The sequence below is a fragment of the Ursidibacter arcticus genome, assembly GCF_009761375.1.
In the GTDB taxonomy this organism is placed as follows: domain Bacteria; phylum Pseudomonadota; class Gammaproteobacteria; order Enterobacterales; family Pasteurellaceae; genus Ursidibacter; species Ursidibacter arcticus.
On the sequence record NZ_LEKM01000208.1, the window covers coordinates 1 to 57,671 of the forward strand.

The 57,671-nt window shown below is 37.3% G+C and carries 58 protein-coding genes (1 of these 58 running past the window's edge); 21 read left to right on the forward strand and 37 right to left on the reverse strand.

Features of this window, described 5'->3' with window-relative positions; all coding sequences use genetic code 11:
* Window positions 1–132 precede the first annotated feature (132 nt).
* From A1D25_RS09675 to A1D25_RS09695, 5 genes are all read right to left on the reverse strand, one after another.
* Window positions 133–1,413 (reverse strand): AmpG family muropeptide MFS transporter, encoded by a 1,281-nt coding sequence (locus A1D25_RS09675; protein WP_157395470.1) that lies wholly within the window; start codon window positions 1,411–1,413, stop codon window positions 133–135.
* Window positions 1,414–2,433, reverse strand: coding sequence for a UDP-glucose 4-epimerase GalE (gene galE / locus A1D25_RS09680; RefSeq protein ID WP_157395471.1), 1,020 nt, complete (start codon window positions 2,431–2,433; stop codon window positions 1,414–1,416).
* Between the two features lie 94 nt (window positions 2,434–2,527).
* Complete coding sequence (locus tag A1D25_RS09685; protein WP_157395472.1) at window positions 2,528–3,205, reverse strand: pseudouridine synthase; 678 nt, start codon at window positions 3,203–3,205, stop codon at window positions 2,528–2,530.
* Between the two features lie 260 nt (window positions 3,206–3,465).
* Entirely contained in the window at window positions 3,466–4,623 is a 1,158-nt protein-coding gene (locus tag A1D25_RS09690) for a chorismate mutase (protein ID WP_157395473.1), read from the reverse strand.
* A gap of 77 nt (window positions 4,624–4,700) precedes the next feature.
* On the reverse strand, window positions 4,701–5,336 hold the full coding sequence (locus A1D25_RS09695; RefSeq protein ID WP_240327149.1) for an SIMPL domain-containing protein: 636 nt from the start codon (window positions 5,334–5,336) through the stop codon (window positions 4,701–4,703).
* Between the two features lie 271 nt (window positions 5,337–5,607).
* On the opposite strand from A1D25_RS09695, the gene A1D25_RS09700 reads away from it, so the two are divergent.
* From A1D25_RS09700 to A1D25_RS09745, 10 genes are all read left to right on the forward strand, one after another.
* Entirely contained in the window at window positions 5,608–6,444 is an 837-nt protein-coding gene (locus A1D25_RS09700) for a heme/hemin ABC transporter substrate-binding protein (RefSeq protein WP_157395474.1), read from the forward strand.
* A complete protein-coding gene (locus A1D25_RS09705) occupies window positions 6,444–7,433 on the forward strand; it encodes a FecCD family ABC transporter permease (RefSeq protein ID WP_157395475.1) in 990 nt (329 codons plus the stop codon). The genes A1D25_RS09700 and A1D25_RS09705 overlap by 1 nt, the downstream gene beginning before the upstream one ends.
* Window positions 7,430–8,233, forward strand: coding sequence for a heme ABC transporter ATP-binding protein (locus tag A1D25_RS09710; RefSeq protein ID WP_157395476.1), 804 nt, complete (start codon window positions 7,430–7,432; stop codon window positions 8,231–8,233). The genes A1D25_RS09705 and A1D25_RS09710 overlap by 4 nt, the downstream gene beginning before the upstream one ends.
* 98 nt (window positions 8,234–8,331) lie before the next feature.
* Window positions 8,332–9,162 (forward strand): ChaN family lipoprotein, encoded by an 831-nt coding sequence (locus tag A1D25_RS09715; RefSeq protein ID WP_157395477.1) that lies wholly within the window; start codon window positions 8,332–8,334, stop codon window positions 9,160–9,162.
* A gap of 10 nt (window positions 9,163–9,172) precedes the next feature.
* Window positions 9,173–9,922, forward strand: a complete 750-nt coding sequence (exbB, locus tag A1D25_RS09720) for a tonB-system energizer ExbB (RefSeq protein WP_157395478.1) — start codon at window positions 9,173–9,175, stop codon at window positions 9,920–9,922.
* Between the two features lies 1 nt (window position 9,923).
* Window positions 9,924–10,340: a biopolymer transporter ExbD gene (locus A1D25_RS09725; RefSeq protein WP_157395479.1), complete on the forward strand. Its 417-nt coding sequence runs from the start codon at window positions 9,924–9,926 to the stop codon at window positions 10,338–10,340.
* Window positions 10,341–10,353: 13 nt separating this feature from the next.
* Complete coding sequence (gene tolA / locus A1D25_RS09730) at window positions 10,354–11,226, forward strand: cell envelope integrity protein TolA (RefSeq protein WP_157395480.1); 873 nt, start codon at window positions 10,354–10,356, stop codon at window positions 11,224–11,226.
* 17 nt (window positions 11,227–11,243) lie between these two features.
* Window positions 11,244–12,380, forward strand: a complete 1,137-nt coding sequence (locus A1D25_RS09735; RefSeq protein ID WP_157395481.1) for a HupA family protein — start codon at window positions 11,244–11,246, stop codon at window positions 12,378–12,380.
* Window positions 12,380–14,635 (forward strand): TonB-dependent receptor domain-containing protein, encoded by a 2,256-nt coding sequence (locus A1D25_RS09740; RefSeq protein ID WP_157395482.1) that lies wholly within the window; start codon window positions 12,380–12,382, stop codon window positions 14,633–14,635. Before A1D25_RS09735 ends, A1D25_RS09740 begins: the two co-directional genes overlap by 1 nt.
* Before the next feature lie 52 nt (window positions 14,636–14,687).
* Window positions 14,688–16,103 carry a surface lipoprotein assembly modifier gene (locus A1D25_RS09745; protein ID WP_157395483.1) on the forward strand — a complete coding sequence of 472 codons (1,416 nt, stop codon included), beginning with the start codon at window positions 14,688–14,690 and terminating at the stop codon, window positions 16,101–16,103.
* A gap of 70 nt (window positions 16,104–16,173) precedes the next feature.
* Here A1D25_RS09745 and A1D25_RS09750 read toward each other — a convergent pair whose 3' ends face one another.
* The 9 genes from A1D25_RS09750 to A1D25_RS09790 all read right to left on the reverse strand — a co-directional run bounded on the left by A1D25_RS09750 (window position 16,174) and on the right by A1D25_RS09790 (window position 22,020).
* Window positions 16,174–16,800 carry a LysE family transporter gene (locus A1D25_RS09750; protein WP_157395484.1) on the reverse strand — a complete coding sequence of 209 codons (627 nt, stop codon included), beginning with the start codon at window positions 16,798–16,800 and terminating at the stop codon, window positions 16,174–16,176.
* 1 nt (window position 16,801) lies between these two features.
* Window positions 16,802–17,275, reverse strand: coding sequence for a phosphatidylglycerophosphatase A family protein (locus tag A1D25_RS09755; RefSeq protein WP_157395559.1), 474 nt, complete (start codon window positions 17,273–17,275; stop codon window positions 16,802–16,804).
* Window positions 17,275–18,249 carry a thiamine-phosphate kinase gene (gene thiL / locus A1D25_RS09760; RefSeq protein ID WP_157395485.1) on the reverse strand — a complete coding sequence of 325 codons (975 nt, stop codon included), beginning with the start codon at window positions 18,247–18,249 and terminating at the stop codon, window positions 17,275–17,277. The genes A1D25_RS09755 and thiL overlap by 1 nt, the downstream gene beginning before the upstream one ends.
* Window positions 18,250–18,258: 9 nt before the next feature.
* Window positions 18,259–18,672, reverse strand: a complete 414-nt coding sequence (gene nusB / locus A1D25_RS09765; RefSeq protein WP_157395486.1) for a transcription antitermination factor NusB — start codon at window positions 18,670–18,672, stop codon at window positions 18,259–18,261.
* A gap of 113 nt (window positions 18,673–18,785) precedes the next feature.
* Window positions 18,786–20,078 carry a type IV pilus secretin PilQ gene (pilQ, locus tag A1D25_RS09770; RefSeq protein WP_157395487.1) on the reverse strand — a complete coding sequence of 431 codons (1,293 nt, stop codon included), beginning with the start codon at window positions 20,076–20,078 and terminating at the stop codon, window positions 18,786–18,788.
* A gap of 8 nt (window positions 20,079–20,086) precedes the next feature.
* The gene (locus tag A1D25_RS09775) at window positions 20,087–20,506 is read right to left on the reverse strand and encodes a hypothetical protein (protein WP_157395488.1); all 420 of its coding nucleotides are present in this window, start codon (window positions 20,504–20,506) and stop codon (window positions 20,087–20,089) included.
* A gap of 12 nt (window positions 20,507–20,518) precedes the next feature.
* Window positions 20,519–21,031, reverse strand: coding sequence for a hypothetical protein (locus tag A1D25_RS09780; protein WP_157395489.1), 513 nt, complete (start codon window positions 21,029–21,031; stop codon window positions 20,519–20,521).
* Between the two features lie 3 nt (window positions 21,032–21,034).
* Window positions 21,035–21,547 (reverse strand): hypothetical protein, encoded by a 513-nt coding sequence (locus A1D25_RS09785; protein ID WP_157395490.1) that lies wholly within the window; start codon window positions 21,545–21,547, stop codon window positions 21,035–21,037.
* Window positions 21,523–22,020, reverse strand: coding sequence for a hypothetical protein (locus A1D25_RS09790; protein WP_157395491.1), 498 nt, complete (start codon window positions 22,018–22,020; stop codon window positions 21,523–21,525). Before A1D25_RS09790 ends, A1D25_RS09785 begins: the two co-directional genes overlap by 25 nt.
* Window positions 22,021–22,309: 289 nt before the next feature.
* Here A1D25_RS09790 and A1D25_RS09795 point away from each other — a divergent pair, with 289 nt between their 5' ends.
* From A1D25_RS09795 to A1D25_RS09810, 4 genes are all read left to right on the forward strand, one after another.
* Window positions 22,310–24,898, forward strand: coding sequence for a penicillin-binding protein 1A (locus A1D25_RS09795; protein WP_157395560.1), 2,589 nt, complete (start codon window positions 22,310–22,312; stop codon window positions 24,896–24,898).
* A 236-nt stretch (window positions 24,899–25,134) separates the two neighbouring features.
* Window positions 25,135–25,656 (forward strand): shikimate kinase AroK, encoded by a 522-nt coding sequence (gene aroK / locus A1D25_RS09800; RefSeq protein ID WP_157395492.1) that lies wholly within the window; start codon window positions 25,135–25,137, stop codon window positions 25,654–25,656.
* A gap of 15 nt (window positions 25,657–25,671) precedes the next feature.
* Window positions 25,672–26,760, forward strand: a complete 1,089-nt coding sequence (aroB, locus tag A1D25_RS09805; RefSeq protein ID WP_157395493.1) for a 3-dehydroquinate synthase — start codon at window positions 25,672–25,674, stop codon at window positions 26,758–26,760.
* Between the two features lies 1 nt (window position 26,761).
* On the forward strand, window positions 26,762–27,586 hold the full coding sequence (locus A1D25_RS09810) for a Dam family site-specific DNA-(adenine-N6)-methyltransferase (protein WP_157395494.1): 825 nt from the start codon (window positions 26,762–26,764) through the stop codon (window positions 27,584–27,586).
* 56 nt (window positions 27,587–27,642) lie between these two features.
* On the opposite strand, the gene A1D25_RS09815 is transcribed toward A1D25_RS09810, so the two are convergent.
* From A1D25_RS09815 to A1D25_RS09850, 8 genes are all read right to left on the reverse strand, one after another.
* Window positions 27,643–28,479, reverse strand: coding sequence for a glycosyltransferase (locus tag A1D25_RS09815; protein ID WP_157395495.1), 837 nt, complete (start codon window positions 28,477–28,479; stop codon window positions 27,643–27,645).
* A gap of 379 nt (window positions 28,480–28,858) precedes the next feature.
* Window positions 28,859–29,692, reverse strand: a complete 834-nt coding sequence (locus A1D25_RS09820; RefSeq protein ID WP_157395496.1) for a glycosyltransferase family 2 protein — start codon at window positions 29,690–29,692, stop codon at window positions 28,859–28,861.
* 8 nt (window positions 29,693–29,700) lie between these two features.
* The gene (locus A1D25_RS09825; protein WP_157395497.1) at window positions 29,701–31,569 is read right to left on the reverse strand and encodes a UDP-glucose:protein N-beta-glucosyltransferase; all 1,869 of its coding nucleotides are present in this window, start codon (window positions 31,567–31,569) and stop codon (window positions 29,701–29,703) included.
* A 49-nt stretch (window positions 31,570–31,618) separates the two neighbouring features.
* Window positions 31,619–32,329: a YwiC-like family protein gene (locus tag A1D25_RS09830; protein WP_157395498.1), complete on the reverse strand. Its 711-nt coding sequence runs from the start codon at window positions 32,327–32,329 to the stop codon at window positions 31,619–31,621.
* An 8-nt stretch (window positions 32,330–32,337) separates the two neighbouring features.
* Window positions 32,338–33,744, reverse strand: coding sequence for an ABC transporter ATP-binding protein (locus A1D25_RS09835; protein WP_157395499.1), 1,407 nt, complete (start codon window positions 33,742–33,744; stop codon window positions 32,338–32,340).
* Window positions 33,744–34,547 carry an ABC transporter permease gene (locus A1D25_RS09840; RefSeq protein ID WP_157395500.1) on the reverse strand — a complete coding sequence of 268 codons (804 nt, stop codon included), beginning with the start codon at window positions 34,545–34,547 and terminating at the stop codon, window positions 33,744–33,746. Before A1D25_RS09840 ends, A1D25_RS09835 begins: the two co-directional genes overlap by 1 nt.
* Window positions 34,547–35,488, reverse strand: coding sequence for an ABC transporter permease (locus A1D25_RS09845; protein ID WP_157395501.1), 942 nt, complete (start codon window positions 35,486–35,488; stop codon window positions 34,547–34,549). Before A1D25_RS09845 ends, A1D25_RS09840 begins: the two co-directional genes overlap by 1 nt.
* Window positions 35,489–35,645: 157 nt before the next feature.
* Entirely contained in the window at window positions 35,646–37,232 is a 1,587-nt protein-coding gene (locus tag A1D25_RS09850) for an ABC transporter substrate-binding protein (RefSeq protein WP_157395502.1), read from the reverse strand.
* Between the two features lie 356 nt (window positions 37,233–37,588).
* Here A1D25_RS09850 and der point away from each other — a divergent pair, with 356 nt between their 5' ends.
* From der to rsmA, 5 genes are all read left to right on the forward strand, one after another.
* Window positions 37,589–39,103: a ribosome biogenesis GTPase Der gene (gene der, locus A1D25_RS09855; RefSeq protein ID WP_157395503.1), complete on the forward strand. Its 1,515-nt coding sequence runs from the start codon at window positions 37,589–37,591 to the stop codon at window positions 39,101–39,103.
* Between the two features lie 62 nt (window positions 39,104–39,165).
* Window positions 39,166–40,596: a bifunctional D-glycero-beta-D-manno-heptose-7-phosphate kinase/D-glycero-beta-D-manno-heptose 1-phosphate adenylyltransferase HldE gene (gene hldE / locus A1D25_RS09860; RefSeq protein ID WP_157395504.1), complete on the forward strand. Its 1,431-nt coding sequence runs from the start codon at window positions 39,166–39,168 to the stop codon at window positions 40,594–40,596.
* Window positions 40,596–41,123 carry a bifunctional pyr operon transcriptional regulator/uracil phosphoribosyltransferase PyrR gene (gene pyrR / locus A1D25_RS09865; protein ID WP_157395505.1) on the forward strand — a complete coding sequence of 176 codons (528 nt, stop codon included), beginning with the start codon at window positions 40,596–40,598 and terminating at the stop codon, window positions 41,121–41,123. Before hldE ends, pyrR begins: the two co-directional genes overlap by 1 nt.
* 84 nt (window positions 41,124–41,207) lie before the next feature.
* Window positions 41,208–42,152, forward strand: a complete 945-nt coding sequence (locus A1D25_RS09870) for a peptidylprolyl isomerase (RefSeq protein WP_157395506.1) — start codon at window positions 41,208–41,210, stop codon at window positions 42,150–42,152.
* Window positions 42,153–42,251: 99 nt separating this feature from the next.
* Entirely contained in the window at window positions 42,252–43,118 is an 867-nt protein-coding gene (rsmA, locus tag A1D25_RS09875) for a 16S rRNA (adenine(1518)-N(6)/adenine(1519)-N(6))-dimethyltransferase RsmA (RefSeq protein WP_157395507.1), read from the forward strand.
* Between the two features lie 26 nt (window positions 43,119–43,144).
* Here the strand turns inward: rsmA and A1D25_RS09880 are convergent, their stop codons facing one another.
* The gene (locus tag A1D25_RS09880) at window positions 43,145–43,948 is read right to left on the reverse strand and encodes a Rossmann-fold NAD(P)-binding domain-containing protein (protein WP_157395508.1); all 804 of its coding nucleotides are present in this window, start codon (window positions 43,946–43,948) and stop codon (window positions 43,145–43,147) included.
* Window positions 43,949–44,097: 149 nt separating this feature from the next.
* On the opposite strand from A1D25_RS09880, the gene A1D25_RS09885 reads away from it, so the two are divergent.
* Window positions 44,098–44,736 (forward strand): nitroreductase family protein, encoded by a 639-nt coding sequence (locus A1D25_RS09885; protein ID WP_157395509.1) that lies wholly within the window; start codon window positions 44,098–44,100, stop codon window positions 44,734–44,736.
* Window positions 44,737–44,818: 82 nt separating this feature from the next.
* Here A1D25_RS09885 and rplI read toward each other — a convergent pair whose 3' ends face one another.
* Genes rplI through rpsF form a run of 4 tightly spaced genes read right to left on the reverse strand, consistent with a single transcriptional unit; the run spans window position 44,819 to window position 46,215 of the window.
* Window positions 44,819–45,268, reverse strand: a complete 450-nt coding sequence (gene rplI / locus A1D25_RS09890) for a 50S ribosomal protein L9 (protein ID WP_157395510.1) — start codon at window positions 45,266–45,268, stop codon at window positions 44,819–44,821.
* An 18-nt stretch (window positions 45,269–45,286) separates the two neighbouring features.
* Window positions 45,287–45,514, reverse strand: coding sequence for a 30S ribosomal protein S18 (rpsR, locus tag A1D25_RS09895; protein ID WP_005598105.1), 228 nt, complete (start codon window positions 45,512–45,514; stop codon window positions 45,287–45,289).
* 10 nt (window positions 45,515–45,524) lie between these two features.
* On the reverse strand, window positions 45,525–45,851 hold the full coding sequence (priB, locus tag A1D25_RS09900; protein WP_157395511.1) for a primosomal replication protein N: 327 nt from the start codon (window positions 45,849–45,851) through the stop codon (window positions 45,525–45,527).
* Window positions 45,838–46,215, reverse strand: coding sequence for a 30S ribosomal protein S6 (rpsF, locus tag A1D25_RS09905; RefSeq protein ID WP_157395512.1), 378 nt, complete (start codon window positions 46,213–46,215; stop codon window positions 45,838–45,840). The genes priB and rpsF overlap by 14 nt, the downstream gene beginning before the upstream one ends.
* A 458-nt stretch (window positions 46,216–46,673) precedes the next feature.
* On the opposite strand from rpsF, the gene A1D25_RS09910 reads away from it, so the two are divergent.
* Window positions 46,674–47,996, forward strand: coding sequence for an MFS transporter (locus tag A1D25_RS09910; RefSeq protein ID WP_157395513.1), 1,323 nt, complete (start codon window positions 46,674–46,676; stop codon window positions 47,994–47,996).
* 79 nt (window positions 47,997–48,075) lie between these two features.
* Here the strand turns inward: A1D25_RS09910 and A1D25_RS09915 are convergent, their stop codons facing one another.
* From A1D25_RS09915 to metG, 10 genes are all read right to left on the reverse strand, one after another.
* A complete protein-coding gene (locus A1D25_RS09915; RefSeq protein ID WP_157395514.1) occupies window positions 48,076–49,734 on the reverse strand; it encodes a fructose-specific PTS transporter subunit EIIC in 1,659 nt (552 codons plus the stop codon).
* 46 nt (window positions 49,735–49,780) lie between these two features.
* Window positions 49,781–50,728 carry a 1-phosphofructokinase gene (fruK, locus tag A1D25_RS09920; protein WP_157395515.1) on the reverse strand — a complete coding sequence of 316 codons (948 nt, stop codon included), beginning with the start codon at window positions 50,726–50,728 and terminating at the stop codon, window positions 49,781–49,783.
* Between the two features lie 9 nt (window positions 50,729–50,737).
* Window positions 50,738–52,264 (reverse strand): fused PTS fructose transporter subunit IIA/HPr protein, encoded by a 1,527-nt coding sequence (gene fruB / locus A1D25_RS09925; RefSeq protein ID WP_157395516.1) that lies wholly within the window; start codon window positions 52,262–52,264, stop codon window positions 50,738–50,740.
* A gap of 168 nt (window positions 52,265–52,432) precedes the next feature.
* The gene (locus A1D25_RS09930; protein WP_157395517.1) at window positions 52,433–53,620 is read right to left on the reverse strand and encodes an ROK family protein; all 1,188 of its coding nucleotides are present in this window, start codon (window positions 53,618–53,620) and stop codon (window positions 52,433–52,435) included.
* Between the two features lie 110 nt (window positions 53,621–53,730).
* Window positions 53,731–54,042 carry a PTS lactose/cellobiose transporter subunit IIA gene (locus A1D25_RS09935; RefSeq protein ID WP_157395518.1) on the reverse strand — a complete coding sequence of 104 codons (312 nt, stop codon included), beginning with the start codon at window positions 54,040–54,042 and terminating at the stop codon, window positions 53,731–53,733.
* A gap of 18 nt (window positions 54,043–54,060) precedes the next feature.
* Entirely contained in the window at window positions 54,061–54,372 is a 312-nt protein-coding gene (locus tag A1D25_RS09940; RefSeq protein WP_157395519.1) for a PTS sugar transporter subunit IIB, read from the reverse strand.
* Window positions 54,373–54,382: 10 nt separating this feature from the next.
* Entirely contained in the window at window positions 54,383–55,282 is a 900-nt protein-coding gene (locus A1D25_RS09945) for a DUF7916 family protein (RefSeq protein WP_157395520.1), read from the reverse strand.
* Between the two features lie 6 nt (window positions 55,283–55,288).
* On the reverse strand, window positions 55,289–56,605 hold the full coding sequence (locus A1D25_RS09950) for a PTS sugar transporter subunit IIC (protein ID WP_157395521.1): 1,317 nt from the start codon (window positions 56,603–56,605) through the stop codon (window positions 55,289–55,291).
* A gap of 299 nt (window positions 56,606–56,904) precedes the next feature.
* On the reverse strand, window positions 56,905–57,324 hold the full coding sequence (ndk, locus tag A1D25_RS09955) for a nucleoside-diphosphate kinase (protein ID WP_157395522.1): 420 nt from the start codon (window positions 57,322–57,324) through the stop codon (window positions 56,905–56,907).
* A gap of 49 nt (window positions 57,325–57,373) precedes the next feature.
* Window positions 57,374–57,671 carry the 3' portion of a methionine--tRNA ligase gene (metG, locus tag A1D25_RS09960; RefSeq protein WP_157395523.1) on the reverse strand. The gene runs 1,754 nt beyond the window's last position, so only the last 298 of its 2,052 coding nucleotides appear in the window; the start codon falls outside the window, past its right edge — the gene reads right to left on this strand; the stop codon is at window positions 57,374–57,376.

Here is a 57,671-nt window from a genome sequence, read left to right on the forward strand (position 1 = left end):
AAAATCTGTTATTTTTCAATTGGTTATAACTTTCCTTGTAGGGACGCCACGCTGGCGTCCGAATGAAAAAAGACTTTGTCAATAATCTGACAAAATAAATTTTGCAAAACTTTTCTAAAATCTAACCGCTTGTTATGCCGACTTTTCTTTTGCATTCCAAGGTGCAACCCAGAATAAACAGAGCATTCCTGGAATTGCCATAAAGAAACAGATCCAATAGAACTGGTAAAACCCAACACTTTCAGCTAATGCCCCTGATGTCGCTCCAATCAATTTGCTCGGAATTGCGGTCAAACTCGTAAAAATAGCAAATTGCGTTGCGGTATAAAGTGGATTTGTTTCGCGTGAAATATATGCTACAAAGCACGCTGTACCTAATCCGATACCAATATATTCACCAATAATTACCGCAGAAAGTGCAAAACGCTCATAAGCTCCAATCGTTTCAAATTTACCGTGACTTGCTAACCAAGCAAAGCCAAGCAACATTAACATTTGGAACACTCCAAAGATCCAAAGGGAGCGGTTTACGCCGATACGCAGCATCATTACTCCGCCGATCATACCAGCCACAATAGATGCCCATAAGCCATTGATTTTCACTGCTGTACCTAAATCTGTACGGCTAAATCCCATATCTAAAATAAAAGCACTTTGTAAAGTAGCCGCAAAAGAATCCCCAAGATTATACAGCAACATAAAGATCAGCGTACCAACCGCCGCCCAAATACCTTTACGTTGGAAAAATTCTTTAAATGGAATAATAAAGGCTTCGTGGAAAGGTAAATGACGATTGTCTTGTAAAATTTTAGGCTCTTTACTCAAAAATAAGCTCAAAATCATTCCTGGTATCATAAATAGTGCCGTAAACATAAACACCGTTTCCCACGCATAATGATCGGAAATAATCAATGCCAAGCCACCAGGAATTAACCCTGCAATACGGTAGCCATTGATATGAATTGAGTTACCTAAGCCGAGTTCCTCATCACTTAGAATTTCTCGGCGATACGCATCAACAACAATATCTTGAACAGCGGAAGTTGCGGCAACTGCAACAGATAGTGCCATTACCGCTTGAATATCTTGAGTTGGATTAAAGAAACCAAAACAAGCAATTAAGCCAAATAAGATAACTTGGGTAAAGAGCATCCAGCTACGGCGGCGACCTAAAAAGTTCGGGTAGTATCGGTCAAATAACGGGGCAACTAAAAACTTCCAAGTATATGGCAAACCGACAAGAGCAAAAAAACCAATAGTTTTTAAATCAACTTGTTCTGAACGTAGCCACGCGGGAATCAGTTGATATAAAAAATAGAGTGGTAGCCCTGATGTAAACCCTGTAAAGACACAGAGTAGCATTTTATAACTAAAAATTTGCCGCCAAATTGACGGTTTTGCCATCTCGGACATTTATGCCCCCTTATACCCATTCGGGTTATTTTTTTGCCAATTCCAAGTATCTTTCATCATCTGGGTTAGATCATATTGCGTTTTCCATCCCAGCTCTTTTAACGCTTTTTCTGGGTTGGAATAACATACAGCAATATCTCCAGGACGACGATCAACAAGTTTATACGGTACATTGATATCATTCGCTTGTTCAAACGCCTTAACCATATCTAACACCGAATAGCCTGTCCCTGTTCCTAAATTATAGACGTGGAAACCTGCATCATTGTGGTGTTTTTCAAGTGCTTTTAAATGCCCTACGGCTAAATCAACCACGTGGATATAATCACGCACACCTGTGCCATCGTGAGTTTCATAATCACTACCAAATACGGAAAGCTGTGGCAATTTCCCAACGGCAACTTGGCTAATATAAGGCAATAAATTGTTTGGGATACCATTTGGATCTTCGCCAATCAAACCGCTTGAATGAGCCCCCACAGGATTAAAATAGCGTAGTACAACTGCACTTAATTGTGGGTAGGCTTTTACGGTATCTTCCAAAATACGCTCAACCATATATTTTGATGTCCCGTAAGGGTTGGTTGTACCGCCTACCGCACAAGACTCAGTAATAGGAATAATTTCAGGATCGCCATATACCGTTGCTGATGAGCTAAATACAATGGTATTCACATTTGCTTTCAACATTTCTTCGACTAATACAATCGAACCTGTAACGTTATTTTGATAATAATGCAATGGTTTCTGTACACTTTCACCCACTGCTTTTAAGCCTGCGAAATGGATCACAGCATCGATCTGATGCTCTGCAAAAATTTTGCGTAGAATTTCACGATCTAAAATATCACCCTGATAGAACGACACCGATTTCCCCGTAATCTGCTTTACACGTTCTAAAGAAATTGGAGAAGAATTTGATAGATTATCTAAAACAACAATCTCTTTTCCTTGATTTAATAATTCTACAACGGTATGTGAGCCAATATAACCTGCCCCACCAGTTACTAAAATTGCCATAGACATATCCTCATTACTAAAAATTGACATTAGTTTACTCTGTTTAAGTCAAAAATGCTTTGTTATTTGCAAAATTTTTGCCAAAAAAGCCCGCTTATTTAAGATTTAAACCCATCTGACGAATAAGTTTATTACGTTCATCTTCAGTTAGCCTTCGCATCTCCCCAGCAGATAGCTCCCCAAGCTGTAATTGCCCAATTGCTACTCGAATTAAGCGTAATGTTGGAAAACCAATATGTGCGGTCATACGGCGAACTTGGCGATTTCTCCCCTCACTAATGGTTAATTCCAACCAGCTTGTAGGGATCGTTTTACGCTCACGAATTTTAGGGGCGGTTGCCCAATTTAGTTCGGGATCATTGATAATTTTAACTTTAGCAGGTTTAGTTTTACCATCTTTCAGCTCAACACCTTGGCGTAATTTAAGCAGATCATTTTCTTGTGGAATCCCTTCTACTTGTACCCAATAGGTTTTCTCTTTATCAAATTTAGGGTGAGCAAGACGATGCTGAATTTCACCATTATTTGTCAGTAACAATAGACCCTCACTATCTCGATCCAATCGTCCAACAGGGTAAACATCTGGGATATGAATAAAATCTTTGAGCGTTTGGCGTTGTTGTTCATCAGTAAATTGTGTGAGCACATCATAGGGTTTATTAAACAAAATCAAAACCGTATCGACTAGCTTAGGCGTAGGGCGGCGGCTATTTTTTGTCTTAAATGTATGACGAGGGCGACTGCGAGTACTGTGAGAATTGGGCTTAAACATAACGAAATAGAGATATATTGTAAGTTTTAGGGGCAAATGTGATTTGCCCCTACGGTTACTAGATATTGCGTTGTTACCAACAAAACCTATCTATATTCGTGAGTATTTACTCGTAGGGGCTAATTACATTAGCCCCTTGTATCTTACTCAACGATAACTGGTAAAATAAAAACGTATTATTTTGCCACCAAGCATAACCGTAAATTGTTTTGCCCATACAAAAGGCATTAAAACGATTTAGGTGTTTGCGATGTAATACCTTAGATTTTTACTGGCTCAATAATTTCGCTTGGATAGCAGCCTAATACTTTTAAATAACTGGTTACAGTTTCTAGCTCATTTAAAGCCTGTTGCGTTTGTGCCGAATGGATATTTGCTTCTAATTCGACATAGAACATCTCTTCCCAAGGCTTACCATAAATTGGGCGAGACTCTAGTTTGGTCATTCGAATATCGTGTTTTTTGAAAACCGTTAAGGCATCAACTAATGCTCCAGCTTCTTGACCAGTAGTCATCAACAATAGCGTTTTAGTTTGGACTTGTGGCGAAACCTTGACAGGTTCTTTAGCAACGACAATAAAACGAGTAATGTTATTCTTTTGGTTGGCAATATCTGTTTCAACTACATTTAAACCATATAATTTCCCACCATCTTCATTACCCAGTGCCGCAATGTTACGTTTATTCAAACGAGCCACTAACTGCATTGCGTGTGAGCTACTTTCACAATATTTGATATGTACTTTATCAAGTCCTTGTAAAAACAGGCTACATTGCTGAGCAGGTTGCGGATGTGTATAGATCGTATCAATTTGAGCGAGATCGATATTACCATTACCTAATACACAGTGTTTGATCGGATAGGCTAATTCTCCAACTAATGTCAGATCTGTATGCTGTAATAGATCATAAACCTCGTTAATCGATCCTGATGTGGTATTTTCTAATGGCAAAATACCGTAATCTGCCTCACCTTTTTCCACTTTTTGAAAGACTTGATTAAATGATTCACAACTTAATTCAATTAAAGATTCAGAAACGTGCTTTAAAAATTGACGAGAGGCTAAATGTGAATAAGAACCTCGCATTCCTAAAAATGCGACTGAAATACTACTCTCTTTGATTTCATTGAGTTTATTTTGCAAATAATTCTGCTGAGTTAATACAGAATCTTCGATAATTCGTTGGAAAATCTGAGTAACATATTGCGGATCTAGCTGATAATTTTCTGCTTGAGCAAAATTCACCAACTCTTGTAATAATTGTTTCTCACGCTCAACATCACGCAATGGTTTCTGCGTGATCTCTTTACTTCTTACCACATCAAAGGCAAGGCGATGACGCTCTGATAATAATTTGAGTAAATCACGATCGATTTGGGTAATTTGCTGACGAATTTCAGACAGATCTAACGACATTATATTTCCTTCTATGATTTTCATAACAAGCGGTGAGATTTGCAAAATTTTTAGCAAAAACCACCGCTTCTAAAATGTTAATTGATAGCGTATTGAATCGTAACCACAAGGCGTACTTTTTTATCTATTGTACTTGTATCATAACCGCCACCATAATCGCTTGTATCTTCACTCGTTGGTGAAGTTGATTGAATATCAAATGATCCTTGTGATGCTGATTTTAATAACCCGACTTTCACATTACTGGTTTTGGCAAATTCTTCTGCACGCACATAAGCATCTTGTGTTGCTTTGGCAATTAAATCACGCTTAATCGTTTCTAAATTTTCCAAATAATAGTTTGGGCTAGAAAAATCAATGTTCTGATTTTCAGCACGCAAATTCTGAATTTGTGCTAAAGCCTGTTGTAATTTTGACAATTCTTTGGTTGAAATAGTGATAGCTCGTGATGCCACAAATCCATTATGACGAGAACGTTCTTTCCCAAATTCATCAGTATAGTATTCAGTATGGGCAATAACAGAAAGATCGGTAATGGCTCTATCTTGCTCAGTAAATCCTTGCTCTTTTAAAAATTTTACTGCGACATTTAAGCTTTGTTGGTTATTTTTCATCGCTTCAGCATAATCACGCCCCCAAGCTCTGACATAGATAGACCAAGTACCTAAAGTGGCTTTATGCTCTGCTTCTGCTAATCCTTTTACAGTTATCACACCCGTTTGCTAAAAATTTTTAAATTGATGCCCTAAAATAAAGGCTGAAGCCATTAAGCCAACCGCTAAAATAGCACCCAGTATCGCTAAATAACGATATTTGTTTGATTTTGACATAGTCATTTCCTCATAAAAAAACAGTGTGGAATTCTAACGATTTCCTACTCTCTCGACAATCCATTGCAGAAAATAATCTCACTATAATTTTATTGAGAATTGTTATCATATCTGTAAAATACGGAAATTATTTTACTTTGATTAGGAATTTTCGATGAAACTTGCAAAATTATTCGCTTATCTTACCGCTTCCATCACACTATTCAGTACAAACTTAATAGCCCAAGAACGTATTGTCAGTATTGGCGGTGATGTTACTGAGATTATTTATGCGTTAAATGCAGAACAGCAACTCGTTGGACGTGATAGTACCAGTGTTATTCCTGAAAGAGCCAAAAGTCTGCCCGATGTGGGTTATATGCGTCAGCTCAATACTGAAGGGATTTTAGCCCTAAAACCAAATAAAATTATTGCCACTCAAGTAGCACAACCTGCTGTTGTATTTGAACAGTTAAAAGCCGCTGGCGTAACTGTTGAGCAAGTTCCTTTTAAATATTCCGTTGAAAGTGTAGTAGAAAAAATTACTCGTATTGGCGAATTACTCAATAAGCAACCAGAAGCGGCAACTTTAAGTGAAAAATTTACCAATGAGATGAAAATGGTGGATAGTTCACCACGCAATGTAAAAGTACTCTTTATTCTAACTCGTTCAGGACACAATCAAATGGTTGCAGGGGCTGATACCGTTGCAGATAGTGCAATCAAACTAGTTGGTGCAAAAAATGCAATGGGCAATGCGGCTCGTTTTGTACCGATTTCACAAGAAGGCGTTATTGCGGCTAATCCGGATTTAATCGTACTGACATCATTAGGTGTCGATAGCCTTGGCTCAGTTGATAAACTTTGGGAATTACCTGGTATTGCTCACACAACAGCAGGTAAGAAAAAACAAGTTGTTGTCGTTGATGATATTGCTTTTTTAGCCTTTGGTTTAACGATTCCACAAGAATTACACAAAATGCGTCAAGCAGTTGAAAAGGCTAGCCAGTAATGAACAAATCCCGTTGGCTTATCGCATTAGCAATACTGCTATTGCTAACAATGTTAATTGCTTCAAATATCGGGGCATTATCGCTCACTTGGCACGATTTATGGCACGCTAATATTGACGACAGCCAGTGGCAAATTTGGCTAAACATTCGAGTGCCACGCATTCTGTTAGCCATTGTTGTGGGATTAGCACTTGCTGTTTCTGGAACGCTTTTTCAGGGGTTATTCCATAATCCGATGGCAGATCCTGCTTTAATCGGCGTAAATAGTGGTGCAGCGTTAGCGGTGGGCATTTCCATTATGTTACCGAATTTGCTGCCTAGCGCTCTAGGGTTATATAGCACAATGATTGCGGCATTTATTGGCAGTGTTATTGTTTCAAGTTTAATTTACTTTCTTAGCTATCGCTCACAAGCGTCAGTGAGTAAATTACTGCTTGCAGGAATTGCAGTAAATGCTCTTTGTTTCTCTATCGTTGGTATCCTCACCTATATTAGTAATGATCAACAATTACGCCAATTTAGTCTATGGACAATGGGTAGTCTTGGGCAAGCACAATGGGAGCCTGTTATTATTGCAAGTTGTGTTATTTTACTGACCGCTTGTTATGCTCTCACGCTCGCGAATAAACTAAACTTACTGCAACTTGGTGATGAAGAAGCTCATTATCTTGGGGTAAATGTAATTCGTCTGAAAAAACAACTGATTTTACTTGGTGCGTTATTAGTAGGATCAGCTGTTGCGGTTAGCGGTGCGATTGGCTTTATCGGCTTAGTCATTCCCCATTTAGTTCGTTTTAAATTTGGTGCGGATCATCGTTGGGTTTTACCAGCCTCTGCACTCTGTGGTGCTATTCTACTGCTTGTTGCTGATACCTTAGCAAGAACAATGGTTTCTCCTGCTGAATTACCTGTTGGAATGATAACTAGCTTTATCGGTGCACCTTATTTTCTTTGGCTTGTTATTCGCTATCGTGAGGGAACAAAATGAGTTGCAAATTTTCCCCTAAATCTGACCGCTTGTTCTTTGCCGAAAATATAGGCTTTGAAATCCAAGGTAAAACCTTATTACAAAATATCAACCTAGAACTTAAACAAGGCACAATCACTATGTTGATAGGCCCAAATGGTGCTGGGAAATCAACGCTAATGCGTTTACTTTCAGGTTATCTCACGACAAACACTGGGCAGTGCATTTTCCAACAAAAAAATCTGAATGATTATTCCCCAATGGAATTAGCCCAACAACGTGCTGTAATGCGTCAGCACAGCCAGTTAAACTTCCCATTTTCTGTTGAAGAAGTGATTAGAATGGGAGGCTACCACCGCCGAGCAAAAGAGATTGAACAATATCTTCCCGAAGTCATCGCTAAAACAGATTGCCAAGTATTGCTCAATAAATCTTATCGGCAGCTTTCAGGTGGTGAACAACAACGTACACAACTTGCTCGAGCGTTATTACAATTATGGCAAGAAGATATGTCGGGAAAACTACTCTTTTTAGACGAGCCTACATCTGCTTTCGATTTACACCACCAACAGCAGTGTTTACGTTTAATGCGAGAACTTTGTGATCAGAAAGGGTTAACGGTTTGTTGCATTCTGCACGATCTCAATTTAGCCTCGTTATATGGCGATCACATAATATTACTTGCCGAACAAAAGATCCAAGCACAAGGTAGCCCAGAAGAAATTCTTACCGAAAACGCTATTCAACAATGGTACAAAGCCGATATTGCTATTCACCCTCACTATGCCACTAATAAGCCCCAAGTAGCGTTTAAGCGATAAAAATGCACAATTATTAGAATAAAAACTTATAAAAACTTGCATAAGCTCGCAAAAGAAATATAATTGATAACTATTATCATTTTATTTTGTAAAATATTATGTGGGTAAAAAAATTCTTGTTATTAGTGAGTTGTAGCTTATTTATTATGGGTTGCCAACAATCCGTAAAAGAAGTTAATGCTGACAAATTAGGTAAAATTGTTGATTTAAAAACGGGGCAAACATTTACGCCTGTTCAATGGCTAGAGAGTGTTGCTTCTCAGCAACATCTACTAGTCGGAGAAAAACACGATAATCTCTCTCATCACCAAGCACAATATTGGCTAATTGATCAACTTAACCAAAAACGTAAACAAGGTGCGTTGCTGTTAGAAATGCTAAGGGTAGATCAACAGCCTTTAGTCGATCGTATCGCAATGGATTTTGCAAAATATCGTTCAAATCTTACCGCTTCTTTGAACTGGCAAGCGAGTTGGCAATGGGATCTTTATCAGGATATTGTTCAGCACCCATTTGAACACCAGTACGCTTTAGTTGCAACAAACCTAACCAAAGATGAAGTTTCTCAATTATTGCGAGGAGCAGAGCCACTCAAAGGATATGTTTCTACGGATAAAAAAGTAAAGCAACAACTCGCCGACATTATTATTCATAGCCATCAATGCGAATGTGATGCAAATGAGCCACATATTCAAAAAATGGTAGAAGTTCAGCAATTCAGAGATCGCCGAATGGCTGAAAAACTATTGAAAAGCCATACACCAAATATATTGATTGCAGGCAATCATCATATCAACCGCCAATATGGCGTTCCAAAACATTTAGCTGATTTATCACCTAATCAAAAATTTACTACGATTTTATTATCAGATAAAAATCATACATATACCCAAGCAGATAGTGATTATGTTTGGATACTTTCTGAATAAGGATAATTAAATGAATTTTAAATCATTATTTTTTATTTTAAGTTTATTGTTTAGTTTAAATAGTGTTGCTAATACTGTACCAACAGCAACATTACCGTTAGATCTTTCTCCACAAACATTATATGAAAATGCACATATTGTAGTAAAAGCAGTTATTTGGATTTTAATTATCTGCTCCATTATTACTTGGACGATTTTTATATTTAAAACTGCTCAAGTTGTTTCTGCATTAGCAAAAATTAAAAAGTCAATCACACTTATTAGTCCAAACCAGTCTTTTATTGAAATAAAGAAAAATCTAATAAACAAAAACAAATTAAATGAGCTGGTTAATGAAATTGAACAAGAAATTCATTCGTCTGACAACTATTATGATCGTGATTTAATTGAGCGAATTGAATATCGCTTACTCCATAAAATAAAACAGATGAGCCAAAAAATGCGTTACGGTATTAGCCCACTTGCAACCATTGGATCTGTCGCTCCTTTCATTGGCTTATTTGGTACGGTATGGGGCATTATGAATAGCTTTATTGGTATTGCACAAACGCATACAACTGATCTCTATGCTGTCGCACCTGGTATTGCAGAAGCCTTATTTGCAACAGCATTAGGTCTGGTAGCCGCTATTCCTGCGGTTATTATTTATAACCTATTTATCCGATATATTCAGCATTATAGTGATCAACTTGCTTATTCAAGTGCTATTTTACAGCTCGTTATTCGCCGTGAAATTTCTCAATCTATACAAGGAAAATAAAATGGCGATGAAATTAAATAATGATGATGAGCAACAAGAAATGAGTGAAATTAATGTTACCCCTTTTATTGATGTAATGTTGGTATTACTTATTATCTTTATGGCAACAATTCCTTTAGCAACAGTTAATATTCCTATTAATTTGCCAGCAAGCTCAGCTAATGAGCAGAAAAATGAAGGTACACCAATCATTTTAAGCTTAAATGCAGATAATCAGCTTTATTTATCGAATGAATTGATTAGTTTTGAAAATATCAATGAGAAATTAGAAATTGCAACTCAAGGTAATAAAGAAACAGTCATATTTTTCCGTATTGATAAAGAAGTTAAATATGATTTAGTAATGCAACTAATGAGCCAATTACGCCTATCAGGATATTTAAAAGTAGGTTTAATGGGAATAAACCAAACAAATTAAAAATAAGAGTTTTATGTTTTCATTTTATCAGAAACCCATTATTAAATGGTTCAGTGCTTTTATATTATCCATTCTGTTTCATTTACTATTCGGTTACTACTATTTTTATAAAAAAGAAATCACGATAAATGAGCTTGTTGCTTCCGCTGTTATTGTTGATTTTTCAGATCCGCCACAATCTATTGTGATTAGTAGCGAGCTACCTGTTGGTCCAACACAACAAATTTCTACGGAAACCACAATAGAAGAGCCAGCAGAATCTAAAGCAGAGCCTGAAATAGAAGAAGAGCTTGTTATTGAAGAACCGACTCCACCAGAAGTAGAGCCTGAAATTGTAGTAAAACAGCAAAAAGAAACAAAAACAGTAAAGCCAGAAAAAGATAAACCCAAAGCTATTGAGAAAGTAAAAAAAGAGCCTAAACCTAATAAACATAGAGAAGCTAAAAAACAACCTAAAGAGAAGAAAACCTTGCCTGTTGCAGATAAAGAATCACCCGCAGGGAGTAATGTTGCAACCGCCCCCCCTTCGGGAAACAGTAATAAGATTGCTTCAAATTTTAATAGCAGTAGCCGAGGAACAAGTTTAGAAATTAATTGGAAAGCCTTAGTAAAAAGCCATTTAGAAAAACGTTTACGCTACCCAGAACAAGCACTACGCAAACGTTGGAAAGGAAAACCCGTCATTCAAATTATATTAGATAGTAAAGGAAATGTACTGAGTTCTACGGTAATTAGTAGCAGTGGTAAAGAAAGTTTTGATCGTGAAGCAATTGATAACGCTAAACGCTCTTCGCCTTTACCACAGCCACCTGCTGATTTACTGCAAAACAACAAAATATCAATCAATATTCCGATTAATTTTGATTACGATAATTATCGACAATAAAAGCTCTAGGAGGCTATATGAAACTTAAACTTACCCCAATTGCATTCATTATTCTTGCAACTTCATTAACAGCTTGCTCTGGTGGAAGTAATAAATCAACACCTGTGGCTGAAAGTCCGAAGATAGATATTGCTCCTGATAATCAGGATAAAGAGAAAAGCGAAAACGCTTCGCTCAATAATGCAAATAGAAACGATATTGAGTATGCTTTAGATAAAACTAAAACAGTAAAATGGCGTCAGCTTACTGCCTTTTTACCGTCATCTGAAACCAGTGCGGATAATCCATTAGGAACTAGTGGTAAAATGTCTCAGGAAGGTTCTGCTGCCTATATTGATGGTGATTTACGTTATTCCGATAATGGCGTAGCGAGGGACTTGCGTAAAAATCAAAACGAGACCGATTATGATCCTTCATTTTTAACCAAAGCCGAAATTAATCCACATAAGCTACAAAGTTTGGCTATCAAAAATGGGGCAGGTCAAACAGTAATGAGAACGCATTTTGTAAATCAAACGTACTCATCGTATCTTAGTTTCAAAGCAGAAGCTCCTTTTACCTCCTCAGATGAAGATGGTAAAGTAGTGAAAGCTCTTGATGCTCCTACGGCTTATATTGCCGTGCCAACAAAAGCGGACAAAGCGATTTTAGATCGAAAAGTAAAAGCAACTTATAAAGGCCACACTATCGGTAACCAAAAACGTGAAAATAATCACTTTACATTAGGGGACATTACACTTAATGCGGATTTTTCAACAATGAAAATCAGTGGTGAAATTACTAACCGTAATGACGAATTACTACGTGGTAGAGCTCAATATGAAGGTGCTGGTTGGAAAGGATTTACTACAGACCCTAAAGAAGTGGATGAAGGCTATACCACTCTGATATCAGAGGCGAAAATGGCAGAACGTGAAGAACAACATAGGACTCTAGGTGTTAGATTACTTCCTGCTGATATTAAAATTGCTAATGGTGTTATTGGGTTTAAGAGTGAAGATAAAGGCCTAGAATTTAAAGCTCTTAATGGTGAATCTGTTACAACAGGTGGATATTCTGGTGTTTTTGCTGGCCCTGAGGCACAAGAAGTCGTAGGGAAAATAGAAAGTGGTGAAAATTTCATTAGCTTTGGTGCAACAGAGGTACAGAAATAATGAAACTCAATAAACTTTCATTACTTGTTAGCTATGCATTGCTGGGGATTACCCCAGCAATAGCAGACACATCGCCAGTGTTAATTGATGAAATTAATGTATCGGGGCAAGTCGGTGATCAAAAAGCAGACAAAGCCTTTACTAAAGCAGGGGGAATTGCAATTCGAGGTGAAGAAAAGCAACTTCAATCTTTAGACAGTGTTGTACGTGCTTTACCTGGTACTTATACGAATATTGACCCTGTGCAAGGTACTGTTACTGTTAATATTCGTGGAATGGCTGGGCTTGGTAGAGTTAATACCGTAGTTGATGGTGTGCCACAAACCTTTTTTGGTACATCCGCTAATGGTGATCGCCGTTTCCACGATGAAGATGGTGGGCTACCACCAAGCAGCCAACACGGAACAATGATTGATCCAAATTTTTTAACCGAAGTGAGCATCAATAAAGGTTTTTCAACTGGCTCTCAAGGGGTAAATGCTCTAGCAGGAAGTGCCTCATTTAAAACGCTTGATGTCGATGATGTTATTTTCAAAGGAAATAAAATCGGTATTCGCTCTAAATTTAGTTATGGTACCAATGCTTTAGGCTATAACGGAATGTTAGCTCTTGCAGGTAAAACGAATGCATTTAGCTCCACAGGAAGTGTAGGCGGATTATTTGCTTATAGCCAACGCAAAATAGGTTCAAATTATAAACGTGGTGATGGTAAATATGCGAAAGAAAATGCTTATGCCAAAAGAATGGATCAACGCCCTGAATCTTGGTTAGCTAAAATTGAGCTATTACCTACTGATCAACACCGAATTTTACTTTCTGCAAGGGATTACCACAGCAATATTGGTGGAAGGGATATTCAAAATAAAAATTACAGTCTAAATTACCACTACACACCAGATTCTGATTTAATCGATCTAGAGCTATTAGTTTCAAGTACCAAAAACAATCAAAAATATGATCAGGAATCTGCTTTATGGGAATTAACGGATGCCTCTACAATCAATAAATCTGACTATGTTGATTTAAAAAATACGAGCAACTTTAATTTTTGGAACAGTGAATTGACAGCAACTTTAGGAACAAGTTACTTCAATAACAAATACACCCGAAAAGCAAAAGGCAAGAATCAAGATAATTTTGATTACACTCCTTTTGCCCCTACTGGAAAACAAGGAATTGCAAGCGTTTATCTTAATACTCAGTGGAAAAAATCTCTTTATACTTTAGATGGTGGATTAACCTACACTTACTCCAATTTTAAAGGTTTTAAACCTGCTTGTGGCACTGTTGGAGAATATACTATTCCGTGTTTCCCTCAAGGTGCTTATAACATCAATATGGTCAATTACTATGTTGATCCATCCTTGATGTTATCTGCTGATATTAATGAATGGTTTAATCCATTTATCAGTTATAGCCGTAGTACTCGAATGCCCAATATCCAAGAGGTCTTTTTCAATAATGAGAGTGGTGGCTCAATGAACCCATTCTTACGCCCAGAAAAAGCACAAACCTATCAGATTGGTTTTAATACCTTCAAACATAATTGGCTTACAGATACAGATAAATTAGGTATAAAGCTACTTTACTATCGTAGTAAAATTAAAGACTTTATTACCTCTGAATCATTTTATATTTCTAATTCAGGGCAATTTACACAAGATATAAATGATGTTGGCAGTGGTAGTTTCCATTCTCAAGTATCTATTAATTCCCTTAAACCTGTTAAAACAAGCGGTGTGGAATTGGAATTAAATTACGATAGTGGAAAATACTTTGGACGATTATCTTATAGCTATGAAAAAACATCACAGCCAATCGGCGTACAAAGCTCTAATGATGGCTTTGGTTTTGGTGATATTTATGAATTACCAAAACACTATGCGACTTTAGACCTTGGCGCTAGACTATTAGATAAGAAATTAACACTGGGTAGTATTATTAAATACACTCAAAAAGTGAAAAGAATTAGTCCAAAAGGTATTAATGCAGGTACGAATGATAAAATAGAAACTCAAACGATACCGCAAAACCCAATGATTGTGGATATTTATGCTAACTATGAAATCAATAAAAATTTCAGCTTAAGAGCAAGTGTTCAAAATCTATTTAATTCACTTTATATTGACCCACTAAATAGTCAAAATGCAACACGCTCACAATTTGTAGGCGATGGTAGAGGCGGAGAAGCTTATACTTATACAAATTATGCTCGTGGCCGCACCTATATTATTGGTGGTGAAATTAGATTCTAAGCATATTCCCTTTATTCTGAATAAAGAATAAAGGGATATTTTATTACAAAAAATGAACATTAAATATTATTTACCTTTAATTTATTTATTACCAACCTCTATTTTAGCTCAGCACCCGAATACAGCTATTGATAGGGAATTAAAAGTGGCTATACCTAAACTCACAGAATTATCTGCAACTATTTCGGAGAATAAAGAAGATTATTCAACGGAAATCAATGATGAACAATTGGCAGATAATCCTAATTTAATTTCGCATTTTCTAAATTTAGCCATTGATCAAAGACAGGAAGTGCTAATTCCTAAACTTATAGAGATGTATAGAAAACATCCACAACGAGATCTTATTCTCGTTGATTATGCTCAAGGTGCTTATTTACACTCCATTCAAGAATACAAAAAAGCGATTCAATTATATGCTAACCTTTTAGAAAAACATCCTTACTTAGATAAGGTAAGATTTAAACTTGCTCAGTGGTTATTTGAAGATAGTCAATTACATAATGCAAACGAACAATTTAATCAATTAAAAAACAAAAATCTTCCAGTCTTTGTCAATAATCAAATTTATTTATATCAAAATTCGATTAAAGAAAGACAAGATATAAATTTAAATGTTAAATTTAGTTATATTAAAGATGACAATATCAATAATGCATCATCAGAACCTTATATCTATATTGGTTCAACAAAATTTAAGAAAACAGAATCCTCACTACCACAAAAAGCAGAAGGAATACAATATCATCTAAACGTAAGTAAAATTCATAATATTACCAACAATCATAATTTATATATCGAAAATGAATTGGATGGAAAATATTATTGGAATAATAAAAAGTATAATGATATCAATAATACATTTTATTTGGGATATCAATATCAAGATTCTAATAGGCGACTTGCGTTTTTACCTTATTATGAAAAAAGATGGTATGCTCAAAAGCAATATAGTAATGAAAGTGGTGTTCGTTTGGAATTTGATAGAAGATTATCTAATCAATGGCAATTTTCTACCAGCTCTGAATTTGCCCAGACGAGTTATAAAAATAGTAATCTAAAACGAAATAAACAGTTATATTCTGGAACACTCGTTCATCGACTTTCACCTAAAACAGTTCTATATTTAGGTTCAGATATATTATTTGAAAATACACAACAAAAAAGAGATAGTTCAAATAGATATTCATTAAGATTTGGTGCATCATCTCAAATAAAAAATTTATTTTCTACCCAAGTAACATTACAAGTAGCGAAACGCTATTTCAAAGGTAATGATCTTTTTGTTGCGAAAAAACGTAAAGATACTGAATGGAATTTTTCAGCAACTATATGGAAAAAAGAATGGAATTTATGGGGTATAATACCTAAATTAAATTACCGATATCAAAAAATTGATTCAAATATTCCTGAATTTTTCTCATTTGATAAGCATCAATTGAATTTATTCTTTGAAAAAGAATATTAGGGATATATGGAATATAAATAGTTAATTTTTAGGGAGAAAAATTTGTTTATTAATTTATTCTCCCTAACTCTTAAATTGCAAACCAAATACTGATACTTTCGTAAATCAAACGTATCCCGAACAGTATAAAAACTACTCCCGCAATATTGTCTAAATAATGGTTATATTTAGCATAGAATTGTCGGATTTTCTGATGTGAAAAAAGAATAGCGACAATAAAAAAATACACCAAAGCACTCCCAACTAATATAAGCAAGACTAAAAGAATATCGCTGAGTTGAGCTAAATTTGATACATAACCTGCGAGTACACTACTAAAAAAGACGACAATTTTGGGATTGGCGAGATTGATCATCAAACCACCTAGAATTTCTTTCCAAGCAGAACTCTTACTATGGCTGGTTTTGTCATTGGCTAATTTGGCATTTTTAGTAATTTGTACCATTTTGATACCGTTATAAGCTAAATAGCTACCGCCAAAGAGCATTAAAATGTATTGAAATGATGGTAAGGTTTTGTTCAAAAAGGCTAATCCAAAAAGGACTAATAGAGACCAAAAAGCGACACCAATGCTGATTCCAATTGCGGCAAGTAGTGCATTTTTACGGGTATCGCTCATTGCTTTGCGGCTAACATAGAAGAAATCTGGTCCAGGGCTGATTAAGCCTACTAACTGTACGATGAATATTGTCCACATATTAGAAAACCCAATAAATGAGATAGAGTGAAATTAAACTATAAATTGCTGCTAGAATGTCGTCAAACATAATACCTAGGCCGCCTTTTAATTGTTGATCAAAATAGCGGATAGGGTAAGGCTTGATAATATCAAATAGACGAAAGAATAAAAACGTTAAAATATAGTAGATCCAATTATATTCGGGTAAACAGATAAATAAGCAGAAAATCGCAACAATCTCGTCCCACACAATCCGCCCATCATCGTGTACGCCAAGATCTTGGCTTGTTTTTTCACAAAGATAGCAACCTAAAATAAAGGATATGCTTGATAATACGACAAAAAATAAAGGGGAAGCGGTGAGATACCATAAAAAAATTGCAAGTAGTAGCCCAACGAGCGAGCCCCAAGTACCTGGTGCAGGTTTAATTAATCCGGAACCGAAACCAACGGCAAGAAAATGAATAGGATTTTTTAAGTTGATGTTCATAATTAACGAAAATGGTCAAAGCCTATCTGCTTAGGTAAAGGAATTGTCTTACCTTGATTGAGTAAACGAATATTCTCTGCTGATTGAGAAGTTATTTTACCGATACAGTAACAATTTAACTGTTGTACTTTTAGCATATTCTCAAAATCTATTTGTTTATTTTCAGGAATAGTAAAACAGAGTTCATAATCTTCCCCACCTGTTAAGGCGAAGTTGATTGCTTGGGAATGAGAATATTCCGTTTGTATTGCTTGTGATAGCGGTAGTTTATCCACTTCAATCTCCGCACTGCATTGGCTATGGCTTAATATGTGTGAGAGATCGGCAAGTAGGCCATCAGAAATATCAATCGCACATTGGCTGTAATCTAATAATAACTTACCTAACGTAACACGAGGTGTGGGTTTTAAATGACGTTGAAGTAAATAGTGTTGTGCTGAATTAAATTCAGATGATTTTGGATTTAGTAATAAATCCAAACCTGCGGCACTATCGCCCAAATAACCCGAAGCATAGATTAAATCATTTACCTTGGCTTGATGACGAAATAAGCCTTGTTGTTGTGGAATAAAACCTTGTGCGGTAATGGTTAATGATAGATGCCCTTTAGTCGTATCACCACCGATTAGTTCGACATCATATTCATCAAGAATTTGGAATAGCCCTTGGCTAAAAAGGGATAGCCAGTGGTGATCGCACTTAGGGAGTGTTAGGGCAAGAGAAACCCAACGTGGTGTTGCACCCATTGCGGCTAAGTCACTTAAATTAACGGCAATCGCTTTATAAGCTAAATCGGCAGGGCAAATATCAGCCAAAAAATGCGTGTCGCAGACGAGAGTATCTGTGGTTATTGCAAGACGATGATGAGCAGGAACTTGTGTTACCGCACAATCATCGCCAATAGCAAGTAAAACATCTGTACGATCTAACCGCTTATTGCGGATAAAATACTGCTTAATCAGATCAAACTCGCCCATTTTATCACTCTATTTGCGACCCAATGCAGGAGCTAATTTATCTAAAATACCATTAACATATTTATGGCTATCATCAGAGCCAAATACTTTAGCAACTTCAATTCCTTCATTGATCACAACTTTGTAAGGTACATCTAATTCAAACTGTAATTCATAGCCAGACAAACGCAAGATAGTGCGTTCGATTGGATCCACTTCATTTTCCGCACGATCTAAATAAGGACGGAGTGAGTGATCAATTGCATCAATATTTTCTACTGTTCCACGCAATAATTTACGGAAATATGGCATATCCACGCCATTCATATCTTGATCAGTAACAAAAGCTAATTCAACTTGTTCAATACTATTTTGTGAAATATACCAAGAGTAAAGGGCTTGTACAGCACATTCTCTTGCTCTACGGCGTGGGGAAACTTTCATAAAACCTCAGGAATATAATGTGTAAAATGGTTTGAATAACATACCGCTTGCTTAGGCTTTTTACCTTATTGGCTCGTTATTCAAAATAGCCGAGCATTCTAGCATATTCCCTATTATTTTTGTTTAGATTTCTTATTATCTAACTGAATTGGTGGTGATTTTATAATGTGTGGCGTAACAAAAATAACCAATTCTCGTTTAGATATTTTATCTCTACTTTGGCTAAAGAGATGTTTAAGAACAGGAATACTGCCTAATACGGGTACTTTATCTTCGCCTTTAGTGATTAAATGTTGGAATACCCCACCAAGTACAATGGTTTCACCATCTTTAGCAAAGACTTGCGTTTTTAACTCTTGTTTATCTATTGTGGTTAAAGCACTGAAACCATTTTGAGTATTAGGTGCATTTTGGGTAACAACCATATCTAACAAGACTTGATTATGCTCAGAAAGATGAGGGGTAACTTCAAGCCCTAATACCGCTTCTTTAAATTCTACGTCAGTCGTTTCTGACTTCTTATCATAAATCGCATAAGGAATTTCAGTACCTTGTTTAATACTTGCTCCTTTCTTATTTGTCGTGAGTAAGCGTGGGCTTGCAATGATTTCAATACTATTTTCTCGCTCTAAAGCGGTTAATTCAAGATCTAACATTCGACTATTGATCGTTGCAACTTGTAGTACGGCAGATGCGGCATTACTGACAGGAAAATTTACATTTAAGTTATTGGTGGCTAAATTGTTTCCTTCTAATGAACCTGCAAATTTATGATGGTTGTCGGCTGGAGAAAACATTCCCCATCTAACCCCCAATTCTTTAAGATTTTCACTACTGATGGTCACAATTCTGGCTTCAATCGCAATTTGTTCAGTCGGAGCATCAAGCTGTTTAATAAGTTGTGTGATATTTTTAATAGAAGAAAGTGTGTCTTTAATAATGATGCGGTTACTGCGATCATCAAAATGAAGATAACCATTCTCAGATAATAGATTTCCTGCACCTTTAGTAATAGAATCAATGACTTCAGATGCTTTGGCATAATAGAGTTTAATGCTTTTGGTCGTTAGTTTGGGTAAGATTGGGCGATTATTCTCGATATTATGATCCGTAATAGAAGGAATAGCTAAGTTTTCATTTTTATGAGTAATAAAGTAAATGCTATCTTCTTTTTTAATGTGCAACTGATTTATTTTACTTATACTATTAAGTATTTTGTCAAAATCACTATTTTCAATGCGTAAAGTAATATTATGATTAATATCATTTTCGATGGCAATATTTTTATCTAATTCATTTGCCATAAAGGTTAGTGTTTCTTTTATAGGTGCGTCTTTTAACCTAAGTGATATATTTTCTGCACTAATAGGTAAAGAGATAAATAAGAGTATCCAAAAAATTTTCATAGTTTCTCCTACATTCTAATCGTTATTCTATTTGGTTGAATACAGTTATTGCTATTTTTCCAGTTAATATAATCAACTTTTTTCAAATTGATCTTTTCTATTTGAATGGCATCATCAAGAATTAATTGATTTTCTTTTAGGGCAGTAATGCGGTTTTCTTTATCTGAAAATAATGCAGTAAAAGTATTTTGTTGCTGTAATACACCAATAAATTTTAGGTCATTAAAAGGTATAGAAAGATAAACGGGTTCTGTGTTTTTATCTTTTAAACAAGCGGGCATTTCCCATTGTTTTTTTGTATCTTGGTTTGCTTCAGTATTGGCTACCTGCTCTTGTTCTTTTTCATTATTTTCATTATCCGCATAAAAAGGATCTGCATAAGACAAGGTAGGAATGATAGAGAATAAAATAACGACTATTTTTTGCATAATAACTCCTAATTAGTCAGTAATTTGTAATATTGCATATAGCTGAACTAAATTTTGGCGATGGATTTTAGATAAGCTAATTTCTTTATAGGCTAAATTAGGTATTTCTTGTAATTGCAGTAATACTAAACTTAACGGCATCGCTTGATGGTGTACAGTAATCACTATTTGCTTTTCATCAATATTCCATTGTAGTTGTTCTATTTTTATTTTATGTTCAGAAAAAATTTGTTTAATCGCTTGGTTTATGTTTGAAATATTGTCTTTAAAATGGGTGCTATTAGATCTTTGACTTAATGTATTTAATAATTTCGTTTGTTGGTTAAGATCTTGTATTAAAGCAGATTTTTTATCTTCTTTTAGGCTATTCTCAGATTGAGCGAAGCAATAAAAAAGAGTTGGTATTAGCGTAAGTAAAATAAAAATGATTACTACACAATAGAGCAATCTTGTTTGAATAAAATGAAAACAAGAATAAAGGTAGTGATGCGGTTGTAGATAAATATTCATTAGCCAATTTTTCATCTGCTATCCTTGTAAATCAATAATTATTTGAAATGAGAGTAGATTATCTTCACGAGTATATAAGTGTGTGATTTGGTAATTGGTATTCTCTTGTTTAAGTTGTTGTTCAATTAACATAAATTGTTCCTGATTTTTTACTTTACCTATGATTTTTATCTTTGTATGGTTATCTATATATATTTGTATGATTTCAAGTGTTCCTTTTTCTTTGAAGTTGTTTAGATATTGATTTAAGAAATAAATGTGTTCTTTTTTAATAGATTGATTATTTGTAATTGCATTTTGTTTGAGTTTTTCTATGTTGTTTTGTGTTTGAGTGATTTTATTTTCTATTTCAGTAATTTCATTGTTAAGTAGTCTATTTTTATACTGTATATCTTGATGTTGTAAGATAATAAATATAGTTATAATTGATAAGGCAATAAATATTGCAATGATAATAATAAGATTGCGAATACTCATCTTAACCCATTGATGTTGGTTATAACCATTTAAATTGATACCTTGCCATTCCATAAACTTGCTCCTAATGCAATTAAATAAAGTTTTTTATCAGGGGTATTTTCAGGGAAAGAAAGTTTATCAATATCTATATCCTGTATCTGCTTGATATTTTCTGTTTTAATTTCTGAATTATTTAAGAGTAATGCTCCCCTTAAATAGCAGAATAATTCATTATCTAAAATTATATTTTCTTTAGATAAAAATGGTTCTGCATACGATTTTCGTAATGCATAGATAGTGCTTTTTATTCGATTGTTATTTTCTTCTTGATTGAATTTCACATCAAAATAGATCTGAGAAACAGCGATTGGCAGTGTTTGTTTTAGAATTTGAATAACCTGTTTATACTGTTCCTGTGAATTAAAATGAGCGGGGAAATAAACAGTTTTCTGCCAAATATAATGATTTGGAATAGGGGTAATAATGGTAAATTTTTCTGGTGAACCTACCGCTTGTTTGACTAGTTCATCAATTTGTTCAGCCATCGAATATGACGTGCAATTATTCTGCCAAATAATTTGGTATTGCTGATTTTTATTTATGCAACAACAGAGTAGATTTTCATTGTAACTAATACCTATTCGCAAATAGGTATGGGTACTATCTGTATTTGAGCGTTTAAATTTATTCAGTATCATAAGATTAATTACATTAAGTTGTGATTAAAACAGCTTTTTGTCGATTTTTGGCTTATAATTGCCAACTGTTTCGATGGGTTTACGTTATATTTACCGTAAATTCAGGTTTAGTCATTTAGTAAAAGAGAATTTTTCGATGAAGATCGCAAAAATCATATTGGGTTCCTTACTGACACTCGCCATTTTAGGTTGTGTTGCAGTAGGCGTGATCTATTTTCATTTCAAGGCAGATTTACCGAATGTTAATTCGCTAAAAAATGTGGAATTGCAACAACCTATGCAGATTTTTACCGCAGATGGTAAATTGATTGGCGAAGTAGGTGAAGAACGCCGTATTCCAGTAAAACTAGCGGATATTCCACAACCTTTACTTGATGCTATTTTAGCAACAGAAGACAGCCGCTTTTATGAGCATAAAGGCGTTGATCCAAAAGGTATTCTTCGTGCTGTTTGGCGTTCATCACAAGGAGATACACAAGGGGCGAGTACTATTACACAGCAATTAGCTCGTAATTTCTTTTTATCGCCAGAACGAACAATTGAACGTAAGATTAAAGAAGCAATTTTAGCTTTAGAGATCGAGCAAAATTTAACGAAAGATGAAATTTTAGAACTCTATTTAAATAAAATTTATTTAGGTTATCGCTCTTATGGGGTTGCAGCTGCAGCTAAGACTTACTTTGGTAAAAAACTCAATGAATTAACGTTGTCGGAAGTGGCAATCATTGCCGGCTTACCAAAAGCACCATCAACGATGAATCCACTATATTCAATAACTCGATCAGAAAAGCGTAGAAATATAGTATTAGGACGAATGTTAGAAGTTGGAAAAATTACACGACAGCAATATGAGCAAGCTAAGGCTGAGCCAATCGTTGCAAAATTCCACGGTTCTTCTTTAGAGTTTAGAGCGGATTATGTTACAGAAATGATTCGACAAGAGATGGTTAAACGTTATGGTGAAGAAGTTGCTTATACTCGAGGTTTTCAAGTTTATGCTACAGTTTTGTCGGCAGATCAGCAAGAAGCACAAAATTCATTGCGTAATAATTTGATTGCTTATGATCGCCGACACGGTTGGCGAGGAGCTGAAAAATTGTGGACAGCAGCAGATAGTGCTTGGGACGAAGAGAAAATTATTGAACATTTAAGTAAATTACCACATTCAGAGCCTTTTATTGGAGCAGCTGTTCTAAAAGTAAATAAGGATAGTGCTAATATTATGTTGGCTAATGGAGATAAAGCGGTATTGAAATTAGCTGGAATGCGTTGGGCTAGAAAATTCATCAATGATTCGGCTCAAGGCAGGCAGCCTAACAGTGTAAAAGAAGTTATCAATGTTGGGGAACAAATTTGGGTCCTGCAAGATAGCAAAGGAAATTGGGAGTTAGGACAGATTCCCGATGTGAATTCAGCATTAGTTTCTTTAAATAGTGATAATGGGGCTATTGAAGCTGTTGTCGGTGGGTTTAGTTTTGAACAAAGTCGTTTTAATCGTGCAACACAATCATTGGTTCAAGTAGGATCATCAATTAAGCCATTTATTTATGCTGCTGCTTTAAATAAGGGTTTGAGTTTAGCAACTATTTTAAGTGATGAGCCTATAACTATTACGAAGCCAGGACAAAAAGCTTGGAGTCCTAAAAATTCACCTAATATTTATGAAGGTTCGCTACGTTTACGTGTAGGTTTAGGTAAGTCGAAGAATGTAATGATGGTAAGAACTGTGCAAATGGCTGGTGTTGATTATGTGGCAGATTATTTACAGCGTTTCGGCTTTGAGCGTGAACAATATCAAGCAACAGAAGCTCTAGCGCTTGGTGCAGCATCATTTACACCTTTAGAAATGGCTCGTGGCTATGCAGTGTTTGATAATGGTGGCTATTTAATCGAACCTTATATTATTGATCGAATTTTAGATAGTAATGGTAATGAGTTATTTAAAGCTAATCCAGCAGTGGCTTGCTTGGAATGCAATGATATTCCTGTTATCTATCCAGAACCTGAGTATTTCAATTTTGTAAAAGTTACCCAAGAATCAGAAGCTCAATTAGCTAAAAACAGCAGTGTTATCGTTGCTGAAGATGTTCAAGATGTTATTCCAGAGTTAGAAATTGATGTTGCTAAAAAAGAAGATGCTCCAAATTTAATGGCAGATGCTGAAGCTACAACCAAAGGAGTACATTATGCTCCTAGGGTTATGAGTGGTGAAATCGCTTTTCTAATGAGAAGTGCTTTAAATACAGCCATTACTGGAGAGCCAAGCCAAGGTTGGAAAGGAACAAGTCACAGTATTGGAAATACGATCAAACGCAAAGATATTGGGGGGAAAACAGGAACCACCAATAATGCGAAAGTAACTTGGTATGCGGGTTTTGGAGCCAATATAGTTACTACTATCTATGTGGGATTTGATGATAATAAACGTGATTTAGGGAGAGGCGAAGCTGGTGCCAAAACTGCGTTACCTGCTTGGATTAGCTATATGAAAGTAGCACTCAAAGATAAAGCGGAAAGAAAAGAGCAGCTGCCTCCAAATATTATTGAAGTTAAAATAGACGCTAAGAGCGGATTTTTAGGCAATAGCTTTAGCGAATATTTTATTAAAGGTACTGAACCAACGAAAAAGTATATTGTTGAAAAGGCTTACAGTGAACCTTATTCAATAAGTAATGATCCGATGTTAAAACAAGCACCTAATAACTATAGTAAAGAATTATTCTAAATTAACGGATAATTAGCTTGTTTAGGTTGAAAAGAGAGGCGATTTATTGAGATAATATCGCCAATCTTTATTTTTGGGCGATTTGTGGTTTAATTATTCTATAAGTGTGTTATTTATAATCACTTTCTTGTAAATTTTAACGTGCAACAGACCGCTTGTGTTTACAAGCGGTCTGTTTTTTCCCAATTTTTACCACAAATCAAATCGTTAAATTATTTTAAAATTAGAAAAGAGAAATGGCAGAAAAACGTAATATCTTTTTAATTGGGCCAATGGGTGCAGGTAAAAGCACGATTGGACGTCAATTAGCACAAATGCTAAATATGGATTTTTTAGATTCTGATTCTGTAATCGAAGAACGTGCTGGAGCGGATATCGATTGGATTTTTGATATTGAAGGAGAAGCAGGTTTTCGTAAGCGTGAAGAACGTATTATTAACGAATTAACGCAATCTCAAGGGTTAGTACTCTCAACAGGGGGCGGTTCAGTGTTATCAAAAGATAACCGTAATGTACTCTCTGCTCGTGGGATTGTTGTTTACCTTGAAACATCAATTGATAAGCAATTTGAACGTACTCAGCGTGATAAAAAACGCCCATTATTACAAACAGAAGACCCATATCAAGTATTACAAGAGTTAGCTAAAATTCGTAATCCATTGTATGAAGAGATTGCGGATATTACTTTACAAACCGATGAGCAAGCAGCCAAAGTTGTTGCAACGCAAATCATCGAAATGATGGATAATTTACAGTAAATCAAGGTAGAAAATATGTTGCAAGTCAATGTTGAGTTAAAAGAACGTGCGTACCCAATTTCTATTGGGGCAGGGTTATTAACCGATCCAGCGAGTTATCACCCATTAAAGCAAGGTGATAAAGTAATGATCGTTTCTAACCCAACCGTTGCTGAACATTATCTTGCAACAGTAACGAACACATTAGAAACCTTAGGTTGTGCTGTTGATTTTGTACTTATTCCTGATGGTGAAAAATATAAAACCCTATCGTCATTAGATCTTATTTTTACCGCGTTATTAGAAAAAAATCATAATCGTGATAGTACATTGATTGCCCTTGGTGGCGGTGTGATTGGCGATGTTGCAGGCTATGCCGCAGCTTCTTATCAACGTGGTATCCGTTTTATTCAGATCCCAACCACATTGTTAGCACAAGTCGATTCATCTGTTGGTGGAAAAACGGCGGTTAATCACCCATTGGGTAAAAATATGATCGGGGCTTTCTATCAACCGATTTCAGTAATTATTGATACAGAAACCTTGAAAACCTTACCTAAACGTGAAGTAAGTGCAGGTTTAGCTGAAGTGATCAAATATGGAGCAATTTTTGATTTAGCCTTTTTTGAATGGTTAGAGCAGAATATTGCTAATTTAGTCCAACTAGAACAGTCTGCCCTTGAATACTGTATTCAACGTTGTTGTCAGCTTAAAGCTGAGGTTGTAGCTCGTGATGAAACTGAAAAAGGCGATAGAGCCCTACTCAATTTAGGGCACACATTTGGACACGCTATTGAAGCTCATTTAGGTTATGGCAATTGGTTACACGGAGAAGCAGTTGCGGTAGGAATGCTAGAAGCGGCTGCTTTATCTCATATTTTGGGTGATCTTTCAGAGCAAGATATTTACCGTTTAGAAAAACTGATTGCACAAGCGACATTACCGACAATTTCGCCTGATGGAATGCAACCTGAAGAATATCTACCTTATATGTGGCGTGATAAAAAAGTATTAAGCGGTCAGTTACGCCTAATTTTATTAAAATCACTGGGTTCTGCTTACGTTACCTCTCAAGCAACGGAACAGCAAGTGATTGATGCTATTCGCCGTTTCACTCAACAATAAAATGAATACTAAACAACGTGCCTTTTTAAAATGGGCTGGCGGTAAATATCGCCTAATTGATGAAATTTCTCGCCATTTTCCTAAAAAGGCTTGTTTAGTTGAGCCATTTGTTGGTGCTGGTTCAGTGTTTCTAAATACAGACTTTGAACGCTATCTACTGGCGGATATTAACCCTGATCTCATCAATCTCTTTAACTTTGTCAAGCAAGATGTAGAAACTTATATCCAAGCAACACAGCAACTGTTTTTCCATCATCAAGCAAATACGGCGGCGTTTTATTATGAGCGCCGACAAGAATTTAACTGCATACAAGATCCTTTTCAGCGTTCTGTTTTATTTCTCTATCTCAATCGTTTTGGGTTTAATGGGCTATGCCGCTATAACCAAAAATTGCAGTACAATGTCCCTTTTGGTGCTTACCGAAAACATTACTTCCCTGAGAAAGAATTACGTTTTTTTGCGGAAAAAGCGGAAAAAGCGACTTTTATTTGTGCTGATTTTCATCAACTGTTTCATTACCTATGGGAAAATCCTGACGATTATCTAGTCTATTGCGATCCCCCTTATGCTCCTTTGGCTCAAGAAAGTAATTTCACACAGTATGCTGGTGGTGGGTTTAGTCTTGAGCAACAACAAACGCTTGCAGAGTATGCTTTACAATCACAAGCGGTTGGTATTCCTGTATTGATTTCAAATCACGACACCCATTTTACTCGTGATATTTATCGTAATGCACAAATCAAAATGCTAAAAGTTCAGCGAAATATTGGTCAAACCCCAAGTTCTCGCACTAAAGTGAATGAACTATTAGCTATTTTTAATTAAATGGTGTAATGGGAGCTAGTAGGAATCTCCATCCTTTAGGGCAGGAAGGATGTCAATCACTCTACATCCCAAATATACACACCACCAAACCCTTGCAAATTAGCATCATTTAAAAACTTAACTATCTTCTCGCCGAGTTCATATTCTTGGTCATTGGAATTACTTTCTACGACATACCCACCGAAGAATCTTAGCACATCTAAAGTATAATTAACGCTAAACTTCTTGGAACAAATTCCTTGATATTGACTGCTTTTAAGAGCATTCCATACATAAGTATCGTTATCTTTTCCTGCAACCCAACTTGTACTGGTGGCAACCGCCACATCTTTTTTCAGAAAGTAGCAGTTGGTATCAATGTGTCCTTCACGTTTGGGCTTACGAAAGGATAATTTGTGCGACTCGCCAAAAGCATTGATGTTCAGTTTGATCACATCGGGCAAAGCAGTCTGATACCAGCCGATAGATTCAATAGAATCCTCCACCAAAAAATCACCTTTCAAATTATATAAATTTCTCAATGAAAAAGCATAATCATAAGAGTCATCTTGCAACAACTTCACACCAGATTCAATGTGATTGGGTTCATACCAGTTGTCATCATCCAAGTAGCAAATAATATCTTCTTTCACCAAAAAAGGAGCAATGGCATTAATACTACTATTTGTCCAGCCATCAGCTCCTGTGTTCATCGGTAAATAAGTAGCAATAACGTCAGGATATTTATCCAAAATCATTTTGGCTCGCTGATGATATTGTTCACCATCAACAAATACATAATGCTTACAAGGATAACTTTGTTGTTGGACGCTCTCAATTGCTCGCACTAAATCAGCACGTCCAATGGTTGAAGTGATGACAGCGACCGTCTTATCTGATTGGATTTCATTCATAATAATTTCACATAAACACTGTTATTTGCATCAAGAATATTCGCTCATTGAGATGTATAGAAAGAGTAATAAAAAGACGATCAGTACTACTTTTCCCACTTTTCTGATATTTCACACCACTCAAGATTGTGGTAGAACCAATATTTATCACGATGCATCATAGACTTATCTCGGTGCCAAGGTTTTTCTGTGGATGTATAGTGAATGATATAAGGTAATTGTGTCTCAGGGAGCTTTGGCATCTTATGCTCAACTCATTTTTATTTAAATGATTGTTGGTTAGTATGGTTATTTAATCTATTCTATGTAGAAATTTTGCTTAAGAAGCAAAGTGATTGTTTCAGGATAATAGGCATAATTAAATGAAATTAATAGAATATTATTCTTTATTCCAGTGGTATATGCCGCCAAGTTTTTTCAAATTGATTTCATTTAGAGAACTGATGATAACATCGCCTATATCATATTTTTCTGAATCAGAATAGCCACTGAACATATTCCCGTTAAAAGCTTTCAAGGAATCAAAAGTATAATTGACAGTAAAAACTTTAGTACAACACCCTCGGTATTTATTGTCATTTAATGCATTCCATACATTTGTATCATTATGTATTCCACTAAACCAATTTTTACTAGTAGTAATAGCCACTTCTTTTTTAAGAAAGAAGCAGTTAGTATCAATATGGTTTTCTTTGTGCATTCTTAAAGATACCGTGTGTGAATTACCAAATGCGTTAATATCCAACTCAATTGGGCTTGGTAATGCAGATTTATAAAAACCTATTGACTCAATAGAATCAGGTGAAAGAAACTCATTTTTTAGATTATATAAATTTCTCAATGAAAAAGCATAATCATAAGAGTCATCTTGCAACAACTTCACACCAGATTCAATGTGATTGGGTTCATACCAGTTGTCATCATCTAAGTAGCAAATAATATCTTCTTTCGCCAAAAAAGGAGCAATGGCATTAATACTACTGTTTGTCCAGCCATCAGCTCCTGTGTTCATTGGCAAATAAGTGGCAATAACGTCAGGATATTTATCCAAAATTATTTTAGCTTGCTGATGGTATTGTTCACCATCAACAAACACATAATGCTTACAAGGATAACTTTGTTGTTGGACGCTCTCAATTGCCCGCACTAAATCAGCTCGTCCAATAGTTGAAGTGATGACAGCGACAGTTTTATTCACTTTAATTTCACTCATTTTGCCTCCTACAACCGATGTGCTTGTTTATACTCTTTCACCAATGCCAAAAATCTCTCGCCCATCGGATCGGCATTACCAGTAAACAGCTTTTTCAAGCCATTGTTTTCAATGATATGACGGCGTAATTCAAGACGTTCCGTATGATTTTCGGCCAATCTCACCGCTCGTTCAATATATTCTTCCACCGTGTCAGCCACCAGCCATTTTGGTAGCCCCAAGCGACCAAATAAGCCCTCATCAATATGCTCGTGTACTTCAGGGCCTGTCTTACAGATGCCGACCAAGCCAAGCGTAACCATATCAATGATGCCATTGGTATTACCAAATGGGAATGGATTGACCATCATATCGCAGTTGTTCAGCACCGCTAAGTACTTCGTATAAGGCAGATGCGAATGTGCCGTCGCATCATCGCCCAAATAAGTACGGATAAATTTCTGCACATAAGGATGTGTAATGCCTGTAGATTGACCCAGTGCAAAATGAAAATGAACTTTCACCTTGGCACGATCACGAATCTCTTTACAAGCCTGTAAGAAATGTGGGTTTAGTTTCATTGTGGTAGAAGCGATACCGATATTGACCACTTCAGGATTTTCACGCAGTTTATAATCCACTTTTTCAGGGGCTAATGACGATGGCACATAAGGCAGTGCGTCTTTTGGCAGGCGTATCAGTGTCTCGCTAAAGCAGTCTTCTGAGCCGACATAATCATCTTCCACCACCACATATTCAATAAAATCAGAATGCGTGGTTGCAGGGTGTCCCAGTGCAATCGCTTGAATCGGGGCCATTCGGGTGTTACTGGCGAAAATCGTGGTCAGATCCATACCGATACTTGGCATATAGAACACCGCCGCTTTATTTTTGCTACAAATATCCCTGATAAACGCCAGTTTCTCAAAGATATTATCACCTTTGGTCACGTGAAATTCATCAAAGACCTCTCTGCCAGCCTGATCGACAGCCTCACTACCCATACCGATCAAATGAAAATGCTTACGAGCAGCGACCATTGACGTAGAATGAGTACGATAAATTGAGTGTGAGGCATTAAAATGCTCAAGCAAGACCACCATCACAGGCTTGCCATTACGCTTGCCGATTTTCGTGATTTCACGATCTGTCCAGCCGCCATCAAGCAAATGACTGCGGATCACCTTGTTTAGGGATTTTTTCACATCGTGCTTATTGGCTGCCAAATCATAACTACAGTGCATATACACATCGTGAGAAATGCCACTTGGCAAGTTACTCAAGCTGTCAAACTCTGCCAACTTAGACGGAAACCACTGCAAAATCGCCTTACGCTTGTTAAATGAAGTTTCCGTACCGATGAAGCGAGGCGACTGCAGTGCAAAGCAAAGTGCCGCACACAGCTCACGATTCGCTTCCCAAATGACATTTAGGTTCACATTGACATTTGATTCAGGCAAAAACAGGATACAAAATTTGATGAGCGTCGCCTTCGAGCCGTCCAGACGAAGCCCATCATCTAGGCTGTCATTTTTGTTGTAGGTTTGTAGAATATGGTCAGCATTGACATAAGGGGAGCTTGCAAAAATCAGCGAAATCCATCTTTGCAGTGTCAAGAAACGAACCGCCCCAGATTCAGAAATCTCAAGTTTGGGATCGCTGAATAAGCGAGTGATGGCATCAGCCATACGGGTGCAAAAAAGCACGATTTTTTCTTGTTCTAAATTGGCTAACTGGTGTGGTACTTTGCATTCAATGCCAGAAATGCCACCAAAGTTACTGTTTAGTTTTTCTAAAATTTTTAATAACTCACGACTTGCCATTTCATAATTTTTGGCAGCGACTTCTTTTTCGAAGCGGTGAAGGCTTGGAGTTTGGTTTTGTTGGTCTACAGACACGGTATTTTATTCCTAATGCTTAATTATGTATCTCTCATTATACTATGAATTAAGATAGATACAAAACTATAATAAATATAAAAACAACCCCAAATTCCAATATTCCAACCTGTTTTATATTTAATTGTTTTTTGGGGACAATAATCGCTCGAAGTAACGCAATAAAATAAGCGAAAGCAATCGCATATTGATTAAATAGTAAATAAAGCCCTACACATAATAGATGAGAAAAAAGACTTAATTTGAGATATAACGGATTTTTTCTCTCTCTGGCAACGCTTTTTACATATAGCGTCGTAGTAATAAAAAAGAGTGTCGGATGAAGTAATATCCACCATTGATATTGATCTGTCACTAAATAGTAGCTTGCCACACCAATAATACCGAAGGTTAAAATCCCTGCAATATCATTGATTAAATTACGCTCATCTTTCTTTTTAGCATAATAAATTTGAACAACTGCAAGCGGTAAGATAAAAAGAGAAAATTGCAAAATGGCTATTTTATAAAAGAGTAATGGAATAGCGAATAATAAGCTAATTACCGCATAAATAATTGCCCATTTTTTATATTTCGTATTATTTTTACGATTAAAAATCGCCAAAAATGGATAAGAGAAAAAATAGAGAAAAAGCCACGAAAGTCCAAAGAAAATATGTTGGACAATAAAATGACTTTCAAAAATACCATATAAAAACGGTACAAAAGCCATTACTAATGCACCGTGTTGATTTGAAATGATAGGCTTTTCGTTAAACATCAGTCAATTTAGCAGTAATCTTCAAGGTTGATTACTTTATCACAACTTTTCTCAATCAGGTATGGATCGTGACTAACTAAAATCAATGCACATTGCCTTGCTCGGCACTGTTCAATCAGAAGTTGGATTGTTTCTTGTTGTGTAATAGGATCAAGACGTGAAGTTACTTCATCAGCAAAAAGCAAAACAGGTTCAAGCAGTAACGCTCGTAAAATAGCCACTCGCTGTAATTCCCCACCAGACACATTTTCAGCAGTACGTTGTAAAATTTCAGGCGATAACGAAAGTTGTTGTAATAAATGTGGGATCTGCGAACCATCTAAATGATGATAACGAATAACATCATCTAATAATGTTTGTAACGTTACGTTTGGTGCAAATGCTTCTGGCGGATCTTGATATAGTTTCAGCACTTGATGCTTTTTATGTTGCGAGTGATGCCACTCTACCTTACCAGACTTCGCTTTTAACAGACCGCATAACACATCTGCAAGCGTGCTTTTACCAATACCACTTTGCCCAACAATGCCTAGAATTTCCCCTTGATTAAGGGTAAAAGAGAGATCGCGAAACAATTCACGTTTTTCTCTGGCAACTGTTAGGTTATTAACTGAAACAAGCGGTCGCTTTTGTTCATTTTTTTGCAGATTAAATGATTGCCAATGTTTAGGATCGGCAGAAATTAACGCACGAGTATATTCGTGCTTTGGGGTGGTAAGTAATTGCTCGGCCTGACCTTGCTCGACCAGTTTTCCTTTTCGCATTACGAAAATATAGCCACCCAGTTGGCTTGCCACATCAATATCGTGCGTAATGGTGAGTAATGCTCCGCCATTTTGATGCGCTTTTTGTAAAAGCTGAATTACATTCTGCTTACTGGCTGGGTCAAGCCCTTTGGTTGGCTCATCTGCTAACAAGATTTTACCGCCAGATGCAGTCGCAATCGCAAAAGAGGCACGCTGTGCCATTCCGCCTGATAATTGGTGTGGGTAAGCATTCACGGCATTTTTTAAGCCGAGATCACCTAAATATTGCTCACTTTGATGTTGAGCTTGCTTATCCGTATAACCTGCAACAAAGTGATAGCTTTCCCACAGCTGTTGGCGAATAGGCATAATTGGGTCAAGAGAACGTCTAGGCTCTTGAGGGAGCATTACTAAACGTTTCCCCCAAAGCTGTTGTAAGCGGTGAGATTGGCTCGATATTTTGCAATTTTCCACCCAAATCTGACCGCTTGCGATTAACCCATCGGGTAATGCTCCCATAATCGCTTGAATAAGTAGGCTTTTTCCTGAGCCTGTTTCGCCTAATATCGTAATATTTTCACCTGCATTCAACACCAAGCTCATTGGTTCAACCAATTCAAGCTGTTCCGTTGTTCTAACAGTGAGATGCTCAATTTTTAATAAGCTCATTATTTTATTCTTCCTGATAAAAGTTGTAGGCTTAAAACCAATAAAAAGACCGCAATAACGGGCTGTAAGAAAATTAAAGGAGCTTGATAGTAATAAGGGAAAAGCTCCGTCATCATTAAGCCGAGTTCAGCTGTTGGTGGGCGTAGTCCTACGCTTACAAAGCCTAATGTGGCGAGTGCTAAAATAGCATTACCAATCGAAAAAGCACTTAATGTCGCAATCATCGGCAGTAAACGGGGTAGCAAATGGCGTTTAATGCAATAAACCCAAGGCATTCCCATTAAACGTGAAGATTCAAGCTCGTGACTTGTGGCAAGCGTACTTGTAATCGCACGCGTAACACGAAAAAATTCGACCCAAATGACTAATGAAATACCAAGATAGAGCGTCCAAAAAGAACCAGGGGAAAGTGAAGCAAACAGTAAAATCAATAATAGCCCTGGCAATGCCATAATCATATCGCATAAGAAACTGAGCGTTTTATCCAGCCAACCGCTAAACAGTCCTGCCAAGATACCGATAGAAACACCCGCAAATAAGGCACAAGCAACACTAAATAACGATAAACTAAAAGATAAACGAATAGCCGATGCTAAACGAGCAAACATATCTCGCCCGAGATGATCTGTACCAAACCAACTAAACTCATCGGGATCAGACAAAATATTATTTAAGTCTTGAAAACCAATATCCATCGGGTAAAACAAGGGTTGCAAAAATGCAAAAGCAAGTAATAGTAAGAGTAAAGTTGCTCCACAGTATTGAGCAAACGAAAATGAACGAACGAATGAAAATGAACGCATTATTTTGCTCCTTCACGAATGCGTGGATCTATCCAAGCACTAAGTAAATCGGCACACATATTCAAGATCACAAATAAGCCTCCCATTACTAATGCTGTTCCTTGGATCATTGGAATATCTCGTGCAATAATAGCGTGAACTAAAGCGTGTCCACTGCCAGGCCAAGCAAATAAACTTTCTACCACTACCACCCCTTCAATCAAGTAAACTAACTGCACACTGTGATAGGCGATAACAGGAATAGCAATATTACGAATAGCGTGACGGAAAAAACTCTGCCATTGGCTTAACCCTTTGAGCAATGCAAATTGATAGTAATCTGCATTTTTTACTTGCACCATTGCTTGACGAGTAACTCGTACAGAAACCGCACTTAGCCCAATCGCTAATGTTAAAGCAGGTAGAATAAAGTGTGTCCAACTGCCATAACCGCCCGAAGGTAACCATTTTAAACTCACCGAAAAGAGCGTAATTAAGCCGATAGCAATAATAAAAGCAGGTACAGAACGAAATAGGCTACTGAAAATCAGAGTCAAGCGGTCAAAAAAACCATTCGGTTTACGAGCAGCAAGTACACCCAAAGGTGGACCAATCAACAACGCCATTATTAACGCAACAATCGCGAGGCTTAAAGTATGCCCAAATTGATGATGGAGTTCAGCCCAAACACTATCCCCCGTTACGAGAGATTTACCTAAATTCCCTTGTAATAAATCAAATAGCCAATTTGCATAGTTTTGCCACCAAGGTTGGTCTAGCCCTAATTCTGCACGCACCATTTCTGCTGCAGCACTGTCTGTTTGGTCATATCCGTAACGGCTGGCTGCGATACGATATGCCATATCGCCAGAGAGTTGATAAGAGAGAATAAAGGTCATCGTTCCAACTGACCATATTACAAATAAAATTTGTACAATACGTCTTGTAATAATTTTAAACACAACGATATCCGAGTAAAAATTAAATTGTTTATGGGGAAACGACCAAAGTTTGTGGCATTTTTCGGCTAAATAATAATAGGTTTATTCCACTACCCCGAACTACCGATTTGGTATTCCCCCACACAAGTGGGGCAGAATTGTGATCTGCCCCATTATGCTAATTTTGCGTCAATTTTTCTAAGAAGAAACGGCGTTCAAAAGGATCTACTGTGACATTTTTGATCTCTTTATGTGCCACGACATTTTGCTGATAGTACACAACAGGAATAATCGGTAGTTCATCGTGAATGATTTGACTAACCGTTTGTTTTAACGCTTTCGCTTTTTGTGGATCTCGCTCTGTTTCAAGTTGTTGTAATGCATTATCAAGTGTTGGATTAGACCAATTCATCACGCCCCAATCACTGCCATTTTTTGCGAAATCCTGCACAATCACACCAAATGGGTCGAGGGTTTTACCATAATTCAAGGCATATAACGCCATCTCTAAGCTACCATCTTGATGTCCTGCTGGGATTTCACTGAAATTCCCGACTGAAACATTCACATCGATCCCAATTTGTTTCCATTGTGCCTGTAAAATGGTAGCAATAATAGGTAGTTCAGGGCGATCCGAGAAGGTGCGTAAAGTAAAGCTAAATGGCTTGCCTTCTTGGTTTAAAAGTTTACCTTCAGCATTAAATTGATAGCCCGAAGCGGTGAGATTTTCCTTAATTTTTGCAATATCTGCGGTTCTCTCTTTTGCATCAATTCGCCATTCCGCAAAGGCTTTCGGTAAGATTTGATCTGCCACGCCATCTTCAATTTTCAGTACCGATTCTGCAATACTTTTACGATTGATCGCATCACTTAACGCTTGGCGGATTGCAAGATCATTAAAGAAGGGCTTCGCAACGTCCATTTTTAGCTGAATGGTTCGAGCTATTGAAACACTGGTTAAATACAGATTCGGATCGTTTTTCAAACGTTCCACACTTGCGGTATCTAAATTGAAAACCAGTGATGATTTATCACTTTGAGCCATTAACATTCGAGTTTCACTACGGCTACTCGCTAAATAATTGGCTTGAGCAATTTGTGGTTTCTCACCCCAATATTCGTCAAAACGTACCGTTTCAATTTTTTGTGGAGCCTCGATTTTAGCCGCTTTAAATGCCCCCGTTCCAATCACTTGGGTAACTTCACCTTTCTCATTGTAAGACTCATCTGCCAGAATAATCGCAGTATAGTGAGTTAAGAAAGCAGGAAATGGCACAAAAGGTTTGGTTAATTCAATTTCAATATGATGTGCATCAGTCGCACGAATGTCCTTGATAAAGGCTTTTTGTAAAATTCCTGGTTTCGCTAAAGCGATATTAAGGCTTTTCGCAACACTTTCCGCTGTGAGAGGCTTACCATTATGAAATTTAACATCTGATCTTAAATTAAAACGCCAAATGGTAGCATTCTCATTACTTGACCACGATGTCGCTAAACTCGGGACTAATTCACCTTGCAAATTGGCTTCAACGAGTGTTTCTGCAAGGTTCATTCTTTGAAAGATAACGCCCGTTTGGTTAGGATCAAGGCTGTTGATCTCCCAAGGGGCAACGACTGTTGCCAAGGTTAATCCTTGATTTTCAGTCGCTTTAACCGTTGATTCAGTTGATGCTTTTACTGCAGTTTCTGTACTATTTCCTTGAAAATACTCTACTGCGAGCGCCACAATGCCACCAATGGCAAATGGAATAAGAAATTTTTTCATACTTTCCCTTAAATTAACTATGGTTTTTTAAGGGTGCTATTCTGCCATAAAATTCCATAAAAAAATAATGGAATTTTGAAATTAACTAAAAACTATCATTTAATGACCTAATACCTTCATATAAACAATGATTTATGAAAGGTCAGGAATTATACGGCGATATCGTTGAGCAAGTATAGAACACTTTCTCACTTTGAAATAAATCATAGTGTTGGTCTAATGAGGAAAGTACTTTCTTTAAAAGATAGTTGCTCTTTGGAAGTTTTTCATTTCAAATTCGCCCTTATCCCCGATTTACGTTATAATGCCAACATTTTTGCAAATTGTTGCAAACCGAATTTTTATTGAGGTTTTTTATGACTCCAGTTGTTGCCCTCGTTGGCAGACCTAATGTGGGTAAATCTACATTATTCAATCGCCTAACTCGTACTCGTGATGCGTTAGTTGCGGATTTTCCTGGTTTAACCCGTGACCGTAAATATGGGCAAGCAAATATCGCTGGTCACGACTTTATCGTTATTGATACTGGCGGTATTGATAGTACGGAAGAAGGTGTAGAAGAGAAAATGGCAGAGCAATCGCTGTTAGCGATTGAAGAAGCTGATGTGGTGCTCTTTTTAGTTGACGCTCGTGCAGGTTTAGTCCCTGCGGATATTGGGATCGCACAATACTTACGCCAACGTGATAAAACTACGGTGGTCGTTGCCAATAAAACCGATGGTATTGATGCTGACTCACATATCGCTGAATTTTATCAATTAGGATTAGGTGAAGTTGAAGCAATTGCTGCGGCACAAGGGCGTGGCGTTACACAACTTATTGAGCAAGTGCTTGCCCCTTTAGCTGTTCAGATTGAAGAACAAGCGGTCGGTTCTGATGAAAATTCTGCAAATGAAGAAACAGATGAGTGGGATCACGATTTTGATTTTGAGAATGAAGAAGATACCGCTTTACTTGACGAAGCTCTAGAAGAAGAGAGCGAAGATGTTGATGATAAAAATATCAAAATTGCAATTGTTGGTCGCCCAAATGTAGGAAAATCAACTTTAACTAACCGTATTCTAGGTGAAGAGCGTGTGGTTGTTTACGATATGCCGGGAACAACTCGTGATTCCATTTACATTCCAATGGAGCGTGATGGGCAGCATTACACGATTATTGATACAGCTGGTGTTCGTAAGCGTGGTAAAGTACATCTTGCTGTTGAGAAGTTCTCAGTTATTAAAACATTGCAAGCGATTCAAGATGCCAATGTAGTATTGCTCACTATTGATGCTAGAGATGGCGTTTCTGATCAAGATTTATCGCTACTCGGTTTTATTTTAAATGCGGGTAAATCATTAGTGATTGTGGTGAATAAATGGGACGGTTTATCGCAAGATATTAAAGATAATGTGAAATCTGAGCTTGATCGCCGACTAGATTTTATTGATTTTGCACGAGTGCATTTTATCTCTGCATTACACGGTAGTGGTGTGGGAAATTTATTTGAGTCTATTCAAGAAGCCTATCAATGTGCAACGAAGAAAATGACGACATCAATGCTTACTCGAATTTTACAAATGGCAACAGATGAACATCAACCGCCATTGGTAAATGGTCGCCGAGTGAAGTTAAAATATGCTCACCCAGGTGGTTATAATCCACCGATTATCGTGATTCACGGTAATCAAATTGAGCGATTACCAGACTCTTATAAACGTTATTTATCTAACTATTTCCGTAAGAGCCTACGCATTATTGGCTCGCCAATTCGAGTGCTATTCCAAGAAGGGAATAACCCGTTTGCAGGTAAACGTAATAAATTAACACCGAGCCAGTTGCGTAAACGTAAACGTTTAATGAAATTTATTAAAAAGAATAGAAAATAGTCTGTATAGTGGGCGGAATTATCGCCCGCTTAATTTAGGTAAACCATTTGTGTGGATAAACTATGATGATGCAATATTCCTCTCAATTTAATCAGGCTAAAGTACTGGTGCTTGGCGATGTAATGCTAGATCGCTACTGGTTTGGTGCAACAAATCGTATTTCTCCAGAAGCACCTGTACCAGTGGTAAAAGTACAACAAAATGAAGAGCGTGCCGGTGGTGCGGCAAACGTAGCAATGAATATTGCGAGTTTGAATGTGCCTGTTACGTTGCACGGTTTAATCGGACAAGATGATGCTGGGCAAGCCTTAGATAAACTACTGAATACCCATCAAATTAAAAATCAATGTGTTGCATTAGATAGCCACCCAACAATTACAAAATTGCGTATTTTGTCACGTCATCAGCAACTATTACGTTTGGATTTTGAAGAAAATTTTCACAATGTAGATAGTCAGCCACTACTTGCAAAATTAGCAGAAGAAGTAGCCGCTTATGGTGCATTAATTTTATCTGATTATGGGAAAGGTACATTAGATTCTGTTCAACAGATGATTCAAATTGCACGTAAAGCGAATGTCCCTGTTTTAATTGATCCAAAAGGTACAGACTTTGAACGTTATCGTGGTGCAACTTTGCTTACACCCAATATGGCAGAGTTTGAAGCTGTCGTTGGACATTGTGCTACCGATGATGAAATTGTTACAAAAGGCTTAAAAATGATTGCCGAATATGAACTATCGGCATTACTTGTTACTCGTTCAGAAAAGGGAATGACCTTACTTCGACCAAATCACGAGGTTTTCCATTTACCGACCCAAGCTAAAGAAGTTTATGATGTGACAGGGGCTGGCGATACAGTAATTAGCGTACTTGCAACGGCGATTGCAGATGGGCGTTCTTTAGAAGAAGCCTGCTATTTAGCGAATGCTGCAGCAGGTATTGTAGTCGGTAAACTCGGAACATCAACGGTAACACCAAGCGAACTAGAGCAGGCTATTCATCAGCGTACAGAAACAGGTTTCGGTGTTGTTAGCGAAGATACATTGAAAAGTATTGTTGAACAAGCCAAACAACGTGGTGAGAAGATTGTAATGACAAATGGTTGTTTTGATATTCTTCACCCAGGACACGTTTCTTATTTAGAAAATGCGCGTAAATTAGGTGATCGCCTTATTGTTGCAGTAAATACTGATGAGTCAGTGAAACGTTTGAAAGGAGAATCTCGCCCGATCAACTCACTTGACGCTCGAATGGCAGTATTAGCGGGGCTTGCCTCTGTGGATTGGGTAGTGCCTTTCAGTGAAGATACGCCACAATGTTTAATTGGCGAAATTTTACCTGATTTATTGGTTAAAGGTGGCGACTACAAGCCCGAAGATATTGCTGGTAGTAAAGAAGTATGGGCTAATGGTGGCGATGTGCGAGTGCTAAATTTTGAAAATGGCTGCTCAACCACTAATGTCATCAAAAAAATTCAAGGCTCATTGTAATGGAAAAGATCATCATTGATACGGAGCAGTTCCAACGCACGATTTCACGCATTTCACATCAGATAATCGAAAAACACGCTAGTTTCGATGATGTTGTGCTTGTTGGCATTAAAAGACGTGGTGCAGAAATTGCGGAAATGTTGCAAAAAAGGATCTTCGAGTTAGCTCAAATCAACTTACCGTTAATGGCATTGGATATAACTTTCTATCGTGATGATCTAAATCAAGCGAATACCGATCCGATTTATGCAGGGGTAGATAATCCTGTCCCTATTGAAAATAAAAAAGTAATTTTAATTGATGATGTATTATTTACAGGTCGAACTATTCGAGCCGCACTTGATGCCTTGCTTGATTATGGTCGAGCATCTAAAATTGAGTTAGTTATTTTTATTGATCGTGGACATCGTGAGTTGCCTATTCGGGCAGATTATGTTGGAAAAAATATTCCTACATCACGTTCTGAAACTATCCAAGTCAGAACAGAACATTACGATGGCATCAATCAGGTGGCACTGTTACAATAAACTCATATTTTGATTGAACCTTTAACCAAAAGCTAATTCTAATTAGCGTAAATATTTTCACTCATTCTTTAATAGGACATAAAAATGAAATTAATTTCGGTGAAATCTCTTTTAATGGTGGCTATAACCTTTTTCTCGGTAAGCCAAATTGCTAAGGCGGAAGAACGTGTTGTTGCAACCGTTGATGGTTATCCGATTATGCAAAGCCAAGTAAACAAGGCATTAGGCAAAAAGGCGAATAATGCGGAAAATCGTAAAGTTGCGTTAGATTCGTTAATTGATGATTTTCTCGTGCAGCGTGCAATTAAAGAATCAGGCGTAAAAGTCAATTATGCCTATGTTGATCAGATGATTGAACAAATTGCGGCACAAAACGGTTTAACCTATGGGCAATTTTTAGATGCTTTGGACTATCAAGGAATAACCTTAAATCAATATCGCCAACAGCTAGCTCAACAGATGATGATGGAACAAGTTCGCCACCAAACTATTGGTCAAAGTATCCAAGTTGAGCCACAGGAAGTACAAGCATTAGGAAAAAAATTGTATGAAGAAGCGAAAGCTCAAGGAAAATTAAAATCTGCTACATCTCCTGAATATCGCATCAGCCATATTTTATTGAAAACTAACCCGATTTTAACTGATGCAAAAGCTAAAGCTAAGTTAGTTGAAATTAGCAATGAAATTAAATCAGGAAAAACAACCTTTGAAGCTGCAGCAAAAGCAAGTTCTGTTGATTATGTTTCGGGGGCTGATGGTGGTGATTTAGGTTGGAATTTCTTAGATGCTTATGATCAAACTTTTGCTAAAATTGCACAAGCAAGCAAAGCAGGTGTTATTTCAGCACCATTTAAATCTCAGTTTGGTTGGCATATCTTAAAAGTGGTCGAAACCCGCCAAGGCGATCGTACAAAAGATGCTTATATTCAAAAAGCTTATGAACAGCTTGTAGATAAACAAGCAGAAGCTGCATCAAAAGACTGGGTAAAAGCCTTAAAAGATCGTGCAGAAATTAAGTATATTAACTAACCTTATATTCTAAAATTTAGAACCTCGCTTTGCGGGGTTCTTTGCTTTATTAAATTTGCAAAAAATAGCGGTAATCCTACCGCTTAAATTAGGAAATCTATGAGTTCAAATTCAAAAAAACATTTAGGGCATACTGCTCGTAAACGCTTTGGGCAAAACTTTTTGCACGATCAAAATGTGATTCATAATATTGTTGCAGCAATTAATCCACAAAATGGACAGTATCTCTTAGAGATTGGTCCTGGATTGGGAGCACTAACTGAACCTGTTGCAGAATTAGTGGATAAACTAACGGTAGTGGAGTTAGACCGAGATTTAGCAGAGCGTTTACGCTATCATCCATTTTTAAACCATAAATTAACTATTATTGAGCAAGATGCGTTACGTTTTAATTTTAGAGAATATTTTGAAGAATTAGACTTAGTTGAGAATCAAGGCGTTCGAGTATTTGGTAACTTGCCATATAACATTTCAACACCGTTAATGTTCCATTTATTCAAATTCCACGATCTCGTGCAAGATATGCACTTTATGTTACAGAAAGAGGTGGTTAAACGTCTGTGTGCTGCACCTAACAGTAAAGCTTATGGTCGTCTAACCATTATGGCACAATATTACTGTCAGGTAATGCCTGTGTTAGAAGTACCACCATCAGCATTTAAACCTGCACCTAAAGTGGATTCAGCCGTAGTAAGACTCGTGCCTTATAAACAACTACCACACCCAGTGAAAGATATTTATTGGTTAAATAGAGTAACAACTCAAGCATTTAATCAACGCCGTAAAACCTTGCGTAATGCACTTTCAACACTATTTAGTGCAGAACAGTTGGAATCATTAGGCATTGATTTGAACGCTCGAGCGGAAAATCTCGCCTTAGCAGATTACGCCCGTTTAGCGAATTGGTTATGTGATAACCCACCAGAAGTGGAAAAAGTAGAAATTGATGATCTTGAGGACGTTTAGTCTGGCATAGGCTCCCGAATTACATATTAATCTGGGAGCATCTGCATAGGATTATCATATTGATAACTAAACCCAAAGTCTCGACAGATTTTCAGCCCTTGAATAACCCGAATAAGCGGTTGCTTATCCGCTAAAAAATGCAAATCTGCAAGTTTGCATTGCTTAGCAACAAAGCGATAGTATTCTTCTCTAGCTGGGTGAATTGGGGCAACCAAATGGTAAACTCGTTTACCCTTTGGAGAATTTAGTAAACAAATTATTGCACGAATACAATCGTCTAAATGAACTAAATTAACGGGTTGCAGGGCATTTTTGAGATCTGTTTTTCCCGATAAATAATAGACGGGGTGTCGTTTTTTCCCCACAAGCCCAGCAGGGCGAACAATATCTACATCAATCTGTTGAGATAAAAGCCAATTTTCAACGGCTAACAATGTTTGAGCAGATTTCTCTTCAGCATCAGGAATCGTATTTTCATCAAACAGCCCGCTTTGTTGCGGAAACACAGAGGTAGAGCTGACAAAAATAAGATGTTGAACATTTTGTAAAATAGCTTGAGAAACTAACCGCTTAATGCCATCAATATAATCTATTTCATTTATTTTACTTGGTGGAATATTAATGACTAAGGCATCACTGTTCAGTAATTGCTCAACTTCTGAGGTAATCGGAAAATTGGCGGTTAGTAATAAGGGATATTGTATCAATTTAGTTTGGCTGTTTTCTGTAACTTCTCTTTTACTGCCTTTAACGATCCAACCTTGTTGAATAAGTTGCTCTGCTAAAGGCATTCCAAGCCAACCAAGCCCAATAATTGTTACTTTTTTCATTTTTTACCATTCTTTTTATCTTTAAATCGCCACAGTAGAATGGCAGATGCTTTGATTTATTTCAATAACAGAGCAAATATAATCCCCCATTTTTGTACTAAATAGGCTTACACTATCGCCCAATTTTTTTGAGCCTAGGAGAGAACAAAATGCAATTAGTCGATGCCATTCAACAGCGTAAAACCATTAAGTTATTCAACCCTAATGTAAAAATCCCACGAGCAGAATTAGCAGAAATGCTGACGTTAGCTCAACTTGCCCCCTCTAAAGCAAATTTACAGCCTTGGCGTTTTGTCGTGATTGATGATCCTATTCAAAAAGCCAAACTCGAAAATATAGTAGCGTTTAATTACCCACCTTGTGAAAGTGCCTCTGCGGTTATTATCATCTTGGCAGATTTACAATATCACCGCTTATTAGAAAAAATCCTAGATCGATCTATTGAAAAAGGGTGTTTAAATGAAGCCTTTAAGCAACGTAACTTGGATTTTTTAACCTCAACCCATAATGCTTTAACGGAACAAGAAATCCGAGATCAAGTTTTAATTGATACCAGTCTTGCTTCAATGCAACTAATGCTGATTGCCAAAGATAAAGGCTATGATACTCACGCCATTGGCATTTTTGATAAAAGCGAAGTATTAGCTCATTTTGATATTGATGCAAACCGCTTTGCCCCTGTAATGTTACTAGCAATAGGAAAAGCAGCAGTGCCACCATTACCGAGTGCAAGGCTAACGTTAGATAATACAGTGGTGTGGAATAGTGGAATGGCACTTTTAAAATAATTAAGTGCAAAAACTAAAGGGCTAATTCTGAAATAAGAATTAGCCCTTAACAACAAATCTATTTAATAAAATAGATGATAAATTATTCTGAAACTACGTTGATAGTTACAGTTGCATTTACTTCTGCGTGTAAGTGTAACTTCACTTCGTGTTCACCAGTAGTACGTAACGCACCTTCTGGAAGACGAACTTCGCTTTTTGTTACTGCAACGCCTGCTGCTGTGATTGCGTCAGCAATATCACGAGCACCAACAGAACCGAATAAACGACCGTCATCACCTGCTTTTGATGTGATTACGATAGCTGCTAAGTTAGCTAATGATGCTGCACGAGCTTGTGCTGCTGCTAATGCCTCAGCTGCTTTAGCTTCTAATTCTGCACGACGAGCTTCAAAATGAGCAATGTTTGCTGCTGTTGCCATAACTGCTTTACCTTGTGGGATTAAGTAGTTACGAGCGAAACCAGCTTTAACGGTAACTTGGTCACCAACAGTACCAAGTTGAGCAACTTTGTCTAATAAAATAACTTGCATTGTACTCTTCCTCTCTAATTACTGATGGTTGTCAGTGTATGGAAGTAACGCAAGGTAGCGTGCACGTTTGATTGCACGAGCTAATTGACGTTGATACTTCGCACGAGTACCTGTGATACGGCTTGGAACAATTTTGCCGCTTTCTGAAATGTAGTTCTTTAATGTAGCGATATCTTTGTAATCGATTTCAACAACATTTTCCGCTGTGAAACGGCAGAACTTACGACGACGGAAATAACGTGCCATTTGGCTTCTCCTAATCTATAAATTCAATTTGTTCGGTGTGTAATACTAATTGGTGTAAACCATTGTAGTTTCTGTGAGTATGAAGAAAACCTTTTACTCTTACTTTAGCACCGACCATTATTTGTTGGGTTATTGTACTAAATTGATTGCCATTCAAAACCACTTCGATTTTGCACCACGCTTGGCGTTGTAAATTTGCTTCTTGTTGTACTGAACGATGTTCTAACCAAAAGCGATAATTACCAATACCAATCGGACTTTGGCTCTGTTTAACTGAACTAGTAACATTACCAGTTAAGATTAAACAGTTATCAATAGACGAATTACTCGTCTGCATCCTCTGCTTCAACTTCAGCTACTGCTTCAGGAGCTTTACGCTCATCTTTAGCTTTAAGCATTGGTGATGCTTCAGTTACTGCAGCTTTAGTATGAACGACTAAGTTACGAAGAACTGCATCGTTATAACGGAAGTTAGTTTCTAACTCATCGATTACGCTTTGTGGCGCTTCTACATTCATTAACACATAGTGTGCTTTATGAAGTTTGTTGATTGGGTAAGCTAATTGACGACGACCCCAATCTTCTAAACGGTGAACTTGACCGCCTGCTTCTGTTACAGAAGCGGTATAACGTTCAATCATACCAGGTACTTGTTCGCTTTGGTCCGGGTGAACCATAAAAACGATTTCGTAGTGACGCATTGACTATCCTTACGGGTTTAACAGCCTTCAAGGTTGCCAGCCACCAGCGTTGAAGGCAAGGATTAAAAATTAAGCGTGGCTGAGCGTGCGAATTATACGCACAAAAAAGGATTTTGCAAGACTGACTTACTATAAAGCGGTTAGATTTTTGAAAAATTTTACCATTTACCGACCGCTTATTACTCTCATAGCCATATAGATTTTCATATACTTGTTTACCGCTATAACACTTCTCATATTTCAACCACCAATCTAAATAAAAATTTTTCTCACGTTTTTTTAACATAAACAGATAGAGCAAATGTAAATTTATATCAATTCAGAATTATCATCTAATAACTAAGGTGAATATAGTGTTTTGTAAAACATAAAGCCTGTATATATGAATTTATGCAGTTGTTTTCTTTATTTAAAAATAATAATATCCGCACTTCATTTTTACTATATGAGAATTACAAATGACTTCTACACATACTTTAAGGAACGATCCTAAGAAAGTTGCTATCGCCTCAATGATTGGCACAGCAATTGAATTTTTTGACTATTACATTTACGCAGCTGCTGCGGTGTTAGTTTTTAACACTCAATTTTTCAAAAGTGGCGACCCTGTTTCTGATGAACTTTTCTCTCTTTCAACCCTTGCTCTAGCATTCTTTGCTCGCCCAATAGGTTCAGCTTTATTCGGACACTTTGGCGATAAAATCGGACGTAAAAGAACATTAGTTGCCTCATTACTCCTAATGGGCTTATCAACTGTTACTATCGGTCTTTTACCAAACTATGAAAGTATAGGTATTTGGGCGACTGTTTTACTATGCTTATGTCGTGTCGGACAAGGTATTGGTTTAGGTGGCGAATGGGGTGGTGCTGCACTAGTTGCGACTGAAAATGCACCAGATGGTAAACGTGCTTGGTATGGCACCTTCCCACAATTAGGTGCACCAATTGGATTATTCTTAGCAAATGGTGCGTTCTTCCTAGTAAGTTATACCTTTGGTAAAGAAGCATTAGTTGAATGGGCTTGGCGTATTCCATTTATTTCATCTATTGTATTAGTTGCAGTAGGTCTATGGGTTCGCTTAACACTTCACGAGAGCCACGTTTTCCGCGAAGCTGAAGAGAAAGGTAAAACACAAAAAGCACCTGTAAGTGCAGTATTTAAGCATCATATGAAACCACTTATTCTAGGTACATTCATTATGACTGCAACCTATGTACTGTTCTATATTATGACCGCTTTCGCACAAGTATATTCAAGAACACCAGCAAAACTATCTGAAGCAGGTCACCCAATGGGGTTAGGAATTGAGCCAAACACTTTCACAGGTTTATTACTATTAAGTGCAATTGTATTTGGGGCATTTGTGAGTATTTCGGGTATCTTTGCAGATAAAATTGGTCGCCGTAAATGGTTAATTTATGTAACTGCTGGAATTGGTATTTTCGGCTTATGTATGCCATATTTCTTATCAAATGGTACACCAGTAAGCGTATTTATCTTCCTTGTGATTGGTATGAGTTTTATGGGTATGACATTCGGTCCAATGGCTGCTTTATTGCCAGAATTATTCCCAACAGAAGTACGTTATTCTGGTGCATCACTTGCTTATAACTTTGCTTCTATTGTAGGTGCAACCATTGCTGCAACTTTTGCAATCAAGATCAATGCTGCATACGGCATCTTAGGCGTTGGTATTTACTTAGCAGTCAATGCACTCATCACTCTCTTAGCATTATTTGCATCAAAAGAGACCAAAAATATTGATTTAACTGAGATGTAATCTAGTATTTATCCGTTAAAAATGGCTCATATCTTAACTTAATAGATATGAGCCATTTTTATTTTATTATTTAGAATGATTATTCCGCTTTTGGTTTAATAATTGCATAAGTTACACCTGTTACAACTGAACCGATTGCAATAGCCGCTAAATACATTAGTGGTTGAGATACAAATGGGATGACAAATAAGCCTCCGTGTGGAGCTTGTAATGTAATGCCTAAACCTAATGAAATTGCACCCGCGGTTGCACCACCTAGAATAGAGGTTGCAATAACACGCATTGGATCAGCCGCTACGAATGGTAACGCACCTTCCGAGATGAAACATAAACCTAATACGAATGAGGCCTTACCAGCATCACGCTGATTGGTGGTAAATTTATTGCGAGCAATCCACGTTGCAATTGCCATTCCAATTGGTGGCACCATACCTGCTGCCATTACTGCTGCCATTGGTGTATATTGTTGAGAGGCAATTAAACCAACGCCGAAAGTATAAGCTGCTTTGTTTACTGGACCGCCCATATCAACACACATCATCGCCCCTAAAATCGCACCTAAAATGATCGCATTAGTCTGACCGATTGAATTGAGCCAGTTAGAAAGTGCTTCCATAATACTTGCAACAGGAGGGTTGATAAGATATACCATCGCTAAACCCACAATTGCAGAGCCTAATAGCGGTAGGATCAGAATAGGTTTTAGCGAAGCAAGGCTAGCTGGTAATTTGATGTTATCGTTTAAGAATTTCACCACATAACCTGCAAGGAAACCTGCAATAATCCCCCCTAAAATCCCTGCACCTGCGTTGGTTGCAAGCATACCGCCAATTAAACCAGCCGCTAAACCAGGGCGATCTGCAATTGAATAAGCAACATAGCCAGCAAATACCGCAATCATTAAGTGGAATGCTGCTCCGCCACCGATATCCATTAACGCTTTTGGTAAGCCACCTGCAATATTGCCATCTTTAAATGCTTCAATCCCGAACATAAATGAGATTGCGATCAATAAACCACCTGCTACAACAAGCGGTAACATATGAGAAACCCCTGTCATTAAGTGCTTATACACGCCTTTTTTCTCGTTGGTTGAGCTTTCATTACCTGCTTGAGCTGAACTATTACCACCTGTATAAACTTTTGCTTCTTTAAAGGCTTTCTCAAACTCTTGAGCCGTTTTCTTTAAGGCTAAACCTGTCGATGTACGATACATCGGTTTCCCTTCAAATTTGCTGAGATCAACATCAATATCCGCAGCAACGAAGACTAAATCAGCCGCAGCCACTTCTTCCGCTGAAATAGGGTTGCCTGCACCAACTTGTCCACGAGTTTCAACTTTCACATTCCAACCTTGAGCTTTTGCATAATTTTCAACCGCTTCAGCTGACATAAATGTATGAGCCACGCCCGTTGGACAAGCAGTCACTGCCACAATATTTTTGACCGCTGATGTTGAAATTGCGGCTTGAGTTGCATTTGCAAAAGTTTGAGCAGAGCTTACCGCTTGTGTCAGCACATTTTCAGGTTGGGTAAAGGCTTGTTCTAAGCTGACGATAGCACCTTGTTTACCTACAACATTAGCAGGAATTTGTTCATCAAATAACACAACAAATTCAGCCTGATCTACTGCAACAACATTGTGTCCTTGTTGTTTCGCTGCGGCAGTTAGCACTTCATTTACAAGGAAAGCACGAGCTTTGCCAAGTTGTGCTGGGAATACAAATGAAATATTCATTATTTAGTTCCTTATGGTTAATCTTAAAATAGTTAAATAGGGTGATTTACGATAATTCGGTTAATACCACATTACTCAAAATCTGTTCCAATGCGGTTCTATCACTAATGCCCACATTGCTTTGTGAAACAGCTAATGCAGATGTCGCACTGGCAAAACGCAAGATTTGAGCTTTATCCCAACCTTGTGCAAAACCGTAGATTAAACCTGCGACCATTGAGTCGCCTGCACCAACAGTGCTGACAACATTTTCACAACGTGGTGGTTGAGCTTGTAAAACACCTTCTTGGTTGATCCAAATCGAGCCCTTTTCCCCCATTGAGATGATTACATTTTCAATGCCTTCGCCACGAAGTTGTTGGGCGGCGGTAATAATCTCATCTAAGTTATTCAATGGACGACCAGCCCACACCTCAAGCTCTCTACGGTTAGGTTTAACTAACCAAGGCTGTGCTTTTAAACCATAGGTCAGTGCTGCATTACTGCTATCTAGCACCACTTTTAAACCTTGATCGTGTAGTGATTGTAACCACTCGGCAAATTGTTCAGGGCTAACGCCACGAGGTAGAGAGCCACATACCGCCACTAAATCAAATTGTTCATTCCAACGTTGTGATAAAGCCGTAAATTTACGCCAATCATTTGTGCAAATCTCAAAGCCGAGAAAGTTTAAATCCGTAACATCGGCTTCCGTTTCGGTAATTTTGACATTGATACGCGTTTTACCTTGAATACGATAGAACTCGTCATTCATTCCATTTTGTTGAAATGCGTGGACAAAATCCCCTTGATTTTCTTCACCAAGAAAGCCTGTTACGGTTAAACGAGTACCTAAATCGGCTAATACTTTAGCCACGTTGATCCCTTTACCTGCTGGGTACAGCCCTAGTGTTTCAACCGTATTCACTTCACCTATCTCAATACGAGCAAGGCGACCGACAAGGTCAAAGGCTGGGTTAAGCGTAACCGTCGCAATGCGTAATTGTTGGCTCATTATTTGCTCCTATTCCCCTAAACCAGCTTCGATAGCTGCACCAATACCCTCTAAGGCTTTTTGTGCTTCTTCGCCTGTTGCGACAAAACGTAAGCGATGTCCTTTTTGCACACCTAATGCCACGATCTTCATTAAACTTTTTGCACTGACCAGCTGAGTATCACGATCTAGGTTTTGTACTTGCATAGTCGCATTGTATTTTTTCACTTCATTCACTAATGTTGCACTTGGGCGAGCGTGTAAACCGTGTTCATTTTTAATGGTAAAAGTCGCCTCCAATTCGCCTGAATTTGCTGGTGTACTTTCAACAGTAGGATTTTCAGAATTTTTTACTAAACTTACCGCTTGTGCATTAGCACTTTCAATTACATCGGCAACAGCTGGTTCAAAACTCACATTCTCACCTAGCCCTTCCGCAAATGCTTTACCTAAGGCTTCTAAGGCTTGCTGTGCATCACTGCCTTCTGCAACAAAGCGTAAGCGATGAGTTTTAGTTGCACCTAATGCAACAACACGCATTGTACTTTTGGCATTAACTGGGGCTGCTGGGCGATCAAGGTTTTCAACCGTTACTTTTGCTTCAAATGGCTTTAACGTTTGGACTAATACGGCACAAGGGCGGGCGTGTAAACCGTGTTCATTGCGTACGGTGAAGGTTGCCACAATTTGTCCTGCACAAGCGGTTTGATCTTGGCTGGAATTTGCAACAGTTGCATATTCATTAGCTGAGTGAGCTTGGCTTTCGATGCCGAACAGATTAAGAATTTGCTCAACGGGTGCAATGGTTAATTTTTGGCGAACAGCAATTTGTGTCAATTTTGCAAGTTGTGGATTTAGACTTTCATCAATAGCCGAAACGGTAATTAACGTTTTACCTGCTTGGTTACGGGCTACTGCAATCCCATTGAGTTGATTTCCTTTTGCACTATCAGCCAAGAAAACGTTATTACCTAAATTAAGCGGTGTTGTAGCCAACACATCGCTAATAAAAGATTGATTAACGTAACCTTTTTCTTGAAGTTTAGCGGCATTGATAGCGGATAACGTAATCAGGCTGTCAGAGTCGATATTTAAGGATAGAAGTTCTGCTGAAAGAACAGGTTCACTACGTTTACCACTTAATAATGCAATAAATTCAGCTAAATCTTCTGTTTTTGCCAGTTTTTCAGCAGTTTCTTCATCACCTAATACGGTTGTAAGTTGGCGTAAAAGTGATAAATGCTCATCTGATTTAGCAGCGATACCAATAACGACATAAGCGGTATTGCCTTCACCCCATTCTACGCCATTTGGAAATTGTAATACTTGTACGCCTGTTTGTTGTACAAGATGGCGAGTATCAAGTGTACCGTGTGGAATAGCGATACCATTACCTAAGAATGTCGATGTTTGCGTTTCTCTCGCTAACATTCCCGTTTCATAGCCTTCGGCAACATTACCATTATTCACTAAGCCTTGAGCAACAAGTCGAATCGCTTCTTCTTTATTGCTAACAGCATTATTTAAACGGATATTTTGTGCTGATAGATTTAGCATTTAAACTCCTTGGATTTAATTTAGATAATAAAATAATTATTCTGATTGTAACCCATTTTTTGCTAAATCGATCTAGCTGAAAATAAAAATCAAATAAAAAAATCCTATTTTGTGATCTTGTTCACAAAATAGGATTTCATTTGGAGTTTGTTATATATTTCTATGAAGTTAGCCTTCAATTTTCTGATGAATAAAATGCTTATAAACCGCTAACATCGCTCCACCTAATGCTCCCCGCTCCGATTTATAGGCTTTGACTGTCATTTTTATATTACGTTTTAATTTTAGTAGTGATGGATATTGATCAATTTTAGCTGTCAATTTCTCTGCTAGGCTACTATCTGCAAATAATTCCCCGTGTAAATAAATTGCATCAACATCTAATAGCATTAAACAGTTGTTAAGTTGTAATGCTAAATATTCAATGGCTTGCTCAAGTAGATGGCGAACAAAATCATCACCCATATGATAAGCCGTAATTAAATGTGAGATCTCAATTTCTTCGGCATTATTAACCAAATCTTTTAAACGTGTTTCTTTACTGTAAGTGTATGCATAACGAGCTTTTCTAAGTAACCATTCCGCACCAGCATAAGTTTGTAAGCAACCGTCTTTACCACATTCACAAGTTGAACCGCTATGATTGACAACAACGTGGCCAATTTCACCGACAAATAAATTTGTATCACCATAAATTTTCGAATTATAAACATAAGCCGCAAAAATTCCCCGTCTTAAATTAAGAAATAGGAAATTTGAGAGTTTATCGTTCTCTTGGCTATATAATTCGCTAAGTGCCATACATTTCACATTATTTTTTACATAAACAGGAAAATCAAATGCAGAAATCACTTTGGTAAGGTCAAAATTAGACCACAGAATATTATTTGTCAGAATGGTATGGCTATCCTTAGAATAATGCCCTGGAACAGCAATGCCAATTGCCTTAATCGTATAATCTGAATATTGTTGAATAAATTGTTGGATAAAGCTTACTAATTCTTGTTCATTTAAAGGTTTATCAGCCCCTATTTTTTGAGTTTCTAAACAGACTCCACGATTATCCGTTAAACAGAGTATTAAGCGATCTTCTGTCAGCTCAACGCCAATATAATGGCAATAATTAGCCACTATATCTAATAAAATTTTACGACGACCTGCTTTCTGAGAATCTAATTCTTCCCCTATTTCCAGCAATAAACCTTCTTTAATTAAATACCCCGTTAATTCGGTCATTGTTGCAGGCGTTATCTGTAATATTTTGGCTAAATCTGCTCGAGATAATGGGCCTTTTAAATAAAGTTGTTCGATAATTTCATTGCGTTGTTCGTGTTGCTTTTTAGATAAACTCGTCATATTTATTCACCAGCATATTTACTAAAATAGTAAATGAAAAAGGATCTAGCTTTCGCCAGATCCCATATTTCTGATGTACCTAGCGAAAGTTCGCAAGGCTTTATTATAGTTTAAAATTTACGATGTAGCTCTACGATTTCTTTAGCTAAATCAACAAATGTGATGGATGTCATTAAATGATCTTGGCTATGAACAATCAATAAAGAAACCGCAAAACCTTCACCTTGAGCTTCTTGTCTCAATAATGCAGTTTGAGATTTATGCGCTGTAAGCAATGATTCTTGTGCAAGTTTTAATTTGCTTTCTGCTTCATCAAACTGACCGCTTTTTGCTGCTCGAATCGCTTCAACTGCTAAAGACTTCGCTTCACCGCTACTTAAAATCAAGCCCATAATGGCGGATTCAAGATTTTCTTCTTCCATTATTTTCTCCTCATTGATTTAGTTGAGTAAACTGAGTGCTGATTCTAAAACTTTCGCTCCGTTCATCATTCCATAATCTTGCATATTGATTACCGCAACAGGAATAGAGTGTGGAGCCAGCTTTTCACGCATTGCTGCTTCTTCATAGCGAACTTGTGGCCCAAGTAATACAACATCAATACGATTTTCTTCAAGCTCTTTATCCACTTCAGAAACAGAAACCGCATAGATTTTTGCTTCAAGCCCCTGTTTTTCTGCTGCTTCTTTCATTTTTGTAACAAGTAGGCTAGTTGACATACCCGCAGCACAAGCAAGTAGAATAGTTTTCATTGTGTTCTCCTTAACGATTGATTGAACGCCCAATCATAGCTAACGTATGACGCTGACCACGAATGGCTTTACTCATTGTGAAAATATTTTCAACAGGGGCTAAACCGCCATAACCTGCATCACCAATGTGTTGAATATCAACACCGCACATCTTATTTTGGATAGCCATATAACGAATAGTTTCAGGCTCTGCACTTTCTTGGCTTGTGCCAATAGCCGTCATCACTAATGCACCGTGGCGATGAGCAACTTTCACCATCTCGCTTAGTTCGGCAGCTTGGAATCCCGGCACACTTCCGATTGATGGAGCAAGAATAACATCTGCTCCAGCTTCAATCAGTGCCTTAACGACTTCCAAATCAGCGACTGGCTCATCAACACCTGCTGCGTGCATTTTACCTGCAAAAATTAAGCCTGAGAAATGACGTTTAGCTGTTTTAACCGTTTCGATAATAGCGTTATTTGTTACGCCAGTTCCTGGGTTACCTGTAAAACAAACAAAATCAAAACCTAAACGCTCTATTTCTTGAATTGTTTCAACACGAGCTTGACGCCCAGATGAAATCTCAAGTTTCTCGTCCATCATTGCAGCACTTTGATCAACAGGTTCTAAATTAACACCGATTGGGCGACCAACTAACTGATGTAAACGGTCAATAATATTGGTTTCAACTTTATCGATACCTGCAATCACAGGTTCAAACACATCTAAGCCATTTAACAAAATAAGATCTGCCCCAAAGGCTCTTGCCATTTCAGAATTAGTGCATTCCGCAATATAAGGCTCTCGCGGTGCAACGTTTTCTGACAAAATAATTCGACCTTCCGATGCTTTAATACTTTGCTTTAATTCTTGTGCGGACATTGCAAGAATTTCAGAAGCCTCCGCACTTAAAAAACGCTTAACCATTTTAATTTACTCCCCTGCTTCTTGTTTTTTGAAATGTTTCTCAACCGCTATGAAGAATGGTAAGTAAAGAGCAATATCAATAATGATGAGTACAATTTGTAAGACAGCGCCCATCACACTTCCAGTTGTTAAGAAACCAGATAGAATTGGTGGCATTGTCCAAGATGCTTCTGCTCGAGTAAGTGGAACTAAACCTGATGACATTGCAGCCCAAGCAACCAATACGTTTACCATTGGTGCTAAAATAAATGGAACTAATAAAGTAACATTCATTACAACGGGTAAACCAAACATCGCAGGTTCATTGATATTAAATAATCCAGGAACAACTGTTAAAGGTGCAATAGCTTTAGTTTGTTTACTACCATTTTTCTTACGAGCATACCAAGCAATTGCTAATACTAAACCGATTGTCGCACCGCCACCGCCGATATAGACGAAGTTATCCATAAATGGTGTCGTAAAAATTTCTTGTAATGGTTCACCTGCTTTATAAGCGGCAACATTTGATGCAAGATTATCAATCCAAGTTGGTTTCATAATCGCATTCACTGTATTTCCACCGTGAATACCCACAAACCAGAAGATTGAGTTTAAACCCGCAATTAACATCACCCCAATCACACTACTACCAATCAACCCTAACGGGCCACCTAATACAGTTTGAGCAAGTTCGTGTAAGTTTGGTAAGTTATTTGCATCAAGAATACCATACACAATTAACCACATTGTAATGATAACTGCCCCAGGGATAATAGCAGAGAAACTACGAGATACTGCTGGTGGTACTGCATCAGGCAATTTAATCTGAATATCACGTTTGATAAACCAGTTATACATTGCAGCAGAAATTAAACCGATAATAATCGCAACAAATACCCCTTTCGCTGATAGATAAGATGCATTCACCCCAGCAGGTACAGCAAAGCCATCCGGTAATGCGACATTCGGGTTAGCTAAAGCAACAACGGCACGATTCACATAAGGTGTGACGGTAATAAAAGATGAAAGAGCGATTAAGCCTGATGCCACACCATCTACTTTTTCTTGGCGAGAATAGCTATAAGCGATCCCAAATACAGAAACAAGACCAAGTAAGCTAAAACTACCATCAACGCCTTTCCATAAATAGCCCGCAACCCCAATTTTACCTAGCCACTCTTCCCAACCAGGAATTGGGAATGAAGCAATAATCATAAAGAGTGAACCAATAATCAATAACGGCATTGATAGGGTGATCCCATCACGAATTGCCACTAAGCTCTTATTAGCACTCATTTTTGCTGCTATGGGCATTAGTTTTTTCTCAATGAACGCATTCATAAAACAACCTCCTTTCAGGTTACTTACAATTGGTTAGATAAACAAAGATATTTTATTTTCAATTAGCAATTTAATTATTTTTTATCATTAAATCACTTATTTTTTGCCATTATATAAACAAAAAATCCTTTATCAAGATAATTTAATTATTTTTTATAATAAATTATATGCGTATCATCTAAATGTTGTTATAGAAAAATAAAATACCCCACTGTCTATGCTAAACAGTAGGGTATGAGATAAAAGTGTACAAAACTAGATTAGTAACCACTCATTTATTATGAGTGGCTGAAATATGCTTATTTAACTATCTCATTTGGAGTAAAGAAGTAAGCAATTTCTCGTTTTGCGGAGTTTTCTGAGTCAGAACCGTGGACTGAGTTTTCTCGATAGCTTAGTGCAAAGCGATCTCGAATTGTGCCTTTTTCACGTTTTTCAGGATCAGTTGCTCCCATCAGAGTGCGATAGTGAGCAATCGCATTTTCCCCTTCTAAGACTGCAACAACAATCGGAGCAGAAGTCATAAATGCAACAAGTGGTGCAAAAAAATCCTTGCCTTGATGTTCTGCATAAAATCCTTCCGCCTGCTCTTGAGTTAAATGTAACATTTTTAAGGCTTTAACAGATAAGCCACTTTGTTCAATCTGCGTCAGAATTTCACCGATAATGTTTCGTTTAGTTGCATCAGGCTTAATGATTGAAAGTGTTTGTTGAATCATAGTTTTCCTTATTCTCTCTAACTATTTGAAGTAATACGGTATTGCGTCATTACTTCACTTGCATTCCAGCCGTTACGCCACTGTCAGCTGAAAGTAAGAAGAGATTTGAACCACCTGTCCCTGCTGATAAAATCATTCCTTCAGACATACCAAAAGACATTTTGCGTGGAGCAAGGTTGGCAATCATAATCACAAATCGACCTTCTAGCTCTTCAGGCTTATTATAAGCTGCTTTAATACCTGAGAATACTTGGCGAGTATGGTCACCAAGATCTAATTCAAAGCGTAATAACTTATCCGATTTTGGAACTGCCTCACATTTCAACACTTTAGCTACTCGCAAATCC

Coding starts and splice junctions, on each gene's coding strand:
- A1D25_RS09675 (WP_157395470.1), bottom strand. CDS start 1,413: ATGTCCGAGATGGCAAAACCGTCAATTTGGCGGCAAATTTTTAGTTAT.
- galE (WP_157395471.1), bottom strand. CDS start 2,433: ATGGCAATTTTAGTAACTGGTGGGGCAGGTTATATTGGCTCACATACC.
- A1D25_RS09685 (WP_157395472.1), bottom strand. CDS start 3,205: ATGTTTAAGCCCAATTCTCACAGTACTCGCAGTCGCCCTCGTCATACA.
- A1D25_RS09690 (WP_157395473.1), bottom strand. CDS start 4,623: ATGTCGTTAGATCTGTCTGAAATTCGTCAGCAAATTACCCAAATCGAT.
- A1D25_RS09700 (WP_157395474.1), top strand. CDS start 5,608: ATGAAACTTGCAAAATTATTCGCTTATCTTACCGCTTCCATCACACTA.
- A1D25_RS09705 (WP_157395475.1), top strand. CDS start 6,444: ATGAACAAATCCCGTTGGCTTATCGCATTAGCAATACTGCTATTGCTA.
- A1D25_RS09710 (WP_157395476.1), top strand. CDS start 7,430: ATGAGTTGCAAATTTTCCCCTAAATCTGACCGCTTGTTCTTTGCCGAA.
- A1D25_RS09715 (WP_157395477.1), top strand. CDS start 8,332: ATGTGGGTAAAAAAATTCTTGTTATTAGTGAGTTGTAGCTTATTTATT.
- exbB (WP_157395478.1), top strand. CDS start 9,173: ATGAATTTTAAATCATTATTTTTTATTTTAAGTTTATTGTTTAGTTTA.
- A1D25_RS09725 (WP_157395479.1), top strand. CDS start 9,924: ATGGCGATGAAATTAAATAATGATGATGAGCAACAAGAAATGAGTGAA.
- tolA (WP_157395480.1), top strand. CDS start 10,354: ATGTTTTCATTTTATCAGAAACCCATTATTAAATGGTTCAGTGCTTTT.
- A1D25_RS09735 (WP_157395481.1), top strand. CDS start 11,244: ATGAAACTTAAACTTACCCCAATTGCATTCATTATTCTTGCAACTTCA.
- A1D25_RS09740 (WP_157395482.1), top strand. CDS start 12,380: ATGAAACTCAATAAACTTTCATTACTTGTTAGCTATGCATTGCTGGGG.
- A1D25_RS09745 (WP_157395483.1), top strand. CDS start 14,688: ATGAACATTAAATATTATTTACCTTTAATTTATTTATTACCAACCTCT.
- A1D25_RS09750 (WP_157395484.1), bottom strand. CDS start 16,800: ATGTGGACAATATTCATCGTACAGTTAGTAGGCTTAATCAGCCCTGGA.
- thiL (WP_157395485.1), bottom strand. CDS start 18,249: ATGGGCGAGTTTGATCTGATTAAGCAGTATTTTATCCGCAATAAGCGG.
- nusB (WP_157395486.1), bottom strand. CDS start 18,672: ATGAAAGTTTCCCCACGCCGTAGAGCAAGAGAATGTGCTGTACAAGCC.
- pilQ (WP_157395487.1), bottom strand. CDS start 20,078: ATGAAAATTTTTTGGATACTCTTATTTATCTCTTTACCTATTAGTGCA.
- A1D25_RS09775 (WP_157395488.1), bottom strand. CDS start 20,506: ATGCAAAAAATAGTCGTTATTTTATTCTCTATCATTCCTACCTTGTCT.
- A1D25_RS09780 (WP_157395489.1), bottom strand. CDS start 21,031: ATGAAAAATTGGCTAATGAATATTTATCTACAACCGCATCACTACCTT.
- A1D25_RS09785 (WP_157395490.1), bottom strand. CDS start 21,547: ATGGAATGGCAAGGTATCAATTTAAATGGTTATAACCAACATCAATGG.
- A1D25_RS09790 (WP_157395491.1), bottom strand. CDS start 22,020: ATGGCTGAACAAATTGATGAACTAGTCAAACAAGCGGTAGGTTCACCA.
- A1D25_RS09795 (WP_157395560.1), top strand. CDS start 22,310: ATGAAGATCGCAAAAATCATATTGGGTTCCTTACTGACACTCGCCATT.
- aroK (WP_157395492.1), top strand. CDS start 25,135: ATGGCAGAAAAACGTAATATCTTTTTAATTGGGCCAATGGGTGCAGGT.
- aroB (WP_157395493.1), top strand. CDS start 25,672: ATGTTGCAAGTCAATGTTGAGTTAAAAGAACGTGCGTACCCAATTTCT.
- A1D25_RS09810 (WP_157395494.1), top strand. CDS start 26,762: ATGAATACTAAACAACGTGCCTTTTTAAAATGGGCTGGCGGTAAATAT.
- A1D25_RS09815 (WP_157395495.1), bottom strand. CDS start 28,479: ATGAATGAAATCCAATCAGATAAGACGGTCGCTGTCATCACTTCAACC.
- A1D25_RS09820 (WP_157395496.1), bottom strand. CDS start 29,692: ATGAGTGAAATTAAAGTGAATAAAACTGTCGCTGTCATCACTTCAACT.
- A1D25_RS09830 (WP_157395498.1), bottom strand. CDS start 32,329: ATGTTTAACGAAAAGCCTATCATTTCAAATCAACACGGTGCATTAGTA.
- A1D25_RS09835 (WP_157395499.1), bottom strand. CDS start 33,744: ATGAGCTTATTAAAAATTGAGCATCTCACTGTTAGAACAACGGAACAG.
- A1D25_RS09840 (WP_157395500.1), bottom strand. CDS start 34,547: ATGCGTTCATTTTCATTCGTTCGTTCATTTTCGTTTGCTCAATACTGT.
- A1D25_RS09850 (WP_157395502.1), bottom strand. CDS start 37,232: ATGAAAAAATTTCTTATTCCATTTGCCATTGGTGGCATTGTGGCGCTC.
- der (WP_157395503.1), top strand. CDS start 37,589: ATGACTCCAGTTGTTGCCCTCGTTGGCAGACCTAATGTGGGTAAATCT.
- hldE (WP_157395504.1), top strand. CDS start 39,166: ATGATGATGCAATATTCCTCTCAATTTAATCAGGCTAAAGTACTGGTG.
- pyrR (WP_157395505.1), top strand. CDS start 40,596: ATGGAAAAGATCATCATTGATACGGAGCAGTTCCAACGCACGATTTCA.
- A1D25_RS09870 (WP_157395506.1), top strand. CDS start 41,208: ATGAAATTAATTTCGGTGAAATCTCTTTTAATGGTGGCTATAACCTTT.
- rsmA (WP_157395507.1), top strand. CDS start 42,252: ATGAGTTCAAATTCAAAAAAACATTTAGGGCATACTGCTCGTAAACGC.
- A1D25_RS09880 (WP_157395508.1), bottom strand. CDS start 43,948: ATGAAAAAAGTAACAATTATTGGGCTTGGTTGGCTTGGAATGCCTTTA.
- A1D25_RS09885 (WP_157395509.1), top strand. CDS start 44,098: ATGCAATTAGTCGATGCCATTCAACAGCGTAAAACCATTAAGTTATTC.
- rplI (WP_157395510.1), bottom strand. CDS start 45,268: ATGCAAGTTATTTTATTAGACAAAGTTGCTCAACTTGGTACTGTTGGT.
- rpsR (WP_005598105.1), bottom strand. CDS start 45,514: ATGGCACGTTATTTCCGTCGTCGTAAGTTCTGCCGTTTCACAGCGGAA.
- priB (WP_157395511.1), bottom strand. CDS start 45,851: ATGCAGACGAGTAATTCGTCTATTGATAACTGTTTAATCTTAACTGGT.
- rpsF (WP_157395512.1), bottom strand. CDS start 46,215: ATGCGTCACTACGAAATCGTTTTTATGGTTCACCCGGACCAAAGCGAA.
- A1D25_RS09910 (WP_157395513.1), top strand. CDS start 46,674: ATGACTTCTACACATACTTTAAGGAACGATCCTAAGAAAGTTGCTATC.
- A1D25_RS09915 (WP_157395514.1), bottom strand. CDS start 49,734: ATGAATATTTCATTTGTATTCCCAGCACAACTTGGCAAAGCTCGTGCT.
- fruK (WP_157395515.1), bottom strand. CDS start 50,728: ATGAGCCAACAATTACGCATTGCGACGGTTACGCTTAACCCAGCCTTT.
- fruB (WP_157395516.1), bottom strand. CDS start 52,264: ATGCTAAATCTATCAGCACAAAATATCCGTTTAAATAATGCTGTTAGC.
- A1D25_RS09930 (WP_157395517.1), bottom strand. CDS start 53,620: ATGACGAGTTTATCTAAAAAGCAACACGAACAACGCAATGAAATTATC.
- A1D25_RS09935 (WP_157395518.1), bottom strand. CDS start 54,042: ATGGAAGAAGAAAATCTTGAATCCGCCATTATGGGCTTGATTTTAAGT.
- A1D25_RS09940 (WP_157395519.1), bottom strand. CDS start 54,372: ATGAAAACTATTCTACTTGCTTGTGCTGCGGGTATGTCAACTAGCCTA.
- A1D25_RS09945 (WP_157395520.1), bottom strand. CDS start 55,282: ATGGTTAAGCGTTTTTTAAGTGCGGAGGCTTCTGAAATTCTTGCAATG.
- A1D25_RS09950 (WP_157395521.1), bottom strand. CDS start 56,605: ATGAATGCGTTCATTGAGAAAAAACTAATGCCCATAGCAGCAAAAATG.
- ndk (WP_157395522.1), bottom strand. CDS start 57,324: ATGATTCAACAAACACTTTCAATCATTAAGCCTGATGCAACTAAACGA.